This is a genomic window from Staphylococcus delphini (assembly GCF_900636325.1).
Lineage (GTDB): Bacteria > Bacillota > Bacilli > Staphylococcales > Staphylococcaceae > Staphylococcus > Staphylococcus delphini.
The window spans coordinates 519,044-576,714 of the sequence record NZ_LR134263.1 but is presented as its reverse complement, the minus strand read 5'-3'; the positions used below and the strand labels follow the sequence as shown (position 1 = coordinate 576,714).

43 protein-coding genes and 4 pseudogenes (2 of these 47 running past the window's edge) are annotated in these 57,671 nt (G+C 37.5%); 17 read left to right on the top strand and 30 right to left on the bottom strand.

The features are described from left to right. Both EL101_RS02425 and EL101_RS02420 read left to right on the top strand, forming a co-directional pair. Positions 1-490, top strand: partial view of a magnesium transporter CorA family protein gene (locus EL101_RS02425; protein ID WP_096555373.1) — the 3' portion only. It extends 449 nt beyond the left edge of the window; the window shows 490 of its 939 coding nt (coding positions 450-939); the start codon falls outside the window, past its left edge; the stop codon is at positions 488-490. A gap of 1,192 nt (positions 491-1,682) precedes the next feature. Further along, entirely contained in the window at positions 1,683-2,906 is a 1,224-nt protein-coding gene (locus EL101_RS02420; RefSeq protein WP_096598797.1) for an IS110 family RNA-guided transposase, read from the top strand. A gap of 338 nt (positions 2,907-3,244) precedes the next feature. Here EL101_RS02420 and EL101_RS02415 read toward each other — a convergent pair whose 3' ends face one another. Beyond that, positions 3,245-4,684 (bottom strand): sucrose-specific PTS transporter subunit IIBC, encoded by a 1,440-nt coding sequence (locus tag EL101_RS02415; protein WP_096598746.1) that lies wholly within the window; start codon positions 4,682-4,684, stop codon positions 3,245-3,247. A 584-nt stretch (positions 4,685-5,268) separates the two neighbouring features. Here EL101_RS02415 and EL101_RS02410 point away from each other — a divergent pair. Beyond that, positions 5,269-7,362, top strand: a complete 2,094-nt coding sequence (locus EL101_RS02410; protein WP_096598744.1) for a helix-turn-helix domain-containing protein — start codon at positions 5,269-5,271, stop codon at positions 7,360-7,362. Positions 7,363-7,447: 85 nt separating this feature from the next. Here the strand turns inward: EL101_RS02410 and EL101_RS02405 are convergent, their stop codons facing one another. Further along, positions 7,448-8,641, bottom strand: a complete 1,194-nt coding sequence (locus EL101_RS02405) for a CynX/NimT family MFS transporter (protein WP_096598743.1) — start codon at positions 8,639-8,641, stop codon at positions 7,448-7,450. Between the two features lie 287 nt (positions 8,642-8,928). Between EL101_RS02405 and EL101_RS02400 the strand changes: the two genes are divergently transcribed. Then, positions 8,929-9,264: a DUF4889 domain-containing protein gene (locus tag EL101_RS02400; protein ID WP_096590999.1), complete on the top strand. Its 336-nt coding sequence runs from the start codon at positions 8,929-8,931 to the stop codon at positions 9,262-9,264. A gap of 668 nt (positions 9,265-9,932) precedes the next feature. Here EL101_RS02400 and EL101_RS02395 read toward each other — a convergent pair. Both EL101_RS02395 and EL101_RS02390 read right to left on the bottom strand, forming a co-directional pair. Next, positions 9,933-10,838, bottom strand: coding sequence for a DMT family transporter (locus EL101_RS02395; protein WP_096598741.1), 906 nt, complete (start codon positions 10,836-10,838; stop codon positions 9,933-9,935). Between the two features lie 167 nt (positions 10,839-11,005). Next, positions 11,006-12,079 carry a M42 family metallopeptidase gene (locus EL101_RS02390; RefSeq protein ID WP_096598739.1) on the bottom strand — a complete coding sequence of 358 codons (1,074 nt, stop codon included), beginning with the start codon at positions 12,077-12,079 and terminating at the stop codon, positions 11,006-11,008. A gap of 180 nt (positions 12,080-12,259) precedes the next feature. Between EL101_RS02390 and EL101_RS02385 the strand changes: the two genes are divergently transcribed. Then, a complete protein-coding gene (locus tag EL101_RS02385; RefSeq protein WP_096598737.1) occupies positions 12,260-13,207 on the top strand; it encodes a lactate/malate family dehydrogenase in 948 nt (315 codons plus the stop codon). A gap of 577 nt (positions 13,208-13,784) precedes the next feature. Here EL101_RS02385 and EL101_RS02380 read toward each other — a convergent pair. Beyond that, positions 13,785-14,141, bottom strand: coding sequence for a DUF3139 domain-containing protein (locus EL101_RS02380; RefSeq protein ID WP_096543203.1), 357 nt, complete (start codon positions 14,139-14,141; stop codon positions 13,785-13,787). 183 nt (positions 14,142-14,324) lie between these two features. Here EL101_RS02380 and EL101_RS02375 point away from each other — a divergent pair, with 183 nt between their 5' ends. Further along, positions 14,325-15,950: a M20 family metallopeptidase gene (locus tag EL101_RS02375; RefSeq protein WP_096598693.1), complete on the top strand. Its 1,626-nt coding sequence runs from the start codon at positions 14,325-14,327 to the stop codon at positions 15,948-15,950. 138 nt (positions 15,951-16,088) lie between these two features. Here the strand turns inward: EL101_RS02375 and EL101_RS02370 are convergent. After that, positions 16,089-16,982: pseudogene (locus tag EL101_RS02370) on the bottom strand (reverse transcriptase domain-containing protein); the annotation flags it as partial. Positions 16,983-17,208: 226 nt separating this feature from the next. On the opposite strand from EL101_RS02370, the pseudogene EL101_RS02360 reads away from it, so the two are divergent. Further along, positions 17,209-17,784, top strand: a pseudogene (locus EL101_RS02360) (ATP-binding protein). A 369-nt stretch (positions 17,785-18,153) separates the two neighbouring features. Then, positions 18,154-19,301: pseudogene (locus EL101_RS02355) on the top strand (IS3 family transposase). 50 nt (positions 19,302-19,351) lie between these two features. On the opposite strand, the gene EL101_RS02350 reads toward EL101_RS02355, so the two are convergent. Beyond that, complete coding sequence (locus EL101_RS02350; protein WP_096596219.1) at positions 19,352-20,548, bottom strand: cytochrome P450, cyclodipeptide synthase-associated; 1,197 nt, start codon at positions 20,546-20,548, stop codon at positions 19,352-19,354. Continuing rightward, positions 20,532-21,236: a tRNA-dependent cyclodipeptide synthase gene (locus EL101_RS02345; RefSeq protein ID WP_096596220.1), complete on the bottom strand. Its 705-nt coding sequence runs from the start codon at positions 21,234-21,236 to the stop codon at positions 20,532-20,534. The genes EL101_RS02350 and EL101_RS02345 overlap by 17 nt, the downstream gene beginning before the upstream one ends. A gap of 152 nt (positions 21,237-21,388) precedes the next feature. Between EL101_RS02345 and EL101_RS02340 the strand changes: the two genes are divergently transcribed. Beyond that, positions 21,389-21,868 (top strand): MarR family transcriptional regulator, encoded by a 480-nt coding sequence (locus tag EL101_RS02340; RefSeq protein ID WP_096543226.1) that lies wholly within the window; start codon positions 21,389-21,391, stop codon positions 21,866-21,868. Then, entirely contained in the window at positions 21,849-23,027 is a 1,179-nt protein-coding gene (locus tag EL101_RS02335; RefSeq protein WP_096596221.1) for an MFS transporter, read from the top strand. The genes EL101_RS02340 and EL101_RS02335 overlap by 20 nt, the downstream gene beginning before the upstream one ends. A 449-nt stretch (positions 23,028-23,476) precedes the next feature. Here EL101_RS02335 and EL101_RS02330 read toward each other — a convergent pair whose 3' ends face one another. Continuing rightward, complete coding sequence (locus tag EL101_RS02330) at positions 23,477-24,655, bottom strand: nitrate/nitrite transporter (RefSeq protein WP_096596222.1); 1,179 nt, start codon at positions 24,653-24,655, stop codon at positions 23,477-23,479. A gap of 323 nt (positions 24,656-24,978) precedes the next feature. Here EL101_RS02330 and EL101_RS02325 point away from each other — a divergent pair, with 323 nt between their 5' ends. Further along, positions 24,979-25,311 (top strand): hypothetical protein, encoded by a 333-nt coding sequence (locus EL101_RS02325; protein WP_096596223.1) that lies wholly within the window; start codon positions 24,979-24,981, stop codon positions 25,309-25,311. A 182-nt stretch (positions 25,312-25,493) separates the two neighbouring features. On the opposite strand, the gene EL101_RS02320 is transcribed toward EL101_RS02325, so the two are convergent. The 9 genes from EL101_RS02320 to EL101_RS02280 all read right to left on the bottom strand — a co-directional run bounded on the left by EL101_RS02320 (position 25,494) and on the right by EL101_RS02280 (position 35,648). Then, positions 25,494-26,174 (bottom strand): zeta toxin family protein, encoded by a 681-nt coding sequence (locus EL101_RS02320; RefSeq protein WP_240622763.1) that lies wholly within the window; start codon positions 26,172-26,174, stop codon positions 25,494-25,496. Between the two features lie 62 nt (positions 26,175-26,236). After that, positions 26,237-26,365 carry a hypothetical protein gene (locus EL101_RS02315; protein ID WP_479685619.1) on the bottom strand — a complete coding sequence of 43 codons (129 nt, stop codon included), beginning with the start codon at positions 26,363-26,365 and terminating at the stop codon, positions 26,237-26,239. A 646-nt stretch (positions 26,366-27,011) separates the two neighbouring features. Further along, positions 27,012-27,662: a nitrate respiration regulation response regulator NreC gene (nreC, locus tag EL101_RS02310; RefSeq protein ID WP_019167019.1), complete on the bottom strand. Its 651-nt coding sequence runs from the start codon at positions 27,660-27,662 to the stop codon at positions 27,012-27,014. A 12-nt stretch (positions 27,663-27,674) separates the two neighbouring features. Further along, complete coding sequence (locus EL101_RS02305; protein ID WP_096596224.1) at positions 27,675-28,715, bottom strand: sensor histidine kinase; 1,041 nt, start codon at positions 28,713-28,715, stop codon at positions 27,675-27,677. Continuing rightward, positions 28,716-29,177 (bottom strand): nitrate respiration regulation accessory nitrate sensor NreA, encoded by a 462-nt coding sequence (gene nreA / locus EL101_RS02300; protein ID WP_096596225.1) that lies wholly within the window; start codon positions 29,175-29,177, stop codon positions 28,716-28,718. It lies immediately after the preceding gene. A gap of 15 nt (positions 29,178-29,192) precedes the next feature. Next, a complete protein-coding gene (narI, locus tag EL101_RS02295; RefSeq protein ID WP_096596226.1) occupies positions 29,193-29,870 on the bottom strand; it encodes a respiratory nitrate reductase subunit gamma in 678 nt (225 codons plus the stop codon). Then, positions 29,863-30,438, bottom strand: a complete 576-nt coding sequence (narJ, locus tag EL101_RS02290; RefSeq protein WP_096596227.1) for a nitrate reductase molybdenum cofactor assembly chaperone — start codon at positions 30,436-30,438, stop codon at positions 29,863-29,865. Before narJ ends, narI begins: the two co-directional genes overlap by 8 nt. Beyond that, entirely contained in the window at positions 30,431-31,987 is a 1,557-nt protein-coding gene (narH, locus tag EL101_RS02285; protein WP_096596228.1) for a nitrate reductase subunit beta, read from the bottom strand. Before narH ends, narJ begins: the two co-directional genes overlap by 8 nt. Continuing rightward, on the bottom strand, positions 31,977-35,648 hold the full coding sequence (locus tag EL101_RS02280) for a nitrate reductase subunit alpha (RefSeq protein WP_096596229.1): 3,672 nt from the start codon (positions 35,646-35,648) through the stop codon (positions 31,977-31,979). The genes narH and EL101_RS02280 overlap by 11 nt, the downstream gene beginning before the upstream one ends. A gap of 509 nt (positions 35,649-36,157) precedes the next feature. Here EL101_RS02280 and EL101_RS02275 point away from each other — a divergent pair. The 5 genes from EL101_RS02275 (at position 36,158) to EL101_RS13650 (ending at position 40,718) form a co-directional block, all read left to right on the top strand. After that, a complete protein-coding gene (locus EL101_RS02275) occupies positions 36,158-37,363 on the top strand; it encodes a radical SAM/SPASM domain-containing protein (RefSeq protein WP_096596230.1) in 1,206 nt (401 codons plus the stop codon). Beyond that, positions 37,356-38,273 (top strand): S41 family peptidase, encoded by a 918-nt coding sequence (locus EL101_RS02270; RefSeq protein ID WP_096596231.1) that lies wholly within the window; start codon positions 37,356-37,358, stop codon positions 38,271-38,273. Before EL101_RS02275 ends, EL101_RS02270 begins: the two co-directional genes overlap by 8 nt. Then, positions 38,248-39,813 (top strand): ATP-binding cassette domain-containing protein, encoded by a 1,566-nt coding sequence (locus tag EL101_RS02265; protein ID WP_164715562.1) that lies wholly within the window; start codon positions 38,248-38,250, stop codon positions 39,811-39,813. Before EL101_RS02270 ends, EL101_RS02265 begins: the two co-directional genes overlap by 26 nt. 411 nt (positions 39,814-40,224) lie before the next feature. Continuing rightward, the gene (locus EL101_RS13655; protein ID WP_258026466.1) at positions 40,225-40,389 is read left to right on the top strand and encodes a type III toxin-antitoxin system ToxN/AbiQ family toxin; all 165 of its coding nucleotides are present in this window, start codon (positions 40,225-40,227) and stop codon (positions 40,387-40,389) included. Between the two features lie 95 nt (positions 40,390-40,484). Next, on the top strand, positions 40,485-40,718 hold the full coding sequence (locus EL101_RS13650) for a type III toxin-antitoxin system ToxN/AbiQ family toxin (RefSeq protein WP_338419001.1): 234 nt from the start codon (positions 40,485-40,487) through the stop codon (positions 40,716-40,718). A 369-nt stretch (positions 40,719-41,087) separates the two neighbouring features. On the opposite strand, the gene EL101_RS02255 is transcribed toward EL101_RS13650, so the two are convergent. After that, positions 41,088-43,430, bottom strand: a complete 2,343-nt coding sequence (locus tag EL101_RS02255) for a 5'-nucleotidase C-terminal domain-containing protein (RefSeq protein ID WP_096596233.1) — start codon at positions 43,428-43,430, stop codon at positions 41,088-41,090. A 143-nt stretch (positions 43,431-43,573) separates the two neighbouring features. Between EL101_RS02255 and EL101_RS02250 the strand changes: the two are divergent. Next, positions 43,574-43,891: pseudogene (locus tag EL101_RS02250) on the top strand (transposase); the annotation flags it as partial. 874 nt (positions 43,892-44,765) lie between these two features. Here the strand turns inward: EL101_RS02250 and cobA are convergent. The 11 genes from cobA to EL101_RS02195 all read right to left on the bottom strand — a co-directional run. Continuing rightward, complete coding sequence (cobA, locus tag EL101_RS02245; RefSeq protein ID WP_096596234.1) at positions 44,766-45,713, bottom strand: uroporphyrinogen-III C-methyltransferase; 948 nt, start codon at positions 45,711-45,713, stop codon at positions 44,766-44,768. Then, a complete protein-coding gene (nirD, locus tag EL101_RS02240; protein WP_096596235.1) occupies positions 45,701-46,015 on the bottom strand; it encodes a nitrite reductase small subunit NirD in 315 nt (104 codons plus the stop codon). The genes cobA and nirD overlap by 13 nt, the downstream gene beginning before the upstream one ends. Before the next feature lie 4 nt (positions 46,016-46,019). Continuing rightward, on the bottom strand, positions 46,020-48,425 hold the full coding sequence (gene nirB / locus EL101_RS02235; protein ID WP_096596236.1) for a nitrite reductase large subunit NirB: 2,406 nt from the start codon (positions 48,423-48,425) through the stop codon (positions 46,020-46,022). Then, complete coding sequence (locus EL101_RS02230) at positions 48,418-48,879, bottom strand: precorrin-2 dehydrogenase/sirohydrochlorin ferrochelatase family protein (protein ID WP_096596237.1); 462 nt, start codon at positions 48,877-48,879, stop codon at positions 48,418-48,420. The genes nirB and EL101_RS02230 overlap by 8 nt, the downstream gene beginning before the upstream one ends. Further along, complete coding sequence (locus EL101_RS02225; protein ID WP_240622771.1) at positions 48,861-49,604, bottom strand: sirohydrochlorin chelatase; 744 nt, start codon at positions 49,602-49,604, stop codon at positions 48,861-48,863. Before EL101_RS02225 ends, EL101_RS02230 begins: the two co-directional genes overlap by 19 nt. 176 nt (positions 49,605-49,780) lie before the next feature. Then, positions 49,781-50,329, bottom strand: a complete 549-nt coding sequence (locus tag EL101_RS02220) for a GNAT family N-acetyltransferase (RefSeq protein ID WP_096596239.1) — start codon at positions 50,327-50,329, stop codon at positions 49,781-49,783. Positions 50,330-50,559: 230 nt separating this feature from the next. Then, positions 50,560-51,384: a formate/nitrite transporter family protein gene (locus EL101_RS02215; protein WP_096596240.1), complete on the bottom strand. Its 825-nt coding sequence runs from the start codon at positions 51,382-51,384 to the stop codon at positions 50,560-50,562. Positions 51,385-51,601: 217 nt separating this feature from the next. Next, on the bottom strand, positions 51,602-53,134 hold the full coding sequence (locus EL101_RS02210) for an SLC13 family permease (RefSeq protein ID WP_096596241.1): 1,533 nt from the start codon (positions 53,132-53,134) through the stop codon (positions 51,602-51,604). 97 nt (positions 53,135-53,231) lie between these two features. After that, on the bottom strand, positions 53,232-54,239 hold the full coding sequence (locus tag EL101_RS02205) for a PTS sugar transporter subunit IIC (RefSeq protein ID WP_096596242.1): 1,008 nt from the start codon (positions 54,237-54,239) through the stop codon (positions 53,232-53,234). A gap of 900 nt (positions 54,240-55,139) precedes the next feature. Further along, positions 55,140-56,630 carry an aldehyde dehydrogenase family protein gene (locus EL101_RS02200; protein WP_096598148.1) on the bottom strand — a complete coding sequence of 497 codons (1,491 nt, stop codon included), beginning with the start codon at positions 56,628-56,630 and terminating at the stop codon, positions 55,140-55,142. A 778-nt stretch (positions 56,631-57,408) separates the two neighbouring features. Further along, positions 57,409-57,671, bottom strand: the final stretch of a protein-coding gene (locus tag EL101_RS02195) for a metallophosphoesterase (protein WP_096598150.1). Its footprint extends 559 nt past the window's final position; only the last 263 of its 822 coding nucleotides appear in the window; its start codon lies beyond the right edge, outside the window; the stop codon is at positions 57,409-57,411.

The window sequence follows — 57,671 nt, the reverse complement described above, 5'->3', positions numbered from 1 at the left end:
TAAAGAGCGTCGTCAAGTGGAGTATAATTTACAACAACGCGTAACGAACCAACGTTTATTTTTATTAAGTGAAATTGAAAAAAGTCTCGTTTACTTTTTAGGTTCATTAAAAACCAACTCCTCAACGATTCGTCATTTGTTCCGTTTGCCGGCCATTAAACGATTTGATGATGATGAAGAATTGTTGGAAGACTTAAAAAACGAACACCAACAAGCGGTAGAAACGACTGAGCTTTATTTACGTATTGTAGAAAGTATGTCGAATTCCTACGCGTCATTGCTTTCGAATCAGTTGAATACGACGATGAAGACGTTGACGATTTTTACAGTGTTGTTAACGTTGCCGACTTTGGTGTTTAGCTTTTTTGGGATGAATGTACCATTGCCGATCGATACAGAAAGTGGCTTGTCGTGGTTAATTATTATTGTGCTTTCTGCGGTGCTTGTTGTTGTATTGTTTGTCTTTTTATGGCGAAATGATAAGCTTTGATGAGAGGCTTAGCGGTCATTTAATGTATAAAATCACAGGGTTTTAGGTTGTGAACCATCTCTCGCTTTCTTATGGGCTGAGGGGAGGTTGTGACAAAAGCGCTTAGGATTTGAGCGGAACCGAGCGATGAGCAAAATTGATTTCCAAATTTTGCCGAAATCCCGGGAGTTCTGTCGAAAATCCTGCTTTTGAAACACCGTTTATTGATTCCCAGCGCACCCATTCATTATGGCTTTTGGGAGCAGTACAGAAATCTCATGTGCTACAAAGATTTCGTTGTACTGCCCCCGCAAAGCTGACTCGACTTCTCAAAAACGGATGCATTGAGAAGTCAGACAGCTACTGCGTTAAACAGTAGCCACTATTAAACAGTAGAAATCACATTAAGTTGTTATTTTTATCCCTCAGAAGTCTCGGGTGGTTCTTACAACCTTTCATTCCAGGTATTTTCCACACTAAACTACTAGCCAATATCAAAGGTTTTGTCATTACTATATGCCACAAATATCGCTTAAAAGCATTATTCTCGTAATAAACGACTTACTAACATGATAAACTTTACACGCTTAACGTATACAAACAACTGTGCTTTTCTTAGTTATCGTATTTTTTAATGATAGCTCAGTATCCTCAGCTCCTTTACTATATTTTGTTTTGTATACCAAGGGATGGGGCTTGAAAAAATTAAGCTTCAAGCCATACATAGATTGCATATTCATTAATGACTTTAAAACGGTTGGAAAATGAGCGTGAATGAGATAAAAATTGATGCTATTGTTTTCTTAATTTAATAAACTTACCCTAATCGACTGTATTTGATGTAAGATTGCCCAGAAGGCTGAGACTCCTGAGGGATCAAGCTGGTCCGGAAAATCCACTAACGCCTCTAGAAATGTAACAGTTTAATCAAGCGTTAGTTAGTTGAAGGGCCAGCCCCTAGGAAACATATTAAGATAGTAGTGAAGAAATTATGACGATAGTTTCTTCACTACTTATTTTTTATAATAGGTAGTTGAGAGAAGTTAAATCGAGCTTCGCGTGGATTTAAAATTCGTTAGGAAACTGATTGGCTTCACTCCCTTATGAATTTTGTTTCAATATGTAGGCTCTAGAAGTCGTGTAAGAAAATAAAGTGATTAAGGATTAAGGGTGAAGGTTTGCTTATCTCAAGACTTAATTAAGGAGGCATTTTATGCATATTTTTGGTATTGATATCAGTAAAGCATCGGCATTTGTGGCCCATTATGAAGATGAAACATTCGTTAAAGAATTGGACTTATTCTATGATTCAAAGAACTTACTTCAGTTCTACACATATTTAAAATGTTTTGAAGATAAGTTATTGATATTCGAAGCAACAGGTGTTTATTCAACAATTATTCGTCAATTTTGTATCAATCATAATATTAAACATATTTGTATAAACCCCTTAGAAGCACACTTTAAGATGAAGTCATTAAGAAGATATAAGACAGATAAGGTGGATGCACATAAACTCGCTCATTTAGGCTTTACACTAGATGAAAAATACATTATTCATCACACTTCAGATGAAGATATTGAGAGAAAGAGTTACACACGTTTAATCATGCGTATTGAGGACGATTTAACTAAATTAAAAACGAGACTTAAAGAGAGGCTATCTCAAGTATTCCCGTCACTTCAAGACTTAGTGAAGCACAACTATAATATTCCTAACTTAAGGCTTATCAATTTATTTGCACATCCTCAATTCGTCTTAAATTTGACTAAACAACAACTCAAAAAGCTCATTAAGCAGCACAATAACTGCCAAAAGACACATCTTGAAAATCTGACTATCAAGCTTGTTGAATGGGCTCAAAACACATATATTACCGTCCACGAAGAGCACCCACTTGTCGAAGAAATCAAAGATATTACTGAAGATTTAATTCGACTCATTGGTAGAAAAAAGAATTATGTCGCTAAACTCAAAAAATTATGTGCTGATCAAAAATTATATCACGTCTTATTAAGTATCAATGGTGTTGGAGAACAAAATGCGGCTTTACTCACAGGGGAATTAGGGAATATTGATCGCTTTGAGACGAATAAGCAACTCAATGCGTTTGTTGGTATCGATATCGTCAGATATGAATCAGGAACGGTTTATAAAAAAGACCGTATTAATCGGCGTGGCAGTAGTGTAGCACGAAAAATTCTCTATCAAATGGTTGAGCTTTTTATTATGAATCAACACCGTCAGCAGAATCATATTTGCGATTATTACTATAAATTAAAAGAGCCACCTTACAATAAACATCATAAAGTGGCCATGATTGCTTGTGTGAACAAGCTCATTAAAGTTATGCATTACTTAAACACTACAAACTCAAGATATGACTTTGAACGTGCTACAAGGCATTTAAAGGATAACTCAATAAAGCCTTCCTAGGATAACCACTTCCATTAGCCAAGCACTATGCACATCTTGAGTTATATACACAGGAAAATTCTACACTAGTCATACTCGTTATGACTAAATAACTCAAAATTTTCCTACACATTCAGTATAACACCTAGAAAAAATTTTTAAAATTAGCTAGGTGTAGTTCAGTGATGCCAAAATACTAAAAAAACACTTGCAAAACAGTAAGAACGCGAAGCCATGAAGGCAATCTAAAGCCACAAATCATAGGGAGGGCAAGTTTAACAAAAATATTGCATCAATAGCATCAAAAATTTTTATGTCCCATCCCCTTTCATATTTATCCTCTTAATTCCCACGTTTTTTTATTCTGCTAAGCCTTGATACTTCTTCTGTTTCGATAAGATGAATGTAATAACAAAGCTACCGATAAAGGCGATGCACATGCCAATAATATAGTGCGTCCATGAACCGGGTGCAATGGAAATGACACCTGGAATGCCCGCCGCTCCTAATGCCGTTGCTTTCACTTTAAAGAATGAAACATATGCTGAACCTAGCGCTGATCCTGTCATTGCACCGATAAATGGATAGCGTAACTTCAGATTGACCCCAAACATAGCGGGTTCCGTAATACCTAACACTGCTGATACACCAGCTGCTGAAGCGACACCTTTCAATTTTTGATTTTGCTTAATTAAGAAAAATGCGGCCAACGCAGCGGCACCTTGCGCCATGTTCGACATAGCAGCGATTGGGAAAATGAATGAACCACCCGTTTTTGCTGAATCTGCAATGAGTGCCGTTTCAATAGCAATAAAACTGTGATGCATCCCTGTAATCACGATCGGTGCATAGAACAGTCCGAAGAGGAATCCACCAATAGCGCCCCCTGTTTCATACAGCCATGTTAAACCATCTGTAAGCCAAAAACCTGCTGTACGTGTCAATGGTCCTACAAATAAAAATGTCAAAAATGCGGTAATGAGTATCGCAAATAATGGTGTGAGTAAATTATCTAACACAGTCGGCACAACACGACGTAATCCTTTTTCCAACTGCGCTAAAATGTATGTCGCAACTAATGTAGGTAACACTTGTCCTTGGTAACCCACTTGTGCGATGGATAAACCTAATATGTGCCATTGTGGAATTGGATCGCCATTTGTGAGTGCTTCTGGATACGCATACCCGTCCATCAGTGCAGGGTGAACCATAATTGCACCGAGTGCAGCACCTAAAAATGCATTGCCACCAAATCGTTTCGCTGCACTAAATCCAATTAAAATAGGCAATAATGCGAACGGTGCACTTGCAAAAATATTGATCATGCTCGCAAATTCAGCAAAATGCGGATACATTTCGACTACAGATTGTGTTTCACTAAAAATCCCTTTTGCTGTCAAAATATTGTTCAGTCCCATTAACAAACCGCCCGCAACAATGGCCGGAATAATTGGAACGAAGATGTCAGACAACATCTTCACAAAACGTTGTAACGGATGTCCTTTTTTCTTTTGCTTGTTCGCCTCTTGATGTGTAGGTTTGTCAGTGTCACCTTTCATTAAAGACTGCACCGCTTGAAATACTTTATTGACCGTACCTGAACCGATAATAATTTGATATTGACCACTTGTAGAAAATGTCCCTTTAACGACGTCCATTTGATTGAGCGTTTCTTCATCCACTTTACCCTCATCTTTCAATGTGAGGCGTAAACGGGTTGCACAATGCGCCATTTCTTCAATATTTGCTTCTCCACCCACTGCTTTTAAAATCGTTTCTGCTTCTTTTTGATAGGCCATAACATCACTCCTTAAGTTATCTTGCATGCTTAAATACGTTTCAAAAACAATGCAAGGCTTCAAAATGACCTATTCAATGCTTTCGAAACTTTTTGGAACCGGTACCAAAAATGATCATCTTCATTGTATTCGTTTTCAAACGGATAATCAATACCTATTCAAAAATTCTCTGTTACTTCTCAAGAATGATGTATCCATCAAGGGTGTCGCTTTGCTAAGAATATGTTATAGTAATGTTACTTTAAAACCTATCTGGTATTGGCGTTACTTTCTCTCCAAAGTGTTTCATATTCTATTTTTGCGTTTTTAACTTTTCAAACATATTTCATAGTACAATACCGTTCCCAATCGTCCCCAAATTGTTTACCACGTTTTTTCACTGCAATATATCTTTTTTTAAAGAATATTGTTTTCTATACACTTTTTAAAACCTTTAATATGTCATTATTTTTTCACTTTAAGTCTTTCTTTTCACAATATTGTAAATCTTATTGTGGTCTAACAATCAATAATTCTATAATAATGTTGATTTATTAAGTCATTTCAATGCTGTTGAAAAATACTGAATTTGAGAGAGGTCCATTATGCAAGGCATCACTATTGAATTAATGAAACAGTACACATCTAGTGCATATCGTGTATTTAATCGCATAGAATTATTCGTTTCATTTGAAGGCGTCCTGACACTCGAGCTCAACGGTAAAAAGAGTCAGTTTAATCATCAAGTTGCAATCATTAACCATAATGACATTGTTAAAGTTAAAGATGCACAAGCTGTTGCAAAAATCTCTATTCCATTACACTACTTCTCAGAATATCAGCCACATTATTTATTAGGATTTTTCAATCAAGAAAAGTTATCGTCTCACAATACAATCACCACACAAATAAAAAAAGTGATTACCGAAAATAATGCGGACCAATATTTCGAACGCTTCAAACCGATTATCGAAATGTTAGTCAATGAATGTTTTATCGATACAGGGTCAGTTCATGTGCCACGGGTTCAAGTGAAAAGTATCTTATTTAACAACATCATGGATTATGTTCACCAACGACCCCTTTCCCGATTATCTTTGCCAGAGTTAAGTGAGCATTTTTTTGTTACCGAATCATACATCTCAACATTGTTTAACAGATATTTAAATTATACGTTCAAAAAGTACTTTGTTTCACTGAAAATTGGCTTATCTATGTATCACTTACTGCACACGAATGAATCGATTAATCAGATTGCACTATACTATCAATTTAGTAGCTACAATCATTATTCTAAACAATTCAAGCGTTTCATTGGCGTTAGTCCGATTGCGTTTCGAAAGCAGCATCAAAAACAAGTCATTCAGATCGATGTGCTGCCGTTTGATTATCACTATTTTGAAGGTCATTTACTCGATGATCACGAAAAATTTAATGCCAATCAGTCGTTAAGCATTTATTTAAATCAAGCCCAACAAACGCGCTGGCTCCCGTCTAAACGGTTACTACTTGAAGTGCAGAACATGCGCGAAATGATACAGGTTTTCAATTCAACCGCTCACGTCCATGCTGATCAAAATGCAGTGCCTATCTCACTGTACTTCAACGCAACATCATGGGGGAATATCACGTTTGATAACTTGGATGAGGTCGAATGTTTAAGCCAGTTAGTGCACCATCATCAATATGGCATTGCCTATCGTATTTCATCTATGCAAAATTATGAAAAGTTTAAATTGCACTTTTTACAACCGTTATTACAAGTGCTGCGTCAATCTGCTGTTGATTTTGAGCTATCACAGTTGCATTTCAATCTCGTATTAGATGATGCGACACTTTTAGCACGTGACATCAAATTTATCGTTCAAGAGATGCATACGTTACTCGATAATTGCGAATTCACTTTACTCATATACATACCCATACCACAACGTACGTTACAACATGATACGGATTTTGATTACTATATGGTGGATATGGCAATGGTGAAGAGTACTACGCAACCCACAGCTTCATCATTAAAACTGACGCATCCTTTCCATCGACAACTTAAAGAGTGGCTAGAAGATTACAACTTGAATCAACGCCCTATTTTATTATCCGGTGTCGATGAATGGTTATATGTGCAACAAGAAGAGAAAGTACACCCGAGAGAATGGTTGGAAATTTGGTTGAATATGCATCATACCGTCCAAGGTTTAACTTTACCGCTCATTTGTCACCAACCAGAAATGCACGGTTATTTCGATAGACTTGGCCATCAAACCGCACTTCAACACGTATTTCATTTAATGCAACCTTTCAATCATTCGCATAGTGTCGTGGGACGTTCCTATGTCGTTCACGAATCGCCATTGGCCTATGATATTTTGTTGTTTCACCCGTACCAAGTCCAAAACGACCAGAAAGAATTGACGTATGAGCTTTATGGTACTTTAAAGTTACATCAACATTTAGTGGCAGAATATACGTATCATCCAAAATACAGTAACATCGATGATATCCTGGCAAGAAATGCAAAAGATTATTACCTGCCTCCACAGTTTATCTCAACCATTCATGCAGCGAATCAATTATTATTTCATGTGCAGCTCCATCATTTTGGCGAGACCCGTTATCAAACGACACTGCCTGTGGGTCACATCAAATTGATTCATATTGCGAAAAGTCAAGCACAGCAACATTCAGATATATTGTAATCGTTTGCTGAGGAAAACATGCATACCATCAAAAATAAGGGTTAGGACAAGGTATGCACCTCGTCTTAACCCTTACTTTTATCGCTTATTCATCTTCAATATATTTATTTTGAGCGGCAATCATACCTGCACAGAAGACAGCTATGACCATCATTAAAAACAACACAATAGCGACCGTCCAATTGTTCAACAGATCATGTGCCATACCGAGTAGAAAAGGTCCTATCGCCGCGACCCAATAACCGACCGACTGACCAAAACCTGATAAAGCCATACTGCCAGCTGTTGTTTTTGAACGAATCGAAAACATCGTCATACATAAACTAAAGCATGCACCAATGCCCATACCCGTTAAAATCATCGCCACAAGTAATATCCAAGTATTGTTGAAAAACAGCAATACAAATCCTATACTCATCAGTACTGCAACTATACTGATTAAACTTCTTTGTGTCGACATATTTGCGGCAATAATCGGAAATGTAAACGTCATCGGTAATTGCGCAAATTGATTCAACATTAAGAAGTACCCCGCCATTTCTGGTCCAATGCCTTTACTCACCAAAATTGACGGATACCAAGCAACGATACTATAAAACATCATAGATTGGAACGCCATCGTGAGTGCTACTGCCCATGCAATTTTTGAACGATAAATCGGCTTTCTCAATCCCTCATGTTGTTGTGAAGTTAAATAAGACGCTTGTTTCAGTTGAGGTAACCATATTACCAATGCAATCACTGCAAAAGCGACCCAAAAGACGAGTGAAAAGCGATATGATAACGATGTCACAGTCGACAGTGGATAACTTAATCCCCCACCTAACCCTGCTGTAAAGTTCATCGTTGCACTATAAATCCCTGTAATTAAACCAATTTGTGTCGGGAAAGCCCATTTCGCATAGGCCGGCAACGTGACATTGGCCAGCGCAATCGATACGCCGAGGAATACTGTCCCAATGTAAAATGCTGGCGTCCCTCCTAATATTCGAATGAGCAGTGCGGCTATCGTTAACAGTAAAGTTAAAAATAAAAAGCGTGACATCGAAATTTTTGAAAGCATACGCGATACAAATGGTGATACGATACCAAAAATAATGAGTGGAATCGTCGTAATCAAACCTGCAATCCCGTTGTTAATATGTAAATCTGTTTTAATTTGTTGGATGACTGGTCCCACGGCTGTGAGTGGCGCACGCAATGTGGCCGCAATTAAAATAATACCGAAGACGAGTAGCCATTGATCTTGAATTTTTTGCTGTCCATTGAACTCAGACATATTGTCGTCCCTCCACCTCTTGCCGCATGGAAGCGATAATTTCTAATATAGACACTATACCACAACGCCATTCATGACTTGTGAAAAAATTGAAGATGCTATGCGTTATCTTACGTACAGATTTTCATAAACTTGTTCACTATGCATATGTTTTACGAAAACAAAGTCTATAGCACTAACGTCACATGTACATTAAATATTTTACTTTCCGAAAGTGTTTTCATTCGATACAATAAGAAGTGACTTATTATGAAGTCGCAATTAAATTTTTCAAAGGAGACACATCAATGAAAGAAAAACAAACGATAGGTATCGTGTTGATCGTGGCTATGTTGGTCGTTACAGTAGGCGTTGTTGTAGTGATGATGCTTGCAGGACAAAAGGAAACTTATTACGGTTATATGAAAGATGATACGACTGCTGAAAAAGTGGTGAGTGCGTCTGAGAAAACTGTGGAAGAAAATGTGAAGATTCCGACTGATGATGATTTCAGACCTGAAAAGGGTGATTTTGTGAAGCTTGTGGCGAAAAAAGATGAGCCGCATGTATATATTAAGAAGAAGGTTGTGTCACATGATGATGTGCCGCATGGGTTGATGATGAAAATTCACGACATGCATTAGTAGTTTTAAACAAAAAGACTTATGTATCGTTTTTTCACATAGGTCATACATCATTTTTAAAGATAAACTTACAGATTGCGACACCATCCCTCGCGTTCCTAGGGGACTTGCCTCAACTAAATTTGGCTTGATTAGAAGTGTTCACTTGATGGAAGCCAAATTGGATTTTCGGCTGCGTCTGATCCCTCAGGAGTCTCGGGTGGTTTTGCAATCTGTTTTTTTATTCTACTCAAAATGTGATTCAACATAAAAAAACGATATAAGCCTTTTCTATTAAATGTTAATGCGTTCTAATTTCTTCAATGATAAACGGCAATCACCATGAAACACAATGAATTAATACTGCTGTCTTTTTTTTTAATACTCTCTTAAATACTTTGCGTTTCTGAACTACTATAATTACGAACTCTTATATTCTCGTTCAATAAGGCTTTTTATGACGTCAGCTTCGTTCTGTAATCTTTTTTGTCCCTTCTGTCTCAAAGTTCTATAAACATTTCGACCACATTCAAGTCAACTTCACTCATACATCTTCTTTTAACTCTAATCAATATCGTCAGCACTCTTTATGTGTTCTCATGCTTTTTCTTATCTCTATTCATTTTTTTGTTAGACTTCCTGGGTGGTTTTGCAATCTGTTTTTTTATCCCTCAATCTGTACGATGCTGTTATTTGTTTTGGACGACGGAGATGACGACAACCATCATTATGATGCAAGCGACGCCGATGAGTTGCCATAATCCGAATGTGGTATGTAACCAAACGACGGATGTTAAGAGTGCTGTTAAAGGTTCGAGTGTGCCTAATAGTCCTGATTCATGTGGATGTAAGTATCGTAAACTATCGATATAAAACCAAAATGCGAGCATCGTTCCAAAAATAATGGCAAATCCAAAATAGAGATACGTGGCTAACGTCCAAGTTGCGAAGTCCATTTGCCACGGTGGATGTACGAAGCTTAATGCACAACCTCCAATGAACATGGCCCAACCGACGACAGTTAGCGAACTCCATCGTGCTAATAATTTCACTGGATATATGGTATAAAAAGCGAGTGCGATGGCTGACAGTAATCCCCATACAATCGTTAATTTCGGTACTTGTAGATTTTGAATATCACCATTAGTCAATAATAAAAATGTACCAGTTAACGCAAAGAATACCGCAACGATTTCTTTCGCGCCTATTTTTGTAACTTTCTTGAATACGAGATAAAATATAATAAAAATGAGACCGAGGTATTGTAACAATGTCGCGACTGCTGCATTCCCATAGCTGATCGTAACCATAAAAGTATATTGTACGGTCAGCATGCCGAGTAAGCCGTAAATTAAAATTTGTGCTGTGGATCGTTTATCGCGCCAAATGTGAAAGACTTTCGGACCTTCTGAAATAAAAGCAATACCGAGTAATAACAGCCCCGAGAGCATGAGTCGCACGGCTACAAACCATGTGACATCGACATTTGCATGTTGGAAAAGCCATTGCGAGACTGTTCCACCTACACCCCAAAATGAAGCGCCAATGATGACTAATAAATAACCTAACCACCTTTTTTGATGTTGATGTGTCATGGAAAGCCTCCTCTGCTGTCTTTATAGTTTTGTTTAATCTATCATGACTCCCATGTGAAGACAATATCTTTTTGTTCCTTTAATTCATTTTTTCGTTCCACATAAAAAGCAGAACGCCACTGCTCAGTTGAACAAGTGGTATTCTGCTTGAATCGTCATTTTAAATTTTACCAAATGATTTCGTCGACTACTTCATCATTTAATGCACGAATAATTTCAGTGACTAATTTAACGACAGCTTGATAATCTTTGCGACTCAGAATTGATACATTTGAATGCATGTAACGTAATGGCAGTGACAATGCGATAGAAGGAATACCGTCTAATGCTGTATGGAAACTTCCGGCATCTGTACCGCCACCTGGAATGGAATCCCATTGCAAGTCGATACCATTGGCTTGAGCTACCTTTTTCACGTGGCGAATTAAACCGACATGACCAATGTTTGTCGCATCTAAATTTAATACGATCGGTCCATTCCCTACTTTCGTTTCTCCATTACTTTCTAATCCTGGTGTATCATAAGCAACACCGACGTCTACCGCAATGGCTAAATCAGGTTTTACTTTATGTGCAGCCACTTTCGCGCCACGTAAGCCTACCTCTTCTTGTACATTCGCACCCGCCACTAAATTCACGTTGATGTCCTCATCTTTAAGCTCGTCCATCACGTCGACAGCAACGGCACAGCCAAAGCGGTTATCAAATGCTTTCGCGGTCATGTAATCCTCATTTAATAACGTCTCAAATTCAGAATATGGCGTAATCATATTGCCAATTTCAATGCCTGCCGCTTCAACTTCGGCTTTATCTTTTGCGCCGACATCGATAAACATGTTTTTCATCTCAACTGGGCGCTTACGTTCTTCAGGCGTGAGGACATGAGGTGGCTTCGAACCGATAATGCCGCGAATTTGACGGCCTTCATCTGTCGTAATCGTTACCTTTTGCGATAACATGACTTGATTCCACCAACTTCCGACTTGTGTAAAACGAATAAAGCCGTTGTCATCTATTTTCGTAATCATAAAGCCAATCTCATCCAGATGACCGGCAATCATAATGGTACGTTGCCCTGATTTCGAGTGCTTTTTACCGAAAACACCCCCTAAATTGTCATAAATCATTTCGTCGCTATTCGGTTCTAAAAGGTCGTTCATTACCTTTTTAACGTTGTATTCATGTCCAGCAATCCCGTTAAGGTCTGTTAATTGTTGGAGTAATGCTTTTGTATCTTTCATTATTCATTGTCCCCCTTTATAAGATGTGTCCTACTTATCATACCAAAAATTCTGAATCATGTACTTGCTGATGAATTGATTGGTCATTGCATCTTGTCTTGCACAAAGTTTATACTAGTATTATCTAAATTTTAGTCAATCCAATGACATGCTTTGATACAACTTCAAGGGGGATTTCAAATGGTCAATAAAGTCGCACTCATCGGTTTAGGACGCGTAGGCAGTCAGATTTTAACAGATATTCAGTATGCAGGTCTGTTTCAAGAAATTATTTTAATCGATACAGATCTTGACCGTGTAGAAGGTGAAGCGCTCGATCATGTGCATTTTCAAGGGTTAAGCGGAACACATCATACACGTATTAAAGTCGGTACATACGAGATGTTAGCAGATGTTGATTTAATCATTATTTCTGCCAGCATTCCTTCTAATGCAGATATGGCGGATCGTACGAAACTCACAGCACACAATACGAAAATCATTCAAGAGATAATGGCACAAATTACTGCCGTGACGACATCGCCACATATCATGATGATTTCAAATCCAGTAGATACGATGACTTATATTGCTGAAACACAGTTCAACTATCCACATCACAAAATCATGGGAACAGGCACCATGTTAGAGTCAACACGTTTTCGCACATTGATTGCCGATCATTATCACGTTGATCCAAAAAGTGTCGAGGCGTTTGTGATTGGTGAACACGGTAAGACGACTGTGCCTGTATGGAGTCGTGTCCGTATTGCCGGCATGGCGTTAGACGAATATGAACAACTGAGCGGGGCGACACCCATTTCGAAACAAGGGATTCGCGATCAAATCGATAAAGTTTCTTTTGATGTGATGCGTAAAAAAGGTTGGACGAATTCAGCTATTTCACGCGTTGCTGTCGATTTAGCAGAAGCGCTCTTTTATGATGAAAATCGCATTTTACCGATTTCAACTGTCCATCAAAATGTATATAATTATACGAATGTGGCTTTTAGCTTGCCGACACGTGTGAATCGCGATGGCCACCATGAAATATTCCCGATTCAATTAGATGAGTCAGAAAAAGCAGCACTCGATCAATCAGTGGCCTACATTCAACAAGCAATCGCAACAGCAGAATCTGTGAAGTAGCATGAGCATCGCACTTAATATAAGGCACAGCGCCATTTTTTGCCGTTGCATAAAAAGGAGCTGGGGCATTAAGATTCCTCAGCTCCTTTACTATATTTTGTTGTGTATACCAAGGGATGGGGCTTGAAAAAATTAAGCTTCAAGCCATACATAGATTGCATATTCATTAATGACTTTAAAACGGTCAGAAAATGAGCGTGAATGGGATAAAAATTGATGCTATTGTTTTCTTGATTTCAGAAACTTGCCCTAATCGACTGTATTTGATGTAAGATTGCCCAGAAGGCTGAGACTCCTGAGGGATCAAGCTGGTCCGGAAAATCCACTAACGCCTCTAGAAATGTAACAGTTTAATCAAGCGTTAGTTAGTTGAAGGGCCAGCCCCTAGGAACGCGAAGCCATGAAGGCAATCTAAAGCCACAAATCATAGGGAGGACAAGTTAATCGAAATATTGCATCAATAGCATCAAAAATTTTTATGTCTCATCCCCTTTCATCATCTTATACACATCATCAAGCGAGAACATGTTCGCAATCGTAAAACTTTAAAGCTGGTATGCCCACTTAAAAAGAACAATTACTTCAACTTATAATCTTCATCAAAGAAACTATATTTCGCTTTTTTATCATGTTTTTTTGTTTCTGTATTAAAGCCTTGTAAGAAAAATCCACGTTTCATATGAATCGGCTGTGCGATGTATGTATTTTTTTCATCGCCTTTGATTGTTAACTCTTTATAAAAAATCCCTTTTCTCGGGTCGTACTCATCTTTTTCCTCAATGACTTTATCTTTCAAATGGTTTTCAGTTAAATATTGATCAATCATCTTTAAATTTTGGCTTTTCTGGTACCCTTTAAACGCAAAAAATGCACCGGCAACAACGATAAAAATAATGATGAGTGACAAAATAATACCGATTATTTTTTTTAACATGTCATATGCCCCCACTTTGTACTATCTTATTTTACTATCTTAACACAAATTAGTTTGAGACATCTAAGAGAACTTTCGCCGTCACATAAACGTCATAAAGTCATTGGATGTCATTGGCAAATGATACAAAAACGCTTACAATGAGATTGTATGCTAGAAGCGTTACACAAAGGAGAAGATAGCATGAAAACACAATGGCAAACAGCAACAGAAAGAGCATTACTGTTAAAGCAACTCGTTGCACATCAAAGTGTGACGCATTCTGAAGGTGAACAATCGTTTCCTTATTTAGTGAAAGACCAATTGATGTCTCTCGATTATTTCAAAGCACGGCCAGAGCAGATCCATCTCGTACCGACAGATGATGGTCGACATGCGGTAGTCGCTTTATATCAAGGGGCAACATCTCACAAAGCCATCACATGTATCAGTCATTTCGATACTGTGGGCGTTGAAGATTATGGTTTGTACCAATCTGAAGCTTTTGATATGGATGCCCTCACAGCAACTTTTCAAGCACATGTTGAGGATTTTGATCATGAAGTCCAAGCGGATATTCTGTCCGGTCAATATTTATTTGGACGCGGCAGTATGGATATGAAACCGGGTCTCATGTTACATATGTCACTCATTGAAAAAGCCATCATCGAACAGTGGGATATCAACCTCATTTTGATCACTGTGCCTGACGAAGAAGTCACTTCAAAAGGAATGCACGCCGCAGTGGCTTACTTAGATGAACTCTGTCAGCAACATCAGTTCGACATCGTCTTACATTTAAATAGTGAGCCGACATTTCAACAACAAGGCAATGACATCCATTATTTTTATAGTGGTTCGATTGGTAAAATTATGCCAGGCGTTTTTGTTCATGGGCGCGAAACACACGTTGGTACACCTGCACTCGGTTTAAGTTCGAATTTTGTCATGAGTTATATCCTTCAAGAAATTGAATATAGTACTCGTTTTAAAGAAACATTTGAAGGTGAAGTGACGCCTTTTCCTGTCACATTAAAAATGAATGATATGAAGCACCACTACGATGTCCAAACACCATTTCGTACAGTCGCTTTGTTTAATCTTTTTTTATTCAAACAGAACGCAAATGATGTTTTCCAACAATTTAATGCGGCGGTCAAGGAAGGAATGAACAAAGCTTGGGAGGCTTATCAACAGCGAATGAAAGATGAAGATGTTGCACCAATGCCTCAATTGCAGTTGATGACTTATCAAGAGTTATATCAATATGCGTGTCAACATCATGGTAAGCGTGCGGTTCAGCATATGCTAGATCAAGCCATTCAAAACGAACAAGAGCCGCATGCACAGTCTATTATGATTATTGATGCGCTCATTCGCCTTTGTAAATCACTTGGCCCTGTCGTTATTACTTTCTTTGCACCACCGTATTATCCAGCAACGAATGCATCGTTTCATCCTTTAGTTGAAGCAATCAAACAAACGATTACAGACACTGCCAAACAACAATGCAATCGTGTATCGAAACGTATTCATTATTTTAATGGTATTAGTGATTTAAGTTACGTTGCTCCGTCTCCAAATGGTTCAGGATTCGATGCATTTCGCGATCACACCCCTGTATTTGGCCAGACGTACCAGATTCCATTTGAAGCGATTGAGCGGATTCAAGCCCCCTTCTTAAATTGCGGCCCTATGGGGAAAGATGCTCATAAAGTGACAGAACGCGTGCATCAACAGAGTGCCTTTGAAGAATTACCTATCCTCTTAGAAACGATTATTCAAACACACTTTTTGAATAACACAAACTATGTAGATGGTATCTCTTAAATGAGTATACAACTTTGAATACGGAGACACCCCCTTTAAAATAATGGAAACTAAAGTTTATATAATCGAGTAGGAGAATGCCATTATTTGACTATTCGTCCTCTCACACCACCGAGCGAATAGTTCGTACTCGGCGGTTCAATATCTTGCGTAAGCCAACTCTGCAAGCTGGGCTAATGGTATTAATCCCCACTTGTAGAGTTGTTTTGTTGTAAGTGCACGATGAACCTCGTGCGTGTTCGATAATCGCCAGTATTTCTTACGTGACTGTGCGATTCTCATTGCACTATTATGGTCAAGACCATATTGGCGTAACATTTTATATTTAGTTTTTACTCTTTTCCACCGTTTAAGAATGAGTTGTCTAAGTCGGCGGTTTAACCAAGATGGCGTGGTTTCAATAAATCCTCTGATAAAACCTCTACCAAAATAATTTATCCAACCTCGCATCACTTGATTAATTTCAGTGATAATCTCTTTAAAGGTACCGGGTCTATTTCGTTTCGTTATTTTCCTTAAGGTGCGTATTAAATTTCTTTTTGCTTCCGTAGTCGGTCTGAAACGATAAACCCCATTGACCTTGATTATTAGACAACTCAAGAACTTTAAACGTGTGACTGCTCCTACTCTACTTTTCTCTTCATTGACAACCAACTTTAGTTGCTTTTCAATAAATTTCGTTACACTCGTCATGACGCGTTCACCTGCACGTTTTGTGCGTACAAAGATGACAAAGTCATCTGCATATCGTACAAAACGGTGTCCACGCTTTTCGAGTTCTTTATCCAGTTCATGTAGATAAATATTACATAGTAAGGGAGAGATAACGCCCCCTTGTGGTGCACCTATCTTTCTTTCTGCGACTTCGCCAGATAGGTCAATGGCAGCCACTTGTAAGCTTCTACGGATAAATTTGGAAATTGACTTGTCTTGAACATGGTGTTCGAACAAATACATGAGCTTATCATGATTCAACATATCAAAGCATTGTTTCAAGTCACAATCTACGGCTATTTTATAACCTTCTTCGTAGCCTTAGTATGATGTTTCTATTCGTCGGTGCGAGTGTTTGCGTCCGACTTCCTTCAGATTCCACTTCGCAATGGACACCCTTGTCTTTCGCTAACAGTTCCTACTACCAAGCCTGTAACGGACTTTCACCGTCAAGATGTTACCCATGCCGGCCACACCAAGAAAAAAGCCGTCAAATTCTGAAAAAAGAATTTTGACAGCTCTTTCTTATAGGAAATGAAGGTCTATTTCCCAGTACCTCCCTAATATTAAACATTTAAGTGACTTTGATTTCACGTTTCAACCAAGTATTAATAAACAAGAGGTACTCACATTAAAATCCATGCATTTTCTAGAGAAGCGTATCAATATATGCTTCTTAGATAATAGTGGTGTCGGTAAGACACATCTGGCAATGTAGCTAGGAGCAGAAGCTTGTAAACAAAATATCAAAACGATATTCTATACTTTTAAAGAATTAATTGAAATCTTAACTACTTTAGAGGCCAAAGGAATAATAAATAAAACTTTAAAACAATTAAACAGAATCGAACTACTTATCATTGATGAGATAGGCTATACCCCCATCTCCAAAGAACAGGCAGATCTCTTCTATCAATTAATGTCACTAAGATATGAAATGAAATCCACAATCATAACGACGAATATCCCCTTTTCTAGGGGGGCATTTAGTAACAAGATAGCGTCAGCAGCCATGATTGATAGACTCATTTATCATTCAAAAATATTTAAAATTACAGATGATTCATACCGACTTAAAAATTATAAAAGCGAAAAAAGTTTAAACATACGTCACTCTTAAACCGCTAAAAAACGACATTTTCAAACCGCTTTGACATTGTAGAGCGCACCAATAATGAGAGACTTAGGCCACTCAACCTTCCTGCTTCTTTGTTAAATAGTTAAAGTAAATTATCTTCACCTGAAAGCAATCATTCTCCATTACAAATATTTTTAAATAAATATAATCAATATTATTTATTTATATAAAAATTTTGAATACAAAGCAAATATAATGACTAGTCAAAGCTAATCACCATTGATTTAGGTCCTCTAGTATAAATACCTTCTTCCTCAAGAATAGTAGTGATGCTAGACTAAGAAACGGACACGGTAAATTGATAGGAATTTCATGTATAATAAAAGAAATCAATTTATAGGAGTGTCAGTGATGGCGAGAAGAAAATACGATTATAGCTTTAAAATGGAAGCAATTCAATTAGTCGAATCAGGGAGACGTGCCTCAGAAGTTTCTAGAGATCTAGATATTCCTATTCAAACGTTAACAAGATGGCTGAGTATATACCGTAAAGACGGTGAAAAAGGGTTTGTCGGTAGCGGTAAACGTACGTCAAATAAACAAGCAGAAGCAGATTTAGAAAAGCGATTAAGAGATTTAGAAGAAGAGAATAAAATCTTAAAAAAGGCTATGCACATCTTTGCCAAAGACCAGAAGTAATATACAGGTTTATTTATGAATACCGACATGAATTTCGTGTTGTGAAGATGTGCCAAGTCCTTAGTGTTTCGAAAAGTGGTTATTATGATTGGAAAAATCGCAAGCCAAGTGCGCGTATAGTAAAACGTGATGGTTTGAAGAAGCATATTTATCAAATTTATATTAAGAGTCAAAAGCGATACGGAAGCCCCAAAATCACACAAATACTGAGGAGTCATGGCCATACTGTAACCCAAAGAACTGTCAGTAGATTGATGAAGGAGCTCGGTATAAGGTCTATCACAAAAAAGAAATACAAGGCAACGACCCATTCAAAGCATCATCTTCCTGTCTACCCTAATTTATTGAATCAACAGTTTAAAGTATCACAACTTGGCAGTGTTTGGGTGGCTGACATCACGTATGTATACACAAAAGAAGGATGGCTCTATTTAGCTACAGTCATGGACTTGTTTTCTCGTAGAATCATTGGCTGGGCGATGGCAGCTCGTATGACAAAAGAACTTGTGATGTCAGCTTTAAACAAAGCGTATACAATTCAAGAACCTAAAGAGGGATTAATCCATCACTCAGATCGAGGAAGTCAATATGCCTCAATAGAATATCAAAATTTACTACGTGAAAAAGGGATTCAGAGTAGCATGAGTCGTAAAGGAAACTGTTACGACAACGCATGTATAGAATCTTTTCATAGTATCATCAAAAAGGAATTGATACATCATCAGAACTATAAAACCAGGAATGAAGCGATGTTTAGCATTGTGGAGTATATCCTTACTTTTTACAATTCCAAAAGAGTGCATTCAACGTTAAATGATATGAGCCCCATTGAATTTGAGAAGAAATACGCAACAAAATAACCTAACTCAGAATGTACTTTTTGATTTTTAAAAGTACATGATGGGCTAGGCTAGCAAGCGAAGCGCGGTAGAATTCTCTTTTTTCTGTGTCCGTATTCTTGACATAGATCCATAGTTTCTAATTTAATATTTTTTAGTCTTCGTATTAAAATACTGACTACTGTTTCTAATTGTATCAATGAGAAAGCTGCACCTACACATGTATGAACTCCATATCCAAAAGATAAGTTTAGTGAATGAGAAGATAGTATCTTATTTTCTTCTAACGTTCTGTAAATATTAAATTCATCAGGGTTAATAAAAGCTTTTGGATCTCTATTTGCGGCACCAATCATGCATATAACTACGTCATCAGTGTTGAGCTTTGTCTCATATAATGTGAATGGCTTTGATAATTGTCTAGGTATTAATTGAACAGGAGAATTGAAACGAAGAGTTTCTTTAATTGCTAGTTTTAATAATTTATGATTAGCTTGTATATCTCGATATTGACTGGGGTTACTTAACAAATTATAAAATAAATAAGCTAGTGTTTTATCAACCGGTTCTGTTGCAGCTAATAAAACATTTAGCGTTAAAGCTAAAATTTCTGTATCATTTATTCTATTTTTTCCATTTTTATAGCCATGTAAAATTGAAATTAGATCAATTTTTTTAGAATCTTTCTTTTCTTTTATTAAAGGCATCAAATACTCTTCTAGTTTATCACTACAGTCTAAAGAATGTTTAACTTCTTGTTCGTTTAAATTGAAAGATGTGATAAATTTTGCAATACCATTATGCCATTTTCTAATTATTTCTGCATCTTTTATATCAATGCCTAATAAATCTAACGAACTTTGAACTGCAAATTTTTCACCAAAATCACTTACTAAATCAATTTCTTTCTTTTTAATATACATATCGATTATATCATTGGTTCTTTTTTCTATCATAGGTAATATTTTTTCAAGGTAAATTCCTGTCATACCTTTTAATATAACTTTCTTTTTCGAGCTATGTTCATAACCTGACATTTGTGCTAACACTCTATCTTTCATAACAGGTTCAGCTCTTTCAGCTAAAGTTTTAGTTGTAAAAATATCATCGTTTTTAAGGATAAATTTTACATCTTCGTAATTACTTATAAAATAAGCATTAACAGTTTCTTCATAGTGAACAGGATCATATTTTCTAAAAAAATTAAAATATGGAACAGGATTCACTTCATAATCTCTTTCGAAAATACTTCTAGACTCTTTTAACATAATGATTCCCTCTTTCAGTTAATATAATATAGCCCTGATGTTTACTCATCTTTAAATCAAACTTGTTAGTTGCTATTTTTTCACCTAACTCCCATTGTTCGTGATAAGCCATTAATGTTTCCTGAGTATTAATAATTGGATTAGCATTTAAAAAGAAAGGTAATTCAGCTAATACATATTGGGCAGCATATTCTAATGCTTCTTTAGTAATTTCCACAGAAGTATTAACACTGTTCTTTTTACTCTGCAACGCTTGCATTGACATCTTTAAACAACTATTTTTAAAGTTATTATCTGTATTAAACAGATTTACAATATTTTCATATATCCCAATATAAGAAACATTTTGCTTAAAATCTGAAAACCTATAGATTCTACTAGTGACAGTCCTTCCACATTTAATAAGTTCATCTTCACAAAATCTTATTTGTCTATTGATTTCTTTGCGCACTTTTCTATTTGCTTTAGTAGTCGAATAACCAAGGCATTCTAGTATATTTTTTGACTCTTCCCCGCCTAACAGAATAGTAAATTCATCAAAGTTATTATTAGCCCATTGAATTATTTTTCTAATATATTTTTCATTATATTTACTCGTAAATGGACTAATACCTAAAATGACATGCTTTTTCTTTTGGTAAATTTTTTTACAGTTTGTGGTTAAAAACTCTACTTTGAAATCATACAATAGTAATCACTCCTTATAATTAACCAGTAAAATGTTTCTAGGTTAATTATTGAAATAATACCAAATAATTCCCATTAAAGCAATTCTATTTGACAACAGAGGAAAAAATCTTCATAATACAATTAACCGGTTAACCAAAAGGAGTGGTAATGATGGAAACACAAAAAAAAGTAATACTAACATTACAACAATTCATAATAGAAAGGGAAAACGCTAATAAAAGAAGACAAAATTTTAAAGACAACAACGAGCATCATTTATCTCTGACACAATTTCATATACTGGAGTTGATAGCTAATAACGACAAAGCTAACAATAAGTTTCTAGCCAACAAACTAAATATTTCTAATCCGGCAATTACTAAATCTATTAAAAAACTTTTATCTAGAGGATTAGTGATTGAAGAACACAATCATAATAATAAGCGGGAAATTCACTATAAACTAACTGAGGATGGTGCTCAACTTTCATCTGTACATGATAAATTACATCAGAGAGCAGTTAAAAGTTATGAAGACGTACTGAATGTTTTTGATGAAAATGAACTAAATGTCATTGTTAAATTTTTAGAGCGAAGTATTCAAGCGCTCAAAAAAGAGGATGCTGATAATAATGATCAAACCGAAAAGTAACGTCAAATTGTATGTCCTGTGTCTATTAGCGTTTTTCGCCTCCCTAATTCAAAATATATACACCCCAATTATCCCGAGACTTCACAATGAATTTCACGTCTCATTATTATACATAAATCTGACTGTAGGCGTATTTATTTTCATTATTGCTATAATGCAAATTATATTAGGACGGAGTATCGATACTAAAGACTCAAAACAGCTTCTTTTAACAGGACTAAGCATTATAATTATATCCAGTTTTATTTGTTCTATTACTCATAATTTTTTTATATTTGCTATATCAAGGTCAGTACAAGCGATCGGTTGTGGAATTATTCCCCTTGTTACATTAACTTTATTAGCTAGGTCAAGTACAGGAAATGAGCGGGCTTCGGCAATGGCAAATTATCAAATATTTTTATCAAGCGCCCCAGCATTGGCACCTATATTAGGCAGTATCTTAGGCGCTAATTGGAATTACTTTGGTATTTTCATTTTTATATTCATCATTGCTGTTTTATTATTCATTGTTATTTCTTTTATTGAAATTCCAAATATTGAAAAAGGGGCTAATAGAACAATAAAACCTGTGGAACCGAAATATTTAACTGATCACGTTTTTATAACTTTCATCCTATTTGGTTTCTTAGTCTTCTTTACGTATTTTTCAATATTAGTCGACCTTCCGATCCTATTAACGCATAGATATCATCTTAATGAAGGATGGATAGGTTTCTTATTTTTACCGATTACAATCAGTGTCATTATGGGAAGTATTTTTTATAAATGTATTTCTAAGATAAAAGATGAATTACTAATACTGAGATATACTGTGTTGGCTTTTTCCGTAGTCACATTATTATTCGGTATAATGAATAGCATAAACATAATCATTCTAGCAATCATTATATTCGGGTCAGGATTCCTTGTAGGCATCGTTCCGGCAATACTTTCAACTTTAATAACTCAAAGGTATGAAAATATAAAAGGAAAAGTATTAGGCGTATTTAATTTTATAAGATATATCGGTATGACTATTGGCGCAATAACGATTGGACTAGTGACACCACATAACACATACCTTTATTTTTTAGCTGTATCAGTAGTCATATTCATCGTATTTTTTTACCTTATGACAAAAGTATTCGAACGATCATTCAAAGTAGAAACTAAATAACAAGTACTAGTATAAAAATTAATTTGAGCTTAACAGTGACGATAATCTACATTTGCTAAATATCATTATTTATTTTTTATATTAATTACTAATCACGTTTACCTATTAAATATACGTATATTAAATTAATGATTATAAGCCTTAACGATTAATAATACTATTACTCTTAACTACTAAAAAGAAGCTGCATTCTAATTTTTTTAATAATACAACTTATTAACTTAAAATAAATATTTATTTACTAAAAAACAATTAACTAACAATAAATTATTTTGAGGAAGCAGAGGGAGGGGTAAGAAAGGTCACACTGTCGTTTCAGTTAAATCTAAGTACACTTCATTGTATAATAGCTGGCTGGCTTCCCAATTCTTAACTAATATTTTTGAGAAGTCTAGCCAGCTTTCCTTTATCAAGTTATATATCATTCAAATAAGCATAGATTCTTCACATTATAAAATAGCCGCTTTCTTTTCTGATGCTTTTTCACGTTTAGATAAGTTAAACATCGTCACAAGTGCGATTAAACCAAATATCGCTAACAAGATAAAAGCGAAATGGCTTGTGCCTGTAAATGCAGTCACCACTGAAATGACAAGTGGTGGGAAGAATCCGCCAAGACCACCCATCATTGAAACAATACCGTTTGCTACACCCGCTTCTTTTGTGAAATAATGTGGCACTAACTTAAACACCAGTCCATTACCAATACCGGCACAAACACTCACTGTTAAACAGCCAATTGTAAATAATGAAATTTGACTTGAAACCCCTAAAACTAATGCCCCTGCAATCATCACTGAGAAGAAAATTTTCAGCATCGTCACTGCGTTGAACTTGTCTCCTAAAATACCGCCTAAAGGTCTTAAACACGTTGCTAATGCGATAAACACACCTGTACGAATCCCGGCATCGACTTTATCAATACCGAAATTTTGTACGAGGAAGTTCGGTAAAAACAGACCAAATGCGACAAATGAGCCGAATGTAATAAAGTACCATAAACTTAAGTAGTACAGTTTATAGTTTTTCATTAAAATACGTGTTTGTTCGACAAGTGGTACTTTCACTTTAGGTTCTTTGTTGTCCCCTAAAAAGAACATGATAATCGCAAACACTGCCATCACAATTAAATAGCTACGTACAGTATTTTGCCATCCAATAATACCTGCAATCGGTGGCGCTAAAAATGACGATACAGCAGTCCCCAAGTTCCCCATACCATAAATACCGTTTGCGAGACCGACTTTATCTTTGGAAAAATATTTCGGTAATGATGTTACGCCGACTGAGAAAATGGCGCCCCCTACACCAAGGAAAAAGCCAGCAAACATTAACGCGCCAGGAGAGCTCGCTTGACTGAGTAAAAATATCGGTACGAGCAACACAATAAAGCTTGTAAAAAACACCCATTTCGCGCCAACAATGTTCGTTAAGTAGCCAAATGGCACACGAAGCACTGATCCTAGAATAACGGGAATGGCCAAAATAATAGAGAGTTGACCGCTTGAAATTTTAATATCTTGTGAAATAAACGGAATTAATGGGGCAATGATACTCCACGCCATAAACCCTGCAACAAGGCTGAGTGTTTGGAGCACAAGTTGTACGCCACCTTTTGATTGTTTCATTTCTCATTCACCTTTCTTTACTTGATGAGTTTGATGCATCATCTTGAACATTGTCAGTACGCTCACAGCAGATGCCTCATTCGATTTCAAGTTCAGTTTAACGGTATTGTGAAATTTATAACACAAGGAATTCCCCTATTCTTGCATGGCGTATCCCCTAACAATCGAAAGTGATAGTGTCCGCTTACAAATTTGATTAATGCACCATTGATCAAGCTCAGAAACTGGAATGCTGGATCGTGAATTGAATAATGGAGATTCATTGGTTTTTTAAACTTTTTATTTTATAATAGTCGAAACAACTAAAAATGAGGTGTTTAGAAATGATAAACTATCGATCGTATTCTGATGAACAACAAATATTTATGCTCAACATTGGTGGATTAGACATATATTCAATTCGTAAAAAAGTGGTTAAGGTAATTGAAAAATTGATTAAACCTTTCTCATCTCAACATCATCGTTACACTTTTATCGATGTCGACGAAGTTACAGTATTAATCATTCAAGCAGAAACACAATTCATCCCTACTCTCATTAGACGTTTATGTAAAAAAGGATTAGCGATATATGAAGTAAAATTAGTAGAAGAACAAGATGCGTTATTTGATCAGTTTTCCGCTCATATGAATAAATCTAAAGCCTATGTCCTCTGAATATTTAGAATGGCATAAGCTTTTTTCTTAGCATTTGCTGAGGAGCAATTGTGGTTCAGATAGACTGTGACAGAAATTAATTTCTAATTCTATAATCGTTCATTAATAAATAATTGCTATTCTACATGAACAACAAGCTATGCATTATATAAACTATTTTCTCTTTGCTTCTCTTAATATTTTCAATTCGTTTTCACAATATTCCAACATTTCTTTTTTTTCAAATCCCAAAAACCATATAGTAACTCATGTAATTTTTCTGAAGCCATTAATTCACCATTTTTATAAGAATCATATACACAACTTTTATCTCGCTTAAATATTTGTATTCTGTCAAAAATTATTTCTTTTTCTAAAATGTTTAAGTTTTTCACCAAATTCCCTACTATATTATCATGATATTTTTTAGGCGTAGCACGTGCATATTTGGGGGAGATACTATAATTTTGTTCGTATCTTAATAAAGTACTCAAGTATGATAAATAAGGCTTTGTTGCTATAAGTGATAATTCAACTTGATAACCCTTGGATTTTAAAGATACTGCTGTTCGTCTCGGTACATCGACAGTTCTTAAAGTTCCCTCAATGAGCAGATGATAATGTTGTTCGCTTTGTAACTCAATGAGTGATTCAACCATTCGTCCTGCAAATTCATTTGTATATTCAACGCTTTTTTTACCATATTCCTTTTGTATATCAATGAATTTTGGGTGTTGCAATCGAAAAGTATCCCCGTCAATAATAATGATATTACCATTATAATGCGATTGCTTAATACGATAAATTGTAGTTTTTCCTGCCCCACTCTGGCCGCCCAATAAAATTGCAATGGGTCTTTTTATTGGTGTTTTTCCTCTAGTCAATCCCTACAATTACGTTCAAGTGCCGTTTGAAAATCAATTTCTGTGTATTCTATTAATCCCATTTAGACTACAACTCGTCCTTTTGCCACTTCTAACATGCGCTCTATTCCATCTATATACCGCTCTAATGTATTAAAATTTTCAACAAGATAGATTTTTGTATTGATGAGTTCTGATAAATCATCGCTCATTAATATCCAAGGATTTGTATCATCGTCAGTAGTAGTAGTATGAGAAAAAATGGATGAAAGTGTATCAACAACCCGATTCAAATTAAAAGTTGAGGATGCCACAAAATATCGTGTAACATCCTCAACTCGAAATGTTTATAAATATCATTTGCACACCTGGGCGAGACTCCTGAGGGAATTGTCTGCATACTGCTAACAGTGACTTCTTAACTTTAAAAGTGGCTACCGTTTATCGCAGTAGCTGTTTGACTTCTCAACGTATACACTTTTGAGAAGTCAAGTCAGCCTTGCGGGGGCAGTACGACGAAATCTTTGTTACACATGAGATTTCTGTACTGCTCCCAAAATCCACAATGAATGGGTGCGCTGGGAATCAATAAACGGTGTTCCAAAAGCAGGATTTTCGACAGAACTCCCGCGATTTCGGCAAAATTTGGAAATCAATTTTGCTCATCGCTCTGTTCTGCTCAAATCCTAAGCGCTTTTGTCACAACCTCCCCCTCAGCCCCTAGGAACGCGAGCCCAAGGTAGCAATCATGCAATATACGTTTGTAACAGAAAATGTTTTCACCATCGCCTTTGTAGTAAGGCGTGTACAACAACCTCACTCTTCCCCAACTTTTAACACAACCATGCTATGAAAACACTAAAAATCCAACAACTTCTTCTTCAACGCATACTCCACTAACTCCGGCTTCGACTTCAAATTCAACTTATCCATAATACGCGTTTTATGCGCCTCAACCGTCTTCACCGATACAAACAACTTCTCAGCAATATCCTTATTCCCATAACCTTTCGCAATTAACGGTAAAATCTCCAACTCCCGCTTCGACAAAACTTTAAACGGATCATTCGAATACTCTCCATCATGAGATGAATGCACAAACTCTTTCACCAAAGAAGTCGTCATTTTCGGATCAATATACGTCTCACCTTGGTAAACTGTACGAATCGCTAACAATAATTGTTCGTCCGGCGCATTTTTTAAAATATAGCCACTCGCGCCACTTCGCAATACGTGAAATAAATATTCTTCATCATCATACATCGTGAGTATGAGAATTTTTGTATTTGGGAAACTATCTAAAATTTTACTCGTCGCAATTAAACCTGATTCTCCTGGTGGCATACTTAAATCCATAATCAATACGTCCGGTGCGTGCTCCATCACTTTTTGATATGCTTCGACACCATCTGCAGCGGTACCCACCACTTCCATATCTTCTTGAAAGTTTAAAATCATCGAAAAACCCGTACGTACAACAGCGTGATCATCTGCTATCACGATTCTCATGCTACATTCCCCTCACTTTTGGCTGATTGGTACTTCGAGTGACACAATCGTGCCTTTTCCTTTTTGCGTTTCAATATTGAGCTTGCCATTCACCAATTCAGCACGTTCATACATGCCATAAAGCCCCAAACCTGTTCCTTTAGGCGATTCACTCGGTTCAAATCCTCTCCCTTGATCTGAAACTTCTGCATAAAGGTAATGATCGTCTTTGCGAATAATGACATCCACATCATCGACGCCCGCATACTTCATCGCATTAAATACCGCTTCTTGCACGATACGGTAAACGACGGTTTCGATTTCCGCATCAAAGCGCTCCGAATCAATATCAAAATGATAATTAATCGCTAAACCATAGTTATTTTCCATCTGCTTGAAATACGTTTTAAATGCTGCATCTAATCCTAAATCATCTAATGAAGATGGACGCAATTCTGATGATAGATTACGCAAATCATCAATCAGCTTTGTCATTAACCCTTCAATATTTTTGGCGTTCGCTAAAATGACATCCATATCACTTTGATATTTCAATAAACGCATCTCTACATTCACGTTGATTAATTCTTGAACAACCCCATCATGCAATTCACGTGAAATACGTTTACGCTCGTTTTCTTGTGCAGCGATTGTCTTTTGAATCATATTGCGTTGATACAATTTTTCTTGTCGCTGCAATTGTGCGGTCACATTTTGTAATGTAAAAGCCTTGATTTGTCGTTCTTCATCAATCGTTTGATAGTTTGCTGTGAAAGGTTCAATTTTATTATCCGTTGTTTTCATAAACACTTGAAATGTCGTATCACCAATTTCTGGAGACTGAAGAAAACAATTTTTACAAGTACGTAATGCTTGTTCATTCGTATACCCTTCGCAATGGCCACATATCGTTGTTGAAATACCACTCATATCATTATCGGTTGAAATGACTCGCTTGGCCGCTTCATTCATATCAATCACTTGGCCTTGTGCATTGATAAAAATAATCATTTCAGATGTTTGATGATAGTAGGCTTGTAAAAAATTTAATAACTCAGTCTGTTGTTGTGGCATTTATTGCATCACCTTATCTTCACTTGTCAAACCGCCAACACCTTTAATGGACGAGATATCATTTGCGATGTGAGGTAATGGTTTTTGGTCACGTTGCCCGAATAATAGGACGCCTTTCACACGATGGTTGTGCCATAGTGGAATCGCGATCAAAGCCGTCAATTGCTCACTCATTAATATAGGATAATCAAACAATGCATTTTGAATTGCATCATCTGTAGTATCGGGAATGATCATCGGCTTGCCTGTTTTCATCACATTCCCTGCAATGCCATGCCCATTACGTAACACGATGCGACGATATCGTTCATTCAAGTTGCCTGACACGTAACGCCATTTGATTTTCATTCCTGCATGATCTTCTGATGGCAAAGCAATACCAGCAAAATCAAACTGGTATTCATCACGCAATCTATCTATTTCATCTTGATAATCATGTTGCGAAAAATCAATCTGGTTCACGGTCATCACCTTCCATTAAATTTTATGTTTGCGATAAATAATATAACTACGACTTGCATACGTCACCGGCACACTCCACACGTGAACAAGACGCGTAAACGGCCAGCAAGCCATAATCGTAAATCCTAAAAGGACGTGTAATTGAAATGCAAGTGGCACCTCTGTCATCAAACTGGCATCTGGACTTAATGTAAACAACCCTCTAAACCAAATAGAAATCGTTTGACGGTAATCAAACTCTGGCGTTGTCGCATTCGTCACTAATGTGGCATAACAGCCGACAAATACGATAAGTAATAATAAAAAGTTAACGAAAATATCTGACGCCGAACTTAAACGACGAACATTTTGTTTCGTAATCCGACGCGCAGTTAACAAAAACATGCCAATTAATGTTATTATACCAAAAATACTCCCAATATACACTGCACCGATATGATAGACGTGGTTATTCACACCGACCGCTTCTAACCAATGTGCAGGGATAAGTAACCCAACGACATGTCCGAAAAACACAGGAATAACGCCAAGATGAAACAACAAACTGCCCCACTTTAATTGCTTCTTCTCAATAAATTCACTCGATTTTGCAGTCCATGAAAATTGGTCATAACGATAACGTGCGATGTGCCCAATAACAAAAACTGCAAGACAGAGGTACGGAAATATCACCCATAAAAACTGATTAAACATGCTGTGTCACCTCTTTATCTTGTACGATACAACGCTTGAACGTTTCACGAAGACCACGAATTAAATGAGCATATGGATTGCGCTCACTTTCCAAATGTTTCATCATCGCGTACGTTCCATCTTCAATAATCATGATCACGAGTTGTACATTTTCTTGCGCACGTGTATCACCATCAAAGCGTGCTGCATATAAAAATTCCAACATGAGTGGCAAGTAATCCGACAACTCTGACGCTGGCATTTCAAGCCCAAACATTTCATAGAGGACTTTTAACTTCGCCAACATTTGACCGCGTTCTTTTTGTGTATCCAGTTGATTGTAAGTCATATACAAAGTGGCTTTTTCATTAAAATCAAACGTGTCTGTGTAAAAAGCTTGTATTTCTGACAAACTCTTTTCATACATCGCTTCTCGATACGCCACGACATGCGGGAAAGCCGGATGTGTCTCATCAAACACTTCTTCAAATGTTTTAGGGTGGAAAGTCAATTTTTCAGGAAAGCTCAACTGCTGACTCATATAACCGAATGTATCTTTATACGTATTCAACATGTGTAGATCAATCACGGAAAATCCCTCCATAGAAACGCTCATTATACATTTCTTGACCTGTTTTTCCACCTGTACCCACTGGCACGCCGCAACCGTCACAGTTCGCACCGAAATGTTCACCACCGTAACCTTGACTACCTTGTGCTGTGTACGTATCCATGTATTGCTCTTTATGCGATGTCGGAATGACAAAACGATCTTCATGTTTTGCGATGGCAAGTAAGCGATACATATCTTTCGCTTGTCGTTCCGTTAAACCTACACGTGCTAGGCGAGACATATCAAATTCTCGGCCTGTATTTTGTGCACGCATGTAACTTCTCATCATTGCCATCCGTTGAAGTGAGCCTTTCACTGCCACTGTATCTCCAGCTGTAAAAAGTTCTGCTAAATATTGAATGGGCAAGCGCATCTCTTCAATTGCAGGGAATATCGCATCTGGGTTGTTACCCGCATTTTGTCCTTCAAAGTAGTTCATAATCGGACTTAATGGTGGACAGTACCATACCATTGGCATCGTACGATATTCTGGATGTAATGGGAATGCCAATTTATACTCAATTGCTAATTTATAAATCGGTGAATTTTGTGCTGCTTCGATCCATTCTTGAGAAATGCCGTCTTTTTCTGCTTGTTCAATGACTGCTTCATCAAATGGATTTAAAAACAAGTCGAGTTGCTTTTCGTACAAGTCTTGTTCGTTTTCAGCTGATGCCGCTTCTTGCACGCGATCTGCATCATAAAGTAACACACCTAAATAACGCATACGGCCTGTACATGTTTCTGAACACACTGTCGGAATCCCTGCTTCAACACGTGGGAAACAGAACGTACATTTTTCCGCTTTGTTCGTTTTCCAGTTGAAGTATACTTTTTTATACGGACAGCCTGTCATACAGTAACGCCAACCACGACATGCTTCTTGGTCAACAAGGACGATACCATCTTCGTCACGTTTGTACATTGCGCCAGACGGACATGATGCCACACAGCTTGGATTTAAACAGTGTTCACAGAGACGTGGCAAATACATCATAAATGTTTGGTCAAAGTTGAATTTAATTTCTTCTTCAATTTTTTGAATGTTAGGGTCTTGCGGGCCAGTAATATGACCGCCCGCTAAGTCGTCTTCCCAGTTTGGACCCCAATCCAACTCCATACGTTTCCCTGTCATCACGGAATGCGCTTTGGCTACAGGTGTATGTTTGCTTGGTTTCGCTTTTGTCAGATGTTCGTAGTTGTATGTCCAAGGCTCATAATAATCTTGAATGACTGGCATATCTGGGTTGTAGAAAATTTTACCTAATGCAATTTTGTTTAAACGTGTTCCTGATTTGAGCTCTAATTTTCCTTTTTTGTTTAACACCCATCCGCCTTTATATGTTTCTTGGTCTTCCCAACGTTTTGGATAACCAATGCCCGGTTTCGTTTCGACGTTATTGAACCACATATATTCAGCGCCTGGTCGATTGGTCCAAGTACTTTTACATGTCACACTACACGTATGACAGCCGATACATTTATCTAAATTCAATACCATTGCGACTTGTGCTTTAATCTTCAAGCCAATCCACCTCTTTCATCTTTCTTACAGCGACATACACATCACGCTGATTCCCAATAGGTCCATAGTAATTAAATGAATAACTGATTTGTGCATAACCGCCCATCAATTGTGTCGGTTTTAAATGAATTCGTGTTGGCGCATTATGAGAGCCACCACGTGTACCTGAAATGTCTGAGCCTGGTGTTTCGATATGTTTGTCTTGCGCATGATACATAAACATTGTTCCTCGTGGCATACGATGTGACACGACAGCACGTGCAGTGACGACACCATTGCGGTTGTAAACTTCTAACCAATCATTGTCTTGAATATCATGTGCTGCTGCATCTTCATTCGAAATCCAAACAGTGGGTCCACCACGGAATAACGTCAACATATGTTGGTTATCTTGATATGTGGAGTGGATATTCCATTTACCGTGTGGTGTTAAATAGCGTAATACAAGTGCATCAACGCCACCTTTCACCGGCTTATCTTTTGTTCCGAAGACCATTGGCGGTAATGTCGGTTTATAAACTGGCAGTGCTTCACCAAATTGTTGGAACACTTCATGGTCGATGTAGAAACTTTGGCGTCCCGTTAACGTTCTAAATGGTACAAGGCGTTCAATATTCGTTGTAAATGGTGAATAGCGACGGCCTTGTTTATTTGAACCTGGGAACACTGCTGTCGGAATCACTTCACGCGGTTGTGATGTAATGTTCAAGAACGATATTTTTTCAGATGCACGTTCAGATGAAATGTCTTTCAATGGCATCCCTGTTTGTGCTTCCAAATCTTCATATGATTTTTGAGATACGCGACCGTTTGTAGCAGAAGACACGTTCAAAATAACATCGGCCACTTTACGTGCTGTATCGATACGCGGTTTATTATTTTTCACTGTATCGTCTTCCCAAGTACCGACCATACTGCGCAATTCATCGTATTGGTCTTTGACAGAGAAGCTGACACCATGCGCACCGACTTTACCGTTTTCAAGTAAAGGACCAACTGAGATGAACTTGTCATACACATCTGTATACGTCCGATCAACGACTGCAAATGCTGGCATTGTCTTACCTGGTACAGCTTCCACTTCACCTTTCGTCCAGTCTTTCACTTCACCATATGCGAGTGAAATTTCTTGTTTAGAATCGTGTGCAAGTGGTGCAGTGACCACGTCTTTATAAGTTCCTGTTAAGTGCACACGTGCCATGTCTGAAAATGTACGGCTCAACGTTTTGAAAATATCCCAGTCTGAGCGTGATTCCCATAATGGATCAATCGCTGGGTTAAACGGGTGAATAAATGGATGCATGTCTGTTGATGAAATGTCATGTTTTTCATACCACGTTGCTGCCGGTAATACGATATCTGAATAAAGTGGTGTCGCTGTCATACGGAAATCTAATGACACGAGTAAGTCGAGTTTGCCGACTGTATCTTCACCCCACTCAATTTCTGATGGCTTGTCTGTTTCATTTGGTTCAGCCATAAGCGCCGATTTCGTACCGAGTAAATGCTTCATAAAGTACTCTTGACCTTTTGCAGAACTTGAAATCAAATTCGAACGCCATACGAAAAGTGACTTCGGATGGTTTTTACGTAAATCTGGATTTTCAACCGCAAAACGTGTACGGCGTGATTTCACATCGTCAACCGCACGTTTCAAAATGGCTTCATTCGTAAACTCACCCGCATCACGCGCTTCTTCACCCCATAGTAAACTGTTGCGATCAAATTGTGGATAAGATGGCAACCAACCATTACGTGCCGCTAACACGTTGTAGTCTGCTGGGTGTTGTAGTTTAATATTTTCCGCTAATGGTGACGCTAATCGGTCAACACCAGACTCTTCATATTTCCATTGATCTGTCGCAAAATAGAACCAACTTGTCCCGTTTTGTAAACGTGGTGGACCTTGCCAATCTTTCGCAAAGGCAATCGTACTCCAACCTTCAATCGGACGACATTTTTCTTGTCCAACATAGTGCGCCCAACCGCCACCATTCACACCTTGACAGCCACATAAAATAACTAAGTTTAAGATGGAGCGATAGATCGTATCTGAGTTGAACCAGTGATTGATACCCGCACCCATAATGATCATTGAGCGACCGCCAGTATCAATCGCATTTTGCGCAAATTCCATCGCTACTTGCGTCACAGTGCTCGCTTTCACACCTGTAATCTTTTCTTGCCACGCTGGTGTATAGAACGACGTCGCATCATCAAAACCTTTTGCTTCTAATTCCTGATTGAAACGTTTCACACCATATTGGCTCGCCATTAAGTCATATACAGTTGTCACATACGTTGTCTCACCATTTGGTAATGTCACACGACGCGCAGGAATGACACGTTTGAAAACGCCATTGCCATCATTATCAAAGTAAGGAAACTGCATCGTAACCAATTCATAGTCACCGTCAATGACAGTCATCGCTGGATCGATTTGCTCGCCCACTTCATTTTCCAACTTCAAATTCCACTGCTTGCCTTCTTCCCAACGTTGCCCCATTGTTCCATTTGGCACTTGTAGTGAATCTGTTAAACGGTCGATAATCATCGGCTTCCATTCGCTATTTTCAGACGCTTGACCTAAATCACTTGAACGTAAGAAACGACCTGCTTTAAAACCGTTGTCATCTTTGTCGAGACGTAAGATAAACGGCATATCTGAATATTGTTTCGCATAATTGATGAACATTTCTGACGGCTCATCTTCATAGAACTTTTGTAAAATGACATGTGTCATCGCTTGTGCAATCGCCGCATCTGTCCCTGGATTCGGTGCCAACCAATTGTCCGCAAACTTCACATTTTCAGCGTAATCTGGCGCAACAGACACCACTTTTGCCCCTTTATAACGCACTTCTGTCATAAAGTGTGCATCCGGCGTACGTGTGAGCGGTACGTTAGAGCCCCACATCATAATGTAAGACGAATTGTACCAGTCACTTGATTCTGGCACGTCTGTTTGTTCACCCCAAATTTGTGGCGATGCTGGTGGTAAATCCGCATACCAATCATAAAAACTCAACATTTCCCCACCGAGTAACGAAATAAAACGCGCACCCGCCGCATAACTGATCATCGACATCGCTGGAATTGGCGTGAAACCAGCAATACGGTCTGGACCATCTTTTTTAATCGTGTAAATGAGCTGTGCTGAAATGAGTTGAGACACATCTTTCCAATTCGTGCGGACATGTCCCCCTTTACCACGTGCTGACTTATAAATTTTTGCTTTTTCTTCATCTTCTACAATGGATGCCCACGCTTTAATCGGATCTTGATGTTCCTCTAAAGCTGCCGTCCATAACTCCCAAAGCTTACCTCTCACATAAGGATATTTAATACGTAACGGGCTATATTCATACCAAGAAAACGATGCCCCACGCGGACAGCCACGCGGTTCAAACTCCGGCATATCCGGTCCACAACTCGGATAGTCGATTTGTTGATTTTCCCAAGTAATCACACCGTTTTTCACAAATACCTTCCATGAGCATGACCCGGTACAGTTAACACCATGTGTCGTACGTACCACTTTGTCATGACTCCATCGTTCACGATACATCTTTTCCCACTCACGGCTTTTATGTTCTAATACTGACCAATTGCCATTAAATTTTTCAGTCGGTTTAAAAAATTGCATTCCAAATTTAGCCATAGATATCCTCCTTTTTCGCATAGCACGCCCTATCACTCTGATTGTACATTTATTCACAAAATGAAGATATTAGGGAAATACCTAATTCACTAGTGGGAATCCCTAGTGTTTGTTGTGAATTAAAATGAAAAATAGGGAAATGATAACGTAGAAGTTTATGAATAAAAAATATTTCAGATTTTTCTGGCAATTATGAAATTTAAGGTTTATAATTAGTCTATCACATAAAAAAGGGGCTAAAATTATGAATAAAGTAAAAGAATTACCAATTGAAGTCTTGGAAAATTTAGAATCATGTTCATGTGCTTGTGGAACTGTTACTGGTAAAGGATCAGGCGTTTAATTATAGGGAGGTTATTAATATGAGTAGGGTTAAAGAATTGCCAATTGAAGTCTTAGAAAATTTAGAGTCATGTGCATGTGCTTGTGGACAAAAAATAGGAAGTGGTAACGGGAATTAAAAAGGGGCAGTTGTTCCTTTTTAATTTTTCCTTATTTGGAGGGATTTTATGTTTATAGCTGAAGATTTATTATTTATCACCGCTGATAGTAAGTATTTAATTTATAGTGGCTCATATCATAAAGCGTTAATAGTAGATTCTGAAATATTTGCTAACTTACATAAACGCAATTGCAAATATTTTTCACAAAAATATCTGGATAAAGATATACTTGAAAAATTAATAAAGCATGGAATGATATTTAAATCTTATACAGACTATGTTATAAACAATTATTATAATTCTACATTTAAATTTAGAAGCACTGATATTTCAATAAATACCGTTTATTTCCACGTTACTCAACGTTGTAATCTAAAATGTAGCTATTGCTATAATAAAGATAATTTAAATAAAGCTGATATGTTAAAAACTGATACTGTGAAAAGCATTATAGATAAACTTGTAAAAATAAATGTTAAGCACATTAATTTTACTGGGGGAGAAATTTTATTACGTAAAGATATTGAAGAAATAGTGAAGTATACATATGAAAAAGGTATATCTATTGATATTTTAACGAATGGTTTACTACTCAGTAAAAGAAAAAATTTATATAAATACGTTGACAAATTCATAATAAGTTTAGATACATTAATTTCTGAAAACAATAAAAGAATCGGATTGGAAATAGATAAATTATTAAGCAATTTAAATAATATACCTAGTGAGTATAAAAACAAAATTTCAATTAGATCTGTAGTATTTAAAGATAGCAAAGATTGGATTGATGTAAAAAATCACATTGAAAAGACTTTAAAAATGCAACATATTAAGGTTCCCTTCATTCCAAATTCACAAGAAGAAATAAACTATATGCCTGACATGAATTGTTTTGTTAACGACGAAGATAATTGTATTCTAAGTGGAGCAACTTGTGGGGCTAGTTATAAGATATTAGCTATTGACTCGGATGGATGCGTATACCCTTGCCAAACAATGATTAATAAAAAATTCAAACTAGCTAACATTTTAAAAGAAAATTGGATTGAAGAGTTAAAAAATTCACTTTTAGTAAGAAGATTTCAAAACAGAAGTGTTAATACAATACTAGAATGTAGTACTTGTAATATCAGATATATGTGTGGAGGCGGTTGCTCCGCAATAGCAGAAAATTTGTATGGTGATATGAGTGAAAACAGCAAAATATTTTGTGAATTTCAGAAAAAGGTTGCATATAATAAACTTAAAAATGTCGTGAAAAAATATGGATAAGAATCTATGGAACCTACTATCTAACTACTATATCTATGAACTGAAAGACTTTTCTTATAAAAATATAAATCATTTTATAATGGCCCAAAACGATAAATACTTCAAATTTTCATTTAATAAGAATTATTTTTGGAATATACTCGACATATTAGATTTCGACTATTTTGTTGATGATAAAATTCATTTATTAAATTCTAATTCTATCGATTCTAACATTGATTACAGTGGTTCGATTATAACAAGAATAAACAGTTCAAAAAACATTTTCACTGAATTAACTAGATCAAAAATAAATAACATCACTATATATCATGAAAAATATGGAAATCAACACTTTAAAATCCCTAAATTTAACCTAAAAACAAACAGAGTAAATTTTTATATAAAAACTATAGGAAAATGTACGTATATTAAGTGCGAAAGTTTTAAGAATATTATTAACTTAGATTCTCTAAGTAGATATGTACATAATATAATAATTTTAGACTTACGAAGTAATATGGGGGGAACTATAAAATCTGCAATTAATTTTCTTAGCTATTTTATAAGTAATGATGTTAATATGTTTTATTTGAAAAATACTAAAGAGACGTATAACGTAAAATCAATTAAAAAAAGCAAAATTAAGTTTAATCAACTTATTATTTACTATAACAACAAAACATTAAGTACAGCAGAATTAGTAATAAAAGTCCTTGCTAGCAACTTCGATGTATTTTTAATAGGAGAAAAAACAGGCGGTAAGGATATAGTGACCACTATTATCGAATATAACAAAATGTATTTTAAAATTCCTTGCTTTAAATATATAATTGATAATGAATTGGACAAACACTCTTATATACCTAGCAATAACCTTAACTTACTTCCGAAGGAGTTCAGTGATGTTAAATATTTTATTACAAAGTAAGCGTTTTATATTTGTAACCGCATTAATGACCCTTTTCACATCATTATTGACAGTAGCAACCCCTATTCTTTTAACTCAAATATTTTATTCAAATTATGCACTCAATACTCGCACCTTATACATTGTTATTCTTTTTATGACAATTACATATATCATACAAATTATTATGGTTATTGTAAGAGAAAACTTCGCTCTAAAATTTAACAAACGCTATGCCACACACTTATATCAAAATGTACACCAAATGAAGTATGATGAATTATTACAAAAGGAACCTACCTATTTAATCGACCGAGTAGGACAGGCAGTGACGAGTTTATATTTTTTTATTACTCAATCATTGATAGGGATACTTAGCAATGCGCTGATATTAATCATGTGTATAATCATCGTTTTTTATGTCAATGTTTTCATGACATTACTTCTATTTCTGTTAGTCCCTATCAATTTTTTTGGATATAAAATGATTAATGCAAAATTAAAAGAAAAAAGTATACAGATGCAAAAGGAAACTTCAACAGGCTATAAAGAAATCATCGCTGTTTATAAGAATGTTGATACGATGAAACAAGAAAATTTTAAAAGAATTGAGCATATGATATCTCCTTCAATTGAAAAGATATACAAATCTATGGCTAGTGTGAATCAATTCGGTCAGAGTAGTAGCTTAGTCATCAAACTTATTAATACATTCATTCAAAATTTAATGTTTTTTATTTTAGCGTATTTAATTATAATAGGAAAAACAAATGTAGAGGATTTGGTTATCATTAGCGTCATCTTGCCTATTTACTTTATCTCATTACAAGCATTTACAAATGTAAACTTAGAGTTTCGTGATTTACAAGCTTCTAAAGCATTTTTAGATTCTGAAGTGCTAATTCACAGAGAAAATAATCAACATCTAACATTGAAATCCATCGATTCAATTTCATTTGAACATCCATTAATTCAAATCAATGAAAGAAAGTTTAATTATGATTTGAAAAGCCAATTTTTTAAAGGCGATGTCATATTTGTAAGCGGTCCTTCTGGTAAAGGAAAGAGTACATTAATGAAGTCTTTACTTAACTTTCGACCGAGTATAGGTATAAAAATTAACAATATACCTATCGACGCATTTGATAAATATGTATTAAGAGAAAAGATACTTTATATTTCACAAGATATGTCTGTATTACCTATGACAATAAAAGATAATGTACTTTATGGAAAAAATGATGATGCAATAGATTGGAATCAATTCACGGAAAATATTATTTTGAAGAGTATTTTAAATCATAAAAATATAGATGAGGTTGTTTATGAAGGTGGGACTAACTTCTCAGGTGGCGAGAAGCAACGGCTAATGCTTGCCAGAATTCTACATGAAAATGTGGACTGTATTATACTTGATGAGGCGACAAGCCATATTGATAAATCTTTAGAAGATCAAATATTTAGGTTTTTAGTAGAATCATACACCGATAAAATCATTTTTGTCATTTCGCACAATCTAGAAAACAAACAATATTGTAACCAATTCATAGAAATAAATTGATTTTGATTATTAAGCAGGTGTACCTATCAGTACATCATGAGGTATCAGGTTTAATAACTTTTCAAAATAAAGTAACACGTTTATGAAACTAACCAGTCACTCTACTAGTCAAGCTTGAAGTTTGATATTATTTCCCCTTCTTATCATAGATTATGTAGAGACATGATATTCAGTTGCTTCCATTCAATATAATAAATATTTTGTCGAATGCATTGACTTCTAGACAATGTGATTTTAATTTTGAAATCATTTACATTTGTATTTAAAGTAACCAAAGTCCATGCAAACTACTTGACATAAAATAACTAAATTGATATATGTTCTAAACAAACAGGAGAGGTCTTGCCATAAGTAGACATTGAAAAAAGCGGCCACAGCGGTCGCTTTATTTTTATATAATTAGGAGTAATTATGAAATTATATTATGTAAATGCAATTTATGTTAACAAATTAAGAAATATAGATTCTAAAGTACTATTTAATAAATCTACTAGACCTTATTTGAGAATTGTATTGACTATCCATGATATTAATTATTTTGTACCATTAGGTTCTGCCAAAGATGAGAAAAAGTAAACTCTCAACTTTCTATAAAATTATTTAAAATTAATAATACAGATAACAAATTAGGGTATCTGTTCTTTTTTAAACATGATACCGGTTCCTAATCAATATCTTTCAAAATAGATATAGAACAAATCAAAAAGAATGATTATAAATATTATCAATTATTAATTAAGCAATTAATTTTCATAAGACGAGAGAAAAAAACCTTAAACAAAGCTCAAAAAGTATATAATAATACCACGATTAAAAAAATCCCCATTTCCCCTGACATGTGTGTTAACTTTTTATCATTAGAATCAGTGTCAACTCAGTCAAAATACCCTTTTGATTCGCATTAATCTTTTAACTCATATATTAAAAAAATTATTAACTGTTGTGAACCAAAAGCAATACTGCATCTCTCACTAACTTTTAATATTTCAAAAGCCATTTTATCTCTCTAAAATCAAACCGGCTAAAACCATCTACTTTTCTTTTAATTGTGTTTTACGTTTATATAATCAATCTTCATCTTGAAATCATAACTTTCACAAAAATTGTTTGGTGTACTAGCTTTCAATAATTTAGAAAATACCTTTATCATTAATTATGGCGATATAAAATCGAATAGACGCTTTCAAAATAAAATGCTACTTGTCACTATTGAAAAAACACCAAACAACGAAAAATCCTCGTTGCTTGGTGTTTTTATGTTGTGCAGTTTTATTTTATGCACGATGTTTTTGACGTCGTATGATGACTAAACCTGCACCTAACATGAATAAGCCGCCCACGATAGGTGCTTGTTCTGTCACACCTGTGTTTGGTAACTGTTGTGCGCCGTTCTCCGCTGTATCATGACCTGATGCTGAAACATTTTGTGTCATCGCCATATGCGCTTGACCCGTCATTTCTGTCGCATTAGTAGATGTCATGCTCACTGCTGGTGCCATGGATTGAGCCGTACCGGGATGTTCAGACGCTGCGTGCATAGCCGTTTGTTGTGCCTGTCCATCTGCTGTTGGTACTTTTGTCATCGGCACTACTTTTGATGGTTTTGGTTGCGGGAACGGAATCACGTTATCCCCTTTTGATGACGGTGGTGTTGTCTTTGGTGTTTCACTGTTTTGAGCGGGTTTACCGTTAATGATACGTTGGGGTTCTGTTGTCGCATATTGAGATAAATCAGCTGTTTTCAAATAGTTTGCAAAGACTTGTTCAAGTGAAATCCCTTCTTCACGAGGCCCTCCAAACATGTCAAAACCGTCTCCACCTGATGCTGTAAAGTCGTTCATCGCCACTGCATATGTACGACTCATATCTAAGTCTTCAAATTGACCTGTTTGCTTGTTTAATACTCGAATCGCGTTAATACGTTCGCCAGGTGCTTTATTCATATCGAAATAAACTTGAATCGATTTGGATACTTGTAACAGACCGCCATTTGCCGATAATTGCGTTTGACCGTCAGTTGTCATCGTGGGTGCACTTAAACTATGTTCAAAAGCCTTCCACACATCGCTTCCTTTGACTGAAATTTGCGCGATTGTATTGCCGAATGGTAAAACAGTAATGATATCATTTAATGTCACTTTGCCTTTCGCAATCGACGCACGAATGCCTCCACTGTTTGTCACCGCAAAATCAGAGGGACGACTAAAACCCTTTTGACCATACGCTTCCATAGCATCGGTAATCGCATTCCCTAAATTGGTTTCGCGTGTTCTTACATCGTCACGTTCACCTTGAAAATCAACTGTGTTATTCGGAATAATCACCTCTGAAGTTGCCTTTAGAAATGCGTCATTCGCTTTGTCGACTTGTGCTTTTACATCCGCATCAGGCTGCAAACCAGCTAAATTTTTCACGTTTAATAAACTGGCCTCGGCATTTGAAAATTGATTGCCAGACTGTTCAAATGTCAATTTCCCAACATTTGCGAGTGCTGTCCCTGTTTGGGCTAATACGTCTTGATCAAACTTTTGGCCATGTTCAATGACCGTATGCGAATGCCCATCAATTACAAAAATTGGATGATGATATTGTTTGTTTTGACTGAGTTGACGTGTTAAATAATCTCCACGCCATGCTTCTTTGGTTGTCGGATCAATCCCTAAATGAGAGAGCACGACAAACACATCGACTTTCCCATTTAAACGGTCCATTTCGCGTGTCACACTTGTTAAAGGATCTGCAAATGTCACACCGACAATACCTGTTGGACTTGTCTTTGTTTTCGTTTCTGGCGTCGTTACTCCGATCACACCATAACGGACACCATTTTTCTGAATCACGACTGAGGGTTTAAATGCCAATTTCCCATCTTTGTATACATTAGAGCTGACAATCGGAAAGTTGAGCATCCCTTCCAATTTTTTCAATTGATCATAACCAAAGTCGAATTCATGGTTCCCCGCTGTCATGGCATCATAACCGACTGCATTCATCGCTTTTGCCATTTCTTCTCCTTTAGATTGGTTAGATAATGGTAAGCCTTGAAACGCATCGCCCGCATCGACAAGTAAATCCGGATTTTGTTGTTCCTTTAACGTCTTCAACTTCGCCATACCCAGTACACGGTCTTTTTCTTCCACCATGCGGCCGTGAATGTCGTTCGTATGTAAAATCGTATGTGTGGATTTCGTCGTTTCATTTTGCACACCATCCGTTGAAGTCGCTTGTGGTTGTGTTTGTTTAGTCGACAATCTTAACATCATTGGCGTGTCTTTTTCCGCTTGAGCTACATTTTCTGTTGTCGTTGGTGCACTTGCTTGCGTTGTATCACCTTCAGTCGCAGCTTCCATTCCAGTAGGTGTCCCTTCCTGTTTCACAGCCGTCTCACTTTCCGATGGCTTTTGTGCTGCTTCTGCTGTTGTTGCTTGTTGTTGTGATGTCATATCCGGCTGACTCACTTGCGTTGTAGTCTTTTCAGCATTCAATTTCTCTTTAGTCTCCGGTGCTGCCTGTTGCGATGTTTGTTCAGCTGCATCACTTGAAACATTATTGAACACCAACACAGCGATGACTAACATCATCAACAGCATTATACTTTTGAGCCCTATCCTTTTCATATAAAACCTCCTTATTTTCATTACAACTTTATCCTAGCACAAAGCCTCGCCCAATTGTTTAAAATTTTTGTTAATTTGCTGATAAATATAGAAAGGTTTTTGCTTATATTAAAAATGAGGCAGACGATCATTGGACATAATAAACAAATAAACAATTGAATGCATTTGTAGGTATTGATATTAAACGGTATCAATCAGGAACTTCAAAAAGTAGGGATACGATCAACAAAAGAGGAAATAAAAAAGCAAGACGTTTATTGTACTTAATCATTATGAACATTATTAGGGGAAGAAATCATTATCAAAGCCATATTGTGGATTATTATTACAAATTAAGAGAGCAGCCTCATGGGAAACCCCACAAGACTGCCGTAATAGCGAGTATCAATCGCTTATTAAAGACCATTCACTACTTGATAGTCAATGATAAATTATATGATTATCAGAAAGCACCACACTAACGAAACCATATAATCATATACATCATAACACCTTATTCAAAAAGGTAAAAATTGGACGGTCTAGTTCAATAATGTCATTTTGAATTAACACGCCCTTGACTAATCGTAGGAAAGGGAATGGGAAAACTTAATGACCCAGTTCCGTTTATTTTAAATGCTGTTAAACTTTGATAATCCCGCTTCTGAACTTATTTATCTAAGCAATCATCCCTATTCTCACATTGCGATTTCATTTCCAAACAAGGGAGTCGAGTATGCGCATACGTCGAGACTTATCCTAACAATATTCAGAGGCACACATTTTGATTGCGTCCTGAACGAGACTCTTGAGGAATCAGCTGAAGTCGAAAATCCAATTTGGCTTCCATCCAGTGTACACATCAATCAAGCCAAATTGAGTTGAGACTTTCACCCCTTATTCTCCTCTTCCTCTCCCCGCGATTTCATCTCACAAGAGGAGAGATGGCACTTTGAGATTTCTTACATATACAATCAGAAGCACATACTTTGAAATTGCGTCCTGAACGAGACTCTTGAGGGATCAGCTGAACCGGAAAATCCACCAACGCTTCAACAAATCTTATTTTATAATTAAAGCGTTGGTTAGTTGAAGGTTCAGCCTTATTCTCTCTTCCCCCCGCGATTTCATCTCACAAGAGGAGAGCAACTGGTATTTCTTGTGTAGTTAACAAGAAACGCTATAAACAATAATGCCGATTGCTAGAACCGTACAAGACTCCTGAGGGATCAGCTGAAGTCGAAAATCCAATTTGGCTTCCATCCAGTGTACACCTCAATCAAGCCAAATTTAGTTGAGACTTTCAGCCCCTCGGAAAGCGCAGTACGGTTCACGCAATCGGCGTATTAATAAGAGTCATGTCAAAGAAATCTCACGAGTAAATACCATCTCATCTACCCAACGTGCTATCTTCTCCTCTTGTGTCGGATGCAAATCGCTAAAATCACGATCGTCAATCAAAACTGCATGCCCTGCTTCTGCCCATTCATATGCCACTTCAATTGCACGCTGTCGCTCACCTTTAATCAACACCGTGTCAAAATCAGCAGCTGGCTTCAATACCGCTTCATCTAGATCCCTTACTACATGTCCGACAATGGTAATACCTGGCCCCATACGTTCAGGCAATGACGCAATACGGTCTGCTATCGTCGTTACTGTCCCCGTTACGACATGTTGATTCACACGTGTCGCATTAAAAATAATCGCTACTGGAAAATCGATGCCAATTTGTTGTTGAATCGTACGCATGAGTTCGGGTAACCGTTTAATGCCCATATAGATGGCGAGTGTGCCGTCATTTGCGAGTGTCGTCAAATCGATATCGTTTTCTTCATTATTTTTAAAGTGGCCTGTCGTAAAAGTGATGTGTGTCGCTACCCCTCGCTCAGTTAATCCACGGCCCAACTGACTCATCGCTGCACTCGCCGCAGTCACACCCGGTACGATTTCAAATGGAATTTCGTGTGCGCGTAACGTATCGACCTCTTCTGTGACGCGCCCAAATATTGCAGGGTCGCCCCCTTTCAAGCGAACGACCACTTGTGCCGTTTGCGCCTTTTCCACTAACAATGCATTAATGCGCGCTTGCTTCGTTGTACGGGTATAAGGAGTTTTACCCACATGGATCCACTCTGCATCTGGGCGTGATGATTGTAACAAGAAGGGATTCACGAGTTGATCATATAAAATGACATCCGCTTTTTGAATACAACGTTCAGCTTTTTTCGTCAACAAACATGGATTGCCCGGACCTGCACCGACTAAATACACTTTTGTCGCTACTTCCGTTAAGGCAGACATACATAAATATCTCCATCCACCACTTCAACAGGATATGTCGCGACACAACCTTCATCCGGCTCTTGCACTTCACCCGTATTTAAATCAATCTTTTGGTCGTGCAGTGGACAAAATACATAATGCTCGCTTACTGTGCCTTCAGATAAAGGCCCTTGTTGATGCGGACACACATTATGAATTGCTTTAATGTCGCCATCTTCTGTTAAAAACAATGCGATAGGCGTCTCACCGACATAGACTTTTTTACCGATTAATGGTTCTAAATCTGTTAACCTCGCCACTTTAACTTTTTGTTGTAACATCGCCTTACACCTTCTCAACTTCAAATATTTTTTGCTTACGTTCATTTTTCACAATGTCATGCCACGGTTCTTGTTCGACAGCTGCTTTCGCAATCATGATACGGTCATATAATTCTTGTTGTTTTTCTGGATCCAAGACAACCGCTTTCACTTGGTCGAATCCTAAACGTCTTAACCATGGTGCTGTACGTTCTGCATAATTCGCTGTTTCACGATAATACTGCATGTACGCACCGCATAATTTAATGACATCATCTTCTGTTGGTACTGTCGTTAAATGTTCAGCGACTTCAACAGTTGTACCACCATTTCCACCGACGTAAATTTGGAAACCATTTTCGACGCCGATGACACCAAAATCTTTCACACCAGATTCGACACAGCTACGTGGACAACCCGATACACCCATTTTAAATTTGTGTGGCGTATCAATATATTCGAATGTCGCTTCCAAACGAATACCTAAGCGTGTTGTATATTGTGTACCAAAACGACAAAATTCTTTACCGACACAGCTTTTCACTGAACGTGTTTTCTTCGCATAAGCTGACGCTGAACGCATACCGAGCGCTTCCCATACTGCTGGCAAGTCTTCCTTGTTCACACCATACAAACCAATACGTTGAGAACCTGTCACTTTCACTAATGGGACATCATATTGTTTCGCGACTTCACCGAGACGAATCAATTGATCTGCATCTGTCACACCCCCACGCATTTGCGGAATGACTGAGAATGTACCGTCTTTTTGAATGTTGGCATGGTAACGTTCATTCGCAAAACGGGATGCTTTTTCATCTTCATGTTCAGTTGGGTACACCATATTTAAATAGTAGTTCAAGGCAGGGCGACATTTTGGACATCCCCCTTTGTTTTTGAAATCCAACACATGACGGACTTCTTTTGATGTTTTAAGCCCTTTTGCGCGAATTTGTGTTACGATTTGATCGCGTGACAAGTCTGTACATGCACAAATACCCGTCGGTGCGTTTGCGACAAAGCCATCACCTAACGTATGTTCAAGCAACTCTGCAATTTGGCCTTTACATTTCCCACAAGAGTTGCCCGCTTTCGTCACACTTGTTACCTCTGCAACTGATGTTAAGCCTTGTTCTTGAATGGCACTCACAATTTTACCTTTTGAGACGCCGTTACAACCACAAATCGTTTCATCATCGTCCATTTCTGCAACGTTCATCGCATCGACCTCACCTGCTTTATGCAAAATCGACACGAGTGTATAGTCATCAATCGTTTCACCTTTTTTCATCATGTTGTAGAAACGGTTGCCCTCTTCTGTATCTCCATAAAGCACCGCACCGACAATCGCATGATCTTGAACGAATACCTTTTTATAAATGTTGTCGATGCCGTTAAACATTTCAATACCACGGATATCGTCATTTTCAGTAATGCGACCCGCACTGAACAAGTCACAGCCTGACACTTTTAATGATGTAAATGTTGTCGAACCTTGATACCCTTCAGTTGGACGTCCTGTAATATGGTCTGCCAACACTTTGCCTTGTTCGTATAAAGGCGCAACAAGACCGTATACTTTTGAGCGATGTTCCGCACATTCACCGACCGCATAAATTTTCGGGTCACTCGTTTGCATAAAGTCGTCTACGATAATACCGCGACCGATGTCTAGCCCTGCTGCACGTGCTTCTTTCGTAACAGGACGGATACCAACAGCCATGACCACCATATCTGCATCGAGAACACGACCATCTGATAAACGAATCCCCTCGACTTGTTTATCGCCAATAATTTCTTGTGTATTCGCTTGAAGTTCAAAACGTAATCCTTGTTTTTCTAGGTCCTTTTTCAATAATTCGCCTGCACGACGGTCCAATTGCACTTCCATCAACCATTCCGCTAAATGCACGACCGTCACGTCCATACCTTGTTCAACTAAGCCTCGTGCACATTCAAGTCCTAATAAACCTCCACCGATGACAATCGCTTTCTTTTTCGTTTTCGCGACTTCTAACATTTTTTCAGTATCATCAATCGTTCTGAAACCAACGACACCTTCTAAACGTGAACCATCAATGGGTAAAATAAAGGCGTCAGAACCTGTTGCAATAATCATTTGATCATAATCAACGACTTGTCCTTGTTCTGTCTCAACTTGTTGGGCTTCACGATCAATTTTGACTACCTTATCGCCTGTAATGAGACGAATGTGACGCGCTTCATACCATTCGTATGGGTTCATAATCGTTTCTTCTACTGTCATTTTATTTTGTAAGATGTTCGATAACATAATTCGGTTATAGTTGGGATACGGTTCTTTACCGATAATCGTAATATCAAAACGGTCTGGGTCACGGTCTAAAATTTCTTCAATTGTACGTACCCCCGCCATACCGTTGCCGACCATTAATAATTTGGTTTTACTCATCATTATCCTCCTCAAGCGTCGCCAAAAACGCCTTTATTTTCGCCGCATATGCTTTTGTATGTTGAATTGACTGTCCCTCTGAACTGATACTGATCTTCATGCCTTGATGTTCAATATCCAGACTGTTATAAAAATCCGATTGCGTGCGATCTCCTGTATGATTCACCCATTGCGTCGGCGCTACATCATCACGGACTTGTTGATTCACTACTGTGTCATCTGTCGCAATGATGATGAGATCAGCACCATCCAGGTCGCCACGTTCATATCGTTTTTGAATCAGCTGAATATGTGTCCCCCACGTCTCATTCAAAAAGGCATCATTAAATGTAGGGCACACAACTTTGACATGTTTCGCCTCATCTTTTAATTTTATGAATTTTCGCCACGCAATGTTTCCACCACCGACGATGACGACCGATTTACGTGTTAGATTTAGCTGGATAGGATACATGGTGTCACGCCTCCACATGCTTCAAGTCGATGTAAAATCACTTCTTTTAATACCGGGTGAAAGTTAATTGCTGTCGTAAAAGTGACGTCACACGGTAAATCGAGTGCGCCTATACATTGCTTTGTACGCTTTACTAAATAACCATCATAAAAGAAATACGGAATAATCAGTAACTTCGGCCATTGTTGGGCAAGTTCAGCTAAGACTTTTTCATAATTTAACTTCCCGTAGACCATACACGGATAGCACGGCCGTGACGTTGTTGACAGTTCGTTCGCAATGGTTTCTAATGCGATGTCAGGTTCGTTAAAACGTGCACTGCCATGCGCTAACACGACAACAGCTGTATCTTTCACGGTCGCATCTAGATAACGTGCCATTTGCGCTGCCACCCAATTTTTCATTTTTGGATGTGTGCCGAGTGGTTGTGCCAAATGAAATGTCGTTTGAGGATACAGTTGACGCCAATCTTCCAAACTATCGACAATATCTTCATAATAGTGTGATGCAGAAAAGAGTAACAATGGCACTAAGAAAAGTTCTGTCGCGCCTTGATTCACTTGATCTTCAATCACTGTTGGCAAACTCGCCGTCTCACTTTCCAAAAATGCAATCTCGTAATCTACCTGTTCCGCTTCAAATAACTGTGCAACAAATTGTGTTAATGTTTCGTTCAGTTGTCCCTTTCTCATCCCATGGACAACAAAAATCACTTTACACAACACATCACCCCCTACAGTTGTATTGTAGACGAAAAGCGAACTTCAATGTGATAAAATTCACATAAAAATATAAAAGTAGGGAATCCCCTCTCCTGTATCTTGAGGGAATTCCCTATCATTTATTATCACGGTTACAGTTGAATCTCTCAACCGATCATCTTGCATTTACAACAATCAGATTATTCACCTTGCGCCCATGGTGGTGGTGCGAGTAAATCTTTATTATAACGTTCTGGAATTAAAACTTTTACCATCATTGCACCTTCATCGCCTGTTTCATCTTCAAATGAAAAGAACGTTTCATAACCACGACGTTCATAGACATCTTTTAACCAACTCATTTTGCGCGCTGAAGTCCCTAATACTACAGCAGGCGCTTTTAATGTATCACGTAAAATCGTTTCTTCCACATACGTCATCATTTGATTGCCATATCCTGCACCGCCATAATCGGGGTCTGTCGCAAACCACCAAACAAACGGATATTTAGAAACCGGGTGACTCGGCTCCCATGGAAAACGTATCGACAAGGTTGAAACAATTTTCCCATCGACTTCGAGCACATAAGCAGCATTGTTTTGAATATTGTCTTGAATCATTTCTAATGTCGCATTCACGGACGGCCAATCAATACCGACATCTCTTAAAGGTGTAAATGCGCGATGCATCAGTTCGTGCAGGGCCTCTGCATCGTCTAAAGTGGCCATTCTTATATTAACTTGAGACATAGTGTCGCCTCCCTTTATATTCATATGTAGTTAGATTATCAAAATTGATATCGTATCGAAATTAATACGCTTTGGTCACCTTGTTTGATGTTGTTAGGAATGCCATTCGATGCTGGGCTTACTATTTTGTTCAACTAAATTGATCACAGGTATGTCTTTACACATTCATATCAAAAAAAGAGCTGAGGTTTAATGATTACCCCAACTCTTTCATCATTACTATTGTCTATTTATTTTCGTTCAATGTGACGTGAGCCGTTGAAATATGCAAACAACAGACCGACAAGTATGCCCCCACCAATATAGTTACCAATAAATGCGAAGACGATATTTTTCAGCACGCCTAACCAAGAAGCTGCATCAAAGTTATAAAAGATCATCCCTACGAATAAGCCTGCATTATAAACGACGTGTTCATAACCCATAAACACGAAAATAATGACACCAATCGCAATGAAAAACGTTTTTGACAAGCCTTCTTTAAATTGCATAGAGACATAAATCCCAATATTGATAAAGAAGTTCGCGAAGATGGCTTTGACTAATATCGCTTGCCATGTCGATTCAACTGTTTTGGCGTCAACTGTTGATGTTAATGCCGCAATCATTTCAGGTGTCATCACTTTAGTGAAATACATTAACATAAAGAGCACAAATGCACCTAAAATATTACCGATAAAACAAATAGTAAATAACCACATCGTTTTGCCGAATGATACCGTACGATAGTAAAGTCCGACTGTCATATACATAAAGTTACTCGTCAATAGTTCCGCTTGTGTTAAAACGATGAACACTAAGGCAATACTAAACGCCGTCGCCCCCATTAAATTTACAACACCAGGAAGCGCCCCAGCCATTTGTGTTTTCATTGCGAGCATAAACACTGTCACAATAGTGAGTAAAAACCCTGACAACATCGATTTAAGTATGTAACGTGGCATCGCCTTATCCAGCATCACTTCTTTCATTGCCACTGAATGGATAATGCTTTGAATCGTTTCTCGTGATGCATACGTATCCGCAACTGTTTTTGTTGGTTTTTGAATCCCCATAGTTCAACCTCCATTTGATATTCAACCTTGTTGATGGTTCATGCAATGTCACTTACATTTTACATGAATTTCACTGCAATTGTCATAAAGTTTGTGAAAATAAATGCAAATTCTTTGTCATTTTAAATCATTTTTTATTTACAGCCCGACTGCATGAAATAAAAACAGCCAAGTGGCGTGTTATCCCATACTTGGCTGCTGTCTTATGTTGCTTTTCTTATAGTAAGCCTAACCATTTCCAATACGTCATACTCATAATGACAACGAGAATGTAACCGACAATCGTAATTGGAATCCCCGCTTTTAAGAAATCTTTAACAGTAAATGTTTCTGTCCCGTAAGCGAGCATACTTTGCGGCGAACTCACCGGTAGTAAGAATCCAAAACTGATGACGAATTGTTGGATTAATACGAAACCAATGGCATTGTCACCTAGGCTTAATGTGGATGTTAATGAAATAAAGACCGGAATTAATGCAGATGCTAAACTTGTCGCACTTGCAAACCCTAAATGAATTAAAATGTTAAACAGTGAAATTAATGCAATCGTTGCTACAATCGGCATGTCTTTTAAGCCCATTAAGCCGAATGTTTGGTCACTTAACCATTGTGCGGCTGTCGTTTTTAATAAGACGTTCCCTAACGAAATGCCGACACCGAATACTATGATAGTGCCCCATGGAATACGACTTTCGACTTCTTTCCAATTCATGACACCAATTTTTGGCGTTAACATCATCGCCAATGCAATTAATGTGATAGAAGAAGAATCGATGGGGTGTAAGACTTTTTCAGTTGACCAAAACACAAGTAACAATAATGAAATGATAATTAAGCGCCACTCTGTCGGTTTAACTGGACCAAGTTCTGCCAGTTGCTGTTTAACGAGCTCCGTACCCCCTTCAATCGTATCTTGTTCAGGCCGAATGACTTTGAGCATAACGAAATAAAGCACGATAGACATGATGATTGACCAAGGTGCGGCATACAAGAACCATTCGCCCCATGAAACGTCATGACCGAGTTGATCATTAATAAAGTTAATCGCTACGATATTTTGAGCAGCAGCGGTTTTAATCCCGATATTCCAAATCGATACCGCTTGCACAGCTGTAATGATGAGTAATGCTGCTAATTTACTGTTTTTCGCTGCTCCAAACGCCGCAATCATCCCTAATAAAATTGGTACAACAGCGCCAGCACGAGCTGTAGCAGACGGTACGAAAAACGCTAAAATAATAGATACAAGAATTGCCCCGATAACGATATTTTTCGTTTTATTGCCGACAAACGATAATACTAATAGTGCCAAACGTTTATGTAAGTTCGTCACTTGCATCGCGGTTGCTAAGAACAATGCTGCAGCAACTAACGCGACGGCACTCGTTGAAAAACCACTAAAGGCTAATTTCAATGCATTCCCTGTACCGAATAAGTCGTCACCTTTTAGCACCGCACCGCCACTTTGAGGATTGCCTAATGCTTGTGTTAAATTTTGAACTGGACTAAATCCGAGTAAGAGTATGATGAGACCGACAATAATCGTTGCAGATACCGGATACGTCACCGCTTCAGTCACCCATAAAATGACTGCAAATGCCAAAATTGCTAATGCTGCTTTCCCCATAAACGGTAAACTTGCAGGTGTTGGCATCAATAACACCGCAATTAATGCAACAAAGCTTAAAATAAACCATAACGGCTTAAATGTTGCCCCTTCTTTTTTCTTTGAAGCTGAAGTCATTGCCATTTTTGGCTCCCCCTTTTGTGAATTTCTTTACTTACATTGTATCAAGAAAGCGCTTCAAAAAGATACTTATGTTCAAATCTTCACAAAAATTTAATAACTATTGATTCAGTTGTATTTTCTGCTCCCCGACATGAAGCCATTGACGTTTAATCATAAAACGATAAATGACAAAAGTGACGAATGCAGGTAGGACAAAGTGAAACATAATAATGAGTAGCCACGTATTCAAACTCGCGCCCATCGTATTGATTGTCATAATTTGACCGACTAAGCCACTCGTTCCCATGCCTGCCCCTGCTGCATTATTTGTCATTGGGAACAGAACCGTCATGATTGGAGCGATAATCGCACTCGCTAAAGTAGGTGGCACGATAATGAGTGGTTTTAACAATATATTCGGCACTTGTAACATGCTTGTTCCGAGACCAATTGAAATGATGCCACTCACCCCATTTTCTTTATAACTCGTCACCGCAAAACCAATCATTTGGCATGCACAACCGATTGTCGCTGCACCGGCTGCTAATCCTGATAAATCTAACATCAATGCTAATGCTGCACTGGAGATTGGTGCCGTTAAACATAAACCAAAGATGACTGCGACAAGAATGCCCATCGCAAAAGGTTGTTGCTCCGTAGAAATCACAATCACTTTTCCGATTTCTAACATGAGTTGACTTAACACCGGACCTAAAAATTTCGCCACTAAACCACCTATCATTAATGTTAGTAGAGGTGTGACAATAATATCGATTTTCGTCTTAGCTGCATAAAACTGACTTAATTCCACAGCGATAAGCACTGCAAAAAACGCCCCGACTGCACCACCTGAAAACGTCTCATAGCCGAGCATACCGACAATGACTGCCGCAAAAATCACGAGCGGTTTCCCTTTCAAACCATACGCAATCGCCGCACCAATCGCTGCCCCCGTTAAACTTTGTGCAACCTTTCCCACTTCAACTAAAAATTCTAAGTGAAGACTTGGGAATAACGTTTGCTTACCAATCGTTTGCATAATTAATCCGATAATGAGTGAACTGAAAAGCCCAAGTGTCATATAACTGAGACCATCGATGAACCAACGATAGAATAATTTTTTCACTGAGTTGAACACTTCCAATCTTTGTTATTTTGTTTTTATAAATCTCATATTAACATAACATTGGAATATTTTTGATTTGAATTTTCATTTGGACAGATGCCCTTTTAAAATCCAGTTCATTTTCAAGATTGAGGACAAAAAAAGAAGGAGGATGGGACATAATAAAATTTTTGATGCTATTGATGCAATATTTTTGTTAAACTTGCCCTCCCTATGATTTGTGGCTTTAGATTGCCTTCATGGCTTCGCGTTCCTAGGGGCTGAGGGGAGGTTGTGACAAAAGCGCTTAGGATTTGAGCAGAACCGAGCGATGAGCAAAATTGATTTCCAAATTTTGCCGAAATCGCGGGAGTTCTGTCGAAAATCCTGCTTTTGGAACACCGTTTATTAATTCCCAGCGCACCCATTCATTGTGGATTTTGGGAGCAGTACAGAAATCTCATGTGTAACAAAGATTTCGTCGTACTGCCCCCGCAAGGCTGACTAGACTTCTCAAAAGTAAAAACATTGAGAAGTCAGACAGCTACTGCGATAAACAGTAACCACTATTAAAGTAAAGAAGCGACTGTCAGCAGTATGCACGGATTCCCTCAGGAGTCTCAGCCTTCTGGGCAATCTTACATCAAATACAGTCGATTAGGGCAAGTTTCTGAAATCAAGAAAACAATAGCATCAATTTTTATCCCATTCACGCTCATTTTCCGACCGTTTTAAAGTCATTAATGAATATGCAATCTATGTATAGCTTGAGGCTTAATTTTTTCAAGCCCCATCCCTTGGTATACACAACAAAATATAGTAAAGGAGCTGAGGAATCTTATATCCCAGCTCCTCTTCATCAAAATGAATAGGAAAGGGGTAAGAACTTAAATTTCACCCTCTCCCATCATTCAACACATATTAATATAAGCCTTTTGTTTCGTTGCTAATATCAATATAAATGTTTTTAACTTGTTGATAATTTTCGATGGCTGCTTTATACGTTTCACGACCGATACCTGATTTTTTGTAACCGCCAAATGGTGCACCTTCAGGAACTTGGTTGTACGTATTCACCCATACACGGCCCGTACGTACGTTTTTCGCAACATTTAATGCGCGGTTGATATTGGTTGAGAAGACACCGCCCGCTAAGCCGTAATCAGAATTATTGGCAACATCAATGGCTTCTTCGTCATCTTTAACTTTAATGACTACTAACACAGGGCCGAAAATTTCTTCTTGCGCTAATTTATCGTCCGCATCGTCCACTTCAATAATTGTTGGCTCAAAGAAGTAACCTTTGTCTAAACCGTTGTCTGTCATACGGTGACCGCCTACAAGAATTTTCGCGCCGTCAGATTCGTTTGCATAGTCAATATAACTTTGGATTTTATCGATTTGTGCCTGACCTGTTTGAGAACCCATTTGTGTTTCCATATCTAACGGGTCGCCCACTTTCACTTTTTTGAAGGCGTCAACCAGGCGTGGAATGAATTCATCGTACACATTTTCATGGACGATTAATCGAGACCCTGCACTACATACTTCACCTTGATTGAATAAAATACCTAATTGTGAACCTTCTAAAGCTAAATCAAGATTCGCATCATCTAAAATAATGTTGGCACTTTTACCACCGAGTTCTAACGTTGCAGGCACAAGTCGTTTCGCACCTGCTTCAGCGACTTGATAACCGACAGCAGTTGAACCTGTAAATGATAATTTGTCGACACCTTCATGATTAAAGATGGCATTACCTGATTCAGAACCTTTACCTGTCACAATGTTGACTACACCTGCTGGTAACACTTCTTGGAAAATTTTCGCCAATTCAATCAAACTTAATGGCGTTGATGACGAAGGTTGAATGACAACTGTATTCCCTGCAGCAAGGGCGGGTGCCAATTTCCATGAAGACAGTAACATTGGGAAGTTCCAAGCAACCACTGCACCCACAACGCCGATAGGTTCATGTTGAATGATACTCATAATGTGATCTTCCATATTGTTGAGGGTACCTTCATCAGTGTCTAACACACTACCAAAATATTGATAATGCTTCGCTGTATAAGGGACGTCAATACTGCTTGATTCACGGATTGCTTTCCCCGCGTTTAAAGTTTCTATATATGCAAAATGGTCTTTTTTCTCCATAATTTTGTCATGGACTTGACGTAACATATTCGCACGTTCTGCTTTCGAACGACGACTCCAATCTGGGAAAGCTTTCGTTGCTGCTTCTACGGCTTTGTCTACATCTTTTTCACTTGCTTTAGCGACTTGTGACAATTTTTCACCGTTTGCCGGATTATATACATCTAAATATTCCCCTGATTCTGCTGGAACAAATTCACCGTTAATAAATAAGTTATACTGCGCATCAATATAATCTCTCACATTTACACTCATGTATATTGCCTCCTTATATTTCGACACCATTTTAAACATTCAGATAAAATAATCGTTGCAACATTATTATTCATTGCGTTTAATGATGTCGTATTCAATATAACTCTAACTGTATTGTAAAGCGCTCTCACAAAAAGGTAAAGTACTTTGACTCATATAGAAAAAAGTATCTTCAGCTTCATGTTTACCCCTTTAAAAACGTAAAAAAACAAGCCTTCAATGAAGAAGACTTGTTTACTGGGGAAAAAGAAGTTGGCCTTTACGGCTCATACTTCCAAACGTTATTGTCATGAGACTAATGGAAGGCTCATGTTAGAAAATGACTGACACCTTAGTTTAGTAAAATATGGTTGATTCAACTAAACAACCTTAAAAAAGGCTTTAAGAAACTTCATCAATATAAGCTATATGTTGAAGCATCTAATTGGAGTATAAACGATAATGTTTCAGTTGTAAATAGGAAGTGTTACGATTTATATTTTATCGTGCTTAAGTCTGAGACAATGTCCCTCCTATCGTACGATGTGCAATGACCATTTTAGCGATACAATGAACTCAGAACAGTTAAGACATCATATTGAGCGCATAACTGTTCGACTTCATCCCAGGTAGACATACTTGAAACCCCAATAGACAAATGCTAGATCAAGTATATCCTAAACCTCCTTTTAAAATAATAAAACTAAAGTTGACCAAAGTCGATGTGTCCCCCGCGCATTGGCTTTATTTTTGTTTTATGTGTGTCCAGTCGTTTATCCGTGCTATGAACAAAGGCTATTTACGAACTTTCGGGTATTTGAATCACTTGTAAGGCGTGCTTTAATTCTGCAGCAAGGTCAGTCGTTCGCCATTCTCGAGGGTACCCGAGACACGGACAAAGAAAAGTCGTGTTGCCGTCTACTAATCGCTTTCTAAAGTGGACATGCCCCATTACACTGTACGGAATATTAAAATGCTGATACAACGGTTTGAAGTCGCTTGTCCCTAAAAAGCCGTTAAAAAAGTCAAAAATACGGTGCGGCGTAGGGACAGTAAACTTCG

Bases quoted from the DNA above. Each gene is read 5' to 3' on its own strand.
- nreC (WP_019167019.1), bottom strand. From the start codon at position 27,662: ATGAGAATCGTGATAGCAGATGATCACGCTGTTGTACGTACGGGTTTT.
- EL101_RS02405 (WP_096598743.1), bottom strand. From the start codon at position 8,641: ATGTCTGAGTTCAATGGACAGCAAAAAATTCAAGATCAATGGCTACTC.
- EL101_RS02350 (WP_096596219.1), bottom strand. From the start codon at position 20,548: ATGTTAAAAGAGTCTAGAAGTATTTTCGAAAGAGATTATGAAGTGAAT.
- EL101_RS02305 (WP_096596224.1), bottom strand. From the start codon at position 28,715: ATGCCACAACAACAGACTGAGTTATTAAATTTTTTACAAGCCTACTAT.
- EL101_RS02420 (WP_096598797.1), top strand. From the start codon at position 1,683: ATGCATATTTTTGGTATTGATATCAGTAAAGCATCGGCATTTGTGGCC.
- nirB (WP_096596236.1), bottom strand. From the start codon at position 48,425: ATGAGTAAAACCAAATTATTAATGGTCGGCAACGGTATGGCGGGGGTA.
- EL101_RS02375 (WP_096598693.1), top strand. From the start codon at position 14,325: ATGAAAACACAATGGCAAACAGCAACAGAAAGAGCATTACTGTTAAAG.
- EL101_RS02400 (WP_096590999.1), top strand. From the start codon at position 8,929: ATGAAAGAAAAACAAACGATAGGTATCGTGTTGATCGTGGCTATGTTG.
- EL101_RS13655 (WP_258026466.1), top strand. From the start codon at position 40,225: ATGAAATTATATTATGTAAATGCAATTTATGTTAACAAATTAAGAAAT.
- EL101_RS02410 (WP_096598744.1), top strand. From the start codon at position 5,269: ATGCAAGGCATCACTATTGAATTAATGAAACAGTACACATCTAGTGCA.
- EL101_RS02390 (WP_096598739.1), bottom strand. From the start codon at position 12,079: ATGAAAGATACAAAAGCATTACTCCAACAATTAACAGACCTTAACGGG.
- nirD (WP_096596235.1), bottom strand. From the start codon at position 46,015: ATGTTACAACAAAAAGTTAAAGTGGCGAGGTTAACAGATTTAGAACCA.
- EL101_RS02330 (WP_096596222.1), bottom strand. From the start codon at position 24,655: ATGAAACAATCAAAAGGTGGCGTACAACTTGTGCTCCAAACACTCAGC.
- EL101_RS02315 (WP_479685619.1), bottom strand. From the start codon at position 26,365: ATGAGCGATGATTTATCAGAACTCATCAATACAAAAATCTATCTTGTT.
- EL101_RS02255 (WP_096596233.1), bottom strand. From the start codon at position 43,430: ATGAAAAGGATAGGGCTCAAAAGTATAATGCTGTTGATGATGTTAGTC.
- EL101_RS02335 (WP_096596221.1), top strand. From the start codon at position 21,849: ATGATCAAACCGAAAAGTAACGTCAAATTGTATGTCCTGTGTCTATTA.
- EL101_RS02380 (WP_096543203.1), bottom strand. From the start codon at position 14,141: ATGTTAAAAAAAATAATCGGTATTATTTTGTCACTCATCATTATTTTT.
- EL101_RS02200 (WP_096598148.1), bottom strand. From the start codon at position 56,630: ATGAGTGTAAATGTGAGAGATTATATTGATGCGCAGTATAACTTATTT.
- EL101_RS02340 (WP_096543226.1), top strand. From the start codon at position 21,389: ATGGAAACACAAAAAAAAGTAATACTAACATTACAACAATTCATAATA.
- EL101_RS02270 (WP_096596231.1), top strand. From the start codon at position 37,356: ATGGATAAGAATCTATGGAACCTACTATCTAACTACTATATCTATGAA.
- narI (WP_096596226.1), bottom strand. From the start codon at position 29,870: ATGTTTAATCAGTTTTTATGGGTGATATTTCCGTACCTCTGTCTTGCA.
- EL101_RS02215 (WP_096596240.1), bottom strand. From the start codon at position 51,384: ATGGGGATTCAAAAACCAACAAAAACAGTTGCGGATACGTATGCATCA.
- EL101_RS02395 (WP_096598741.1), bottom strand. From the start codon at position 10,838: ATGACACATCAACATCAAAAAAGGTGGTTAGGTTATTTATTAGTCATC.
- EL101_RS02415 (WP_096598746.1), bottom strand. From the start codon at position 4,684: ATGGCCTATCAAAAAGAAGCAGAAACGATTTTAAAAGCAGTGGGTGGA.
- EL101_RS02275 (WP_096596230.1), top strand. From the start codon at position 36,158: ATGTTTATAGCTGAAGATTTATTATTTATCACCGCTGATAGTAAGTAT.
- EL101_RS02280 (WP_096596229.1), bottom strand. From the start codon at position 35,648: ATGGCTAAATTTGGAATGCAATTTTTTAAACCGACTGAAAAATTTAAT.
- EL101_RS02385 (WP_096598737.1), top strand. From the start codon at position 12,260: ATGGTCAATAAAGTCGCACTCATCGGTTTAGGACGCGTAGGCAGTCAG.
- EL101_RS02210 (WP_096596241.1), bottom strand. From the start codon at position 53,134: ATGGCAATGACTTCAGCTTCAAAGAAAAAAGAAGGGGCAACATTTAAG.
- cobA (WP_096596234.1), bottom strand. From the start codon at position 45,713: ATGTCTGCCTTAACGGAAGTAGCGACAAAAGTGTATTTAGTCGGTGCA.
- EL101_RS02325 (WP_096596223.1), top strand. From the start codon at position 24,979: ATGATAAACTATCGATCGTATTCTGATGAACAACAAATATTTATGCTC.
- EL101_RS02220 (WP_096596239.1), bottom strand. From the start codon at position 50,329: ATGTCTCAAGTTAATATAAGAATGGCCACTTTAGACGATGCAGAGGCC.
- EL101_RS02230 (WP_096596237.1), bottom strand. From the start codon at position 48,879: ATGTATCCTATCCAGCTAAATCTAACACGTAAATCGGTCGTCATCGTC.
- EL101_RS02265 (WP_164715562.1), top strand. From the start codon at position 38,248: ATGTTAAATATTTTATTACAAAGTAAGCGTTTTATATTTGTAACCGCA.